Origin of the sequence: Mesorhizobium sp. M7A.F.Ca.US.006.01.1.1, from assembly GCF_003997935.1 — a bacterium.
Lineage (GTDB): Bacteria > Pseudomonadota > Alphaproteobacteria > Rhizobiales > Rhizobiaceae > Mesorhizobium.
In genome coordinates this window covers 1-43063 of sequence record NZ_RZQL01000024.1, presented here as the reverse complement: position 1 = coordinate 43063, position 43063 = coordinate 1, and the positions used below count along the sequence as shown (strand labels likewise).

The 43063-nt window shown below is 62.9% G+C and carries 41 protein-coding genes, 1 tRNA gene and 1 pseudogene; 21 read left to right on the top strand and 22 right to left on the bottom strand.

What is annotated here, in order from left to right:
- A pseudogene (locus tag EN943_RS07160) lies at nucleotides 1-388 on the top strand (RNA methyltransferase); the annotation flags it as partial.
- 17 nt (nucleotides 389-405) lie between these two features.
- Here the strand turns inward: EN943_RS07160 and EN943_RS07155 are convergent.
- The 3 genes from EN943_RS07155 to EN943_RS07145 form a co-directional block, all read right to left on the bottom strand.
- Nucleotides 406-1062, bottom strand: coding sequence for a transglutaminase-like cysteine peptidase (locus EN943_RS07155; protein ID WP_164778109.1), 657 nt, complete (start codon nucleotides 1060-1062; stop codon nucleotides 406-408).
- 177 nt (nucleotides 1063-1239) lie between these two features.
- The gene (gene tldD, locus EN943_RS07150; protein WP_127412068.1) at nucleotides 1240-2652 is read right to left on the bottom strand and encodes a metalloprotease TldD; all 1413 of its coding nucleotides are present in this window, start codon (nucleotides 2650-2652) and stop codon (nucleotides 1240-1242) included.
- A 157-nt stretch (nucleotides 2653-2809) separates the two neighbouring features.
- Complete coding sequence (locus EN943_RS07145) at nucleotides 2810-3364, bottom strand: invasion associated locus B family protein (RefSeq protein WP_013532781.1); 555 nt, start codon at nucleotides 3362-3364, stop codon at nucleotides 2810-2812.
- Between the two features lie 259 nt (nucleotides 3365-3623).
- On the opposite strand from EN943_RS07145, the gene coxB reads away from it, so the two are divergent.
- The 12 genes from coxB (at nucleotide 3624) to rnhA (ending at nucleotide 13371) form a co-directional block, all read left to right on the top strand.
- Nucleotides 3624-4640 carry a cytochrome c oxidase subunit II gene (gene coxB, locus EN943_RS07140; protein ID WP_164778108.1) on the top strand — a complete coding sequence of 339 codons (1017 nt, stop codon included), beginning with the start codon at nucleotides 3624-3626 and terminating at the stop codon, nucleotides 4638-4640.
- Nucleotides 4641-4678: 38 nt separating this feature from the next.
- Entirely contained in the window at nucleotides 4679-6331 is a 1653-nt protein-coding gene (ctaD, locus tag EN943_RS07135) for a cytochrome c oxidase subunit I (RefSeq protein ID WP_013532779.1), read from the top strand.
- Nucleotides 6332-6406: 75 nt separating this feature from the next.
- On the top strand, nucleotides 6407-7351 hold the full coding sequence (locus EN943_RS07130) for a heme o synthase (RefSeq protein ID WP_127412066.1): 945 nt from the start codon (nucleotides 6407-6409) through the stop codon (nucleotides 7349-7351).
- Between the two features lie 2 nt (nucleotides 7352-7353).
- Entirely contained in the window at nucleotides 7354-7512 is a 159-nt protein-coding gene (locus EN943_RS07125) for a hypothetical protein (RefSeq protein WP_013532777.1), read from the top strand.
- On the top strand, nucleotides 7512-8144 hold the full coding sequence (locus tag EN943_RS07120) for a cytochrome c oxidase assembly protein (protein WP_127412065.1): 633 nt from the start codon (nucleotides 7512-7514) through the stop codon (nucleotides 8142-8144). Before EN943_RS07125 ends, EN943_RS07120 begins: the two co-directional genes overlap by 1 nt.
- Before the next feature lies 1 nt (nucleotide 8145).
- Entirely contained in the window at nucleotides 8146-9027 is an 882-nt protein-coding gene (locus tag EN943_RS07115; RefSeq protein WP_027035941.1) for a cytochrome c oxidase subunit 3, read from the top strand.
- Nucleotides 9028-9117: 90 nt separating this feature from the next.
- Nucleotides 9118-9609 carry a L,D-transpeptidase family protein gene (locus tag EN943_RS07110; RefSeq protein ID WP_127412064.1) on the top strand — a complete coding sequence of 164 codons (492 nt, stop codon included), beginning with the start codon at nucleotides 9118-9120 and terminating at the stop codon, nucleotides 9607-9609.
- A 21-nt stretch (nucleotides 9610-9630) separates the two neighbouring features.
- Nucleotides 9631-10017, top strand: coding sequence for a DUF983 domain-containing protein (locus EN943_RS07105; RefSeq protein ID WP_164778107.1), 387 nt, complete (start codon nucleotides 9631-9633; stop codon nucleotides 10015-10017).
- On the top strand, nucleotides 10014-10769 hold the full coding sequence (locus tag EN943_RS07100) for an SURF1 family protein (protein ID WP_164778106.1): 756 nt from the start codon (nucleotides 10014-10016) through the stop codon (nucleotides 10767-10769). The genes EN943_RS07105 and EN943_RS07100 overlap by 4 nt, the downstream gene beginning before the upstream one ends.
- 88 nt (nucleotides 10770-10857) lie before the next feature.
- Entirely contained in the window at nucleotides 10858-11868 is a 1011-nt protein-coding gene (ispH, locus tag EN943_RS07095) for a 4-hydroxy-3-methylbut-2-enyl diphosphate reductase (RefSeq protein WP_127412062.1), read from the top strand.
- A 5-nt stretch (nucleotides 11869-11873) separates the two neighbouring features.
- Nucleotides 11874-12836 carry a homoserine kinase gene (locus EN943_RS07090; protein ID WP_127412061.1) on the top strand — a complete coding sequence of 321 codons (963 nt, stop codon included), beginning with the start codon at nucleotides 11874-11876 and terminating at the stop codon, nucleotides 12834-12836.
- Nucleotides 12837-12840: 4 nt separating this feature from the next.
- Nucleotides 12841-13371, top strand: coding sequence for a ribonuclease HI (rnhA, locus tag EN943_RS07085; RefSeq protein WP_127412060.1), 531 nt, complete (start codon nucleotides 12841-12843; stop codon nucleotides 13369-13371).
- A gap of 135 nt (nucleotides 13372-13506) precedes the next feature.
- Here the strand turns inward: rnhA and EN943_RS07075 are convergent, their stop codons facing one another.
- From EN943_RS07075 to EN943_RS07065, 3 genes are all read right to left on the bottom strand, one after another.
- Nucleotides 13507-13983 carry a DUF2938 domain-containing protein gene (locus EN943_RS07075; RefSeq protein ID WP_127412059.1) on the bottom strand — a complete coding sequence of 159 codons (477 nt, stop codon included), beginning with the start codon at nucleotides 13981-13983 and terminating at the stop codon, nucleotides 13507-13509.
- Nucleotides 13984-14062: 79 nt separating this feature from the next.
- On the bottom strand, nucleotides 14063-14545 hold the full coding sequence (locus EN943_RS07070) for a peroxiredoxin (RefSeq protein ID WP_127412058.1): 483 nt from the start codon (nucleotides 14543-14545) through the stop codon (nucleotides 14063-14065).
- 85 nt (nucleotides 14546-14630) lie between these two features.
- Nucleotides 14631-15437: a protein-disulfide reductase DsbD domain-containing protein gene (locus tag EN943_RS07065; protein WP_127412057.1), complete on the bottom strand. Its 807-nt coding sequence runs from the start codon at nucleotides 15435-15437 to the stop codon at nucleotides 14631-14633.
- Nucleotides 15438-15607: 170 nt separating this feature from the next.
- Between EN943_RS07065 and EN943_RS07060 the strand changes: the two genes are divergently transcribed.
- On the top strand, nucleotides 15608-16216 hold the full coding sequence (locus tag EN943_RS07060; protein WP_023808594.1) for a YqgE/AlgH family protein: 609 nt from the start codon (nucleotides 15608-15610) through the stop codon (nucleotides 16214-16216).
- A gap of 5 nt (nucleotides 16217-16221) precedes the next feature.
- Here the strand turns inward: EN943_RS07060 and EN943_RS07055 are convergent, their stop codons facing one another.
- The 4 genes from EN943_RS07055 to thrC are packed head-to-tail and all read right to left on the bottom strand — an operon-like array spanning nucleotide 16222 to nucleotide 22430.
- A complete protein-coding gene (locus EN943_RS07055) occupies nucleotides 16222-19110 on the bottom strand; it encodes an EAL domain-containing protein (RefSeq protein ID WP_127412056.1) in 2889 nt (962 codons plus the stop codon).
- A 3-nt stretch (nucleotides 19111-19113) separates the two neighbouring features.
- Entirely contained in the window at nucleotides 19114-19710 is a 597-nt protein-coding gene (locus EN943_RS07050) for a GNAT family protein (protein ID WP_127412055.1), read from the bottom strand.
- A 15-nt stretch (nucleotides 19711-19725) separates the two neighbouring features.
- On the bottom strand, nucleotides 19726-21018 hold the full coding sequence (locus EN943_RS07045; RefSeq protein WP_056580991.1) for a pitrilysin family protein: 1293 nt from the start codon (nucleotides 21016-21018) through the stop codon (nucleotides 19726-19728).
- A gap of 14 nt (nucleotides 21019-21032) precedes the next feature.
- Complete coding sequence (thrC, locus tag EN943_RS07040) at nucleotides 21033-22430, bottom strand: threonine synthase (RefSeq protein ID WP_127412054.1); 1398 nt, start codon at nucleotides 22428-22430, stop codon at nucleotides 21033-21035.
- A 129-nt stretch (nucleotides 22431-22559) separates the two neighbouring features.
- Between thrC and EN943_RS07035 the strand changes: the two genes are divergently transcribed.
- Nucleotides 22560-23288, top strand: a complete 729-nt coding sequence (locus tag EN943_RS07035; RefSeq protein WP_127412053.1) for a hypothetical protein — start codon at nucleotides 22560-22562, stop codon at nucleotides 23286-23288.
- A gap of 42 nt (nucleotides 23289-23330) precedes the next feature.
- On the opposite strand, the gene EN943_RS07030 is transcribed toward EN943_RS07035, so the two are convergent.
- Nucleotides 23331-24017, bottom strand: coding sequence for an HAD family hydrolase (locus EN943_RS07030; RefSeq protein WP_127412052.1), 687 nt, complete (start codon nucleotides 24015-24017; stop codon nucleotides 23331-23333).
- A gap of 175 nt (nucleotides 24018-24192) precedes the next feature.
- Between EN943_RS07030 and EN943_RS07025 the strand changes: the two genes are divergently transcribed.
- Complete coding sequence (locus tag EN943_RS07025; RefSeq protein WP_127412051.1) at nucleotides 24193-25326, top strand: site-specific DNA-methyltransferase; 1134 nt, start codon at nucleotides 24193-24195, stop codon at nucleotides 25324-25326.
- A gap of 66 nt (nucleotides 25327-25392) precedes the next feature.
- Here the strand turns inward: EN943_RS07025 and EN943_RS07020 are convergent, their stop codons facing one another.
- Entirely contained in the window at nucleotides 25393-26004 is a 612-nt protein-coding gene (locus tag EN943_RS07020) for an HAD family phosphatase (RefSeq protein WP_127412050.1), read from the bottom strand.
- A complete protein-coding gene (gene mutY / locus EN943_RS07015) occupies nucleotides 25997-27178 on the bottom strand; it encodes an A/G-specific adenine glycosylase (protein WP_127412049.1) in 1182 nt (393 codons plus the stop codon). Before mutY ends, EN943_RS07020 begins: the two co-directional genes overlap by 8 nt.
- Before the next feature lie 53 nt (nucleotides 27179-27231).
- On the opposite strand from mutY, the gene EN943_RS07010 reads away from it, so the two are divergent.
- The 3 genes from EN943_RS07010 (at nucleotide 27232) to smc (ending at nucleotide 32206) form a co-directional block, all read left to right on the top strand.
- Nucleotides 27232-27732: a DUF721 domain-containing protein gene (locus EN943_RS07010; protein ID WP_127412048.1), complete on the top strand. Its 501-nt coding sequence runs from the start codon at nucleotides 27232-27234 to the stop codon at nucleotides 27730-27732.
- A 163-nt stretch (nucleotides 27733-27895) separates the two neighbouring features.
- Nucleotides 27896-28639 carry a DsbA family protein gene (locus tag EN943_RS07005; RefSeq protein WP_127412047.1) on the top strand — a complete coding sequence of 248 codons (744 nt, stop codon included), beginning with the start codon at nucleotides 27896-27898 and terminating at the stop codon, nucleotides 28637-28639.
- Nucleotides 28640-28744: 105 nt separating this feature from the next.
- Complete coding sequence (smc, locus tag EN943_RS07000; protein ID WP_127412046.1) at nucleotides 28745-32206, top strand: chromosome segregation protein SMC; 3462 nt, start codon at nucleotides 28745-28747, stop codon at nucleotides 32204-32206.
- Nucleotides 32207-32468: 262 nt separating this feature from the next.
- Here the strand turns inward: smc and EN943_RS06995 are convergent, their stop codons facing one another.
- From EN943_RS06995 to EN943_RS06985, 3 genes are all read right to left on the bottom strand, one after another.
- Nucleotides 32469-32684: a hypothetical protein gene (locus EN943_RS06995; RefSeq protein WP_127412045.1), complete on the bottom strand. Its 216-nt coding sequence runs from the start codon at nucleotides 32682-32684 to the stop codon at nucleotides 32469-32471.
- A 181-nt stretch (nucleotides 32685-32865) separates the two neighbouring features.
- Complete coding sequence (locus EN943_RS06990) at nucleotides 32866-33234, bottom strand: hypothetical protein (RefSeq protein ID WP_127412044.1); 369 nt, start codon at nucleotides 33232-33234, stop codon at nucleotides 32866-32868.
- A 587-nt stretch (nucleotides 33235-33821) separates the two neighbouring features.
- Nucleotides 33822-35459: an ABC transporter substrate-binding protein gene (locus tag EN943_RS06985; protein ID WP_127412043.1), complete on the bottom strand. Its 1638-nt coding sequence runs from the start codon at nucleotides 35457-35459 to the stop codon at nucleotides 33822-33824.
- A gap of 128 nt (nucleotides 35460-35587) precedes the next feature.
- On the opposite strand from EN943_RS06985, the gene EN943_RS06980 reads away from it, so the two are divergent.
- Nucleotides 35588-36487, top strand: a complete 900-nt coding sequence (locus EN943_RS06980) for a LysR family transcriptional regulator (RefSeq protein ID WP_127412042.1) — start codon at nucleotides 35588-35590, stop codon at nucleotides 36485-36487.
- An 86-nt stretch (nucleotides 36488-36573) separates the two neighbouring features.
- Here the strand turns inward: EN943_RS06980 and EN943_RS06975 are convergent, their stop codons facing one another.
- The 5 genes from EN943_RS06975 to EN943_RS06955 form a co-directional block, all read right to left on the bottom strand.
- Nucleotides 36574-37446: a phytanoyl-CoA dioxygenase family protein gene (locus tag EN943_RS06975; protein ID WP_245475622.1), complete on the bottom strand. Its 873-nt coding sequence runs from the start codon at nucleotides 37444-37446 to the stop codon at nucleotides 36574-36576.
- A 156-nt stretch (nucleotides 37447-37602) separates the two neighbouring features.
- A complete protein-coding gene (locus tag EN943_RS06970) occupies nucleotides 37603-39693 on the bottom strand; it encodes an O-antigen ligase family protein (protein WP_127412040.1) in 2091 nt (696 codons plus the stop codon).
- 226 nt (nucleotides 39694-39919) lie between these two features.
- Nucleotides 39920-39994: transfer RNA gene (locus tag EN943_RS06965), tRNA-Gln, on the bottom strand.
- A 127-nt stretch (nucleotides 39995-40121) separates the two neighbouring features.
- Nucleotides 40122-40466, bottom strand: coding sequence for a VOC family protein (locus EN943_RS06960; protein ID WP_127412039.1), 345 nt, complete (start codon nucleotides 40464-40466; stop codon nucleotides 40122-40124).
- Nucleotides 40467-40958: 492 nt separating this feature from the next.
- Nucleotides 40959-41549 (bottom strand): biotin transporter BioY, encoded by a 591-nt coding sequence (locus tag EN943_RS06955; RefSeq protein ID WP_127412038.1) that lies wholly within the window; start codon nucleotides 41547-41549, stop codon nucleotides 40959-40961.
- Between the two features lie 124 nt (nucleotides 41550-41673).
- On the opposite strand from EN943_RS06955, the gene EN943_RS06950 reads away from it, so the two are divergent.
- Nucleotides 41674-42582, top strand: a complete 909-nt coding sequence (locus tag EN943_RS06950; RefSeq protein ID WP_127412037.1) for an MBL fold metallo-hydrolase — start codon at nucleotides 41674-41676, stop codon at nucleotides 42580-42582.
- A 31-nt stretch (nucleotides 42583-42613) separates the two neighbouring features.
- Here EN943_RS06950 and EN943_RS06945 read toward each other — a convergent pair.
- The coding region (locus tag EN943_RS06945) for a DUF1499 domain-containing protein (protein WP_164778105.1) at nucleotides 42614-43063 on the bottom strand (450 nt) is incomplete at its 5' end.

Below are 43063 nucleotides of genomic sequence, written 5' to 3'. Positions count from 1 at the left end.
GTCTGAAGTCCATGCGGTGGAGGGTGATGCACCAGTCCTTTCTGCGCTCGACCGTGGATCGCGTTTCGCCACTGGCCTGAAGCGGGTGACGGGCGAACGCCGCGACCTGTTCCGCCGGCCGCTGACGTTCAAGGAGTTGAATGCGTTCGACGGCCTGGTGTTCGATCCGCCACGCGCCGGTGCCGAGGACCAGTCGAAGCAGATTGCCCGCTCGGATGTGCCGTACGTCGCCGCGGTGTCCTGCAATCCGGTGACGCTCGCGCGCGACCTGCGCATCCTCATCGACGGTGGATACACACTGAAAAGCGTGACGCCGATCGACCAGTTCCTGTGGTCGCCGCATGTCGAAGCGGTGGCGCTGCTGGAGAAGCCGAAGAAGAGGCGGTAACCCGACGGCTTCGGCTCCTAGCTTGGCGACAGTCGTTTCGACGTGCCACCGCGTTGGTTGATCGACACCCAGGTGTTTGGGTTCTGCTGCGACTGGCGTTTCACGAAGTAATAGCCCGTCGCGTTCCAGGGCCTGATCTCATTGACCAGATTGTCCAGGACAAGATCGCCCTTGTCGGTTTTCACCGTCAGAATGGTGTGGCCTTCATTGTCCAAGTCGCGCACCACGGTCATCAGCAGCGCCTGCCGGGGGAAACCCGCTTCCAGAAGAAGCTTGCGCTTGTAGAGCGCGTAGATCTTGCAGTCGCCCTTGCCGTCCACCGGATAGTCCCAGTGATCCGCCATCGTACCCCAGTGATCGAAATTGCTGACGGGTTTGATGGCGTTGTTCGCCTTCTGGTTTATCCGCTTGAGGATGCGCAGGTTCTGCGCGGTCAGCTTGATATTCGCGGCCGGCAGAGCGGGCACCTTGCACTCCTTTGGCCGGCGATGGCAGAAATCGATCCAGCCGTAGGGGACGCTGGTGCTTCCACCAACGGCGGCAGATTCCGTCAATCGCGACTTGAACAATGTCGATTGTGCCGCCGCCGGGCTGGCTTGCAGCGATGTCGCGCCAATCAACGAAACGAAGCCAAGCAGGAGAGAGGAGGTCAGAACGCCGGGGGAACGCCGCATTGCCAACACCACCGCAACCAGAGGGCCGGCACTGCGTTCGTGCGGAAACAGCAGCCCAGGCAGTCAATCACTTAACAATTTCCTAACGTGGATTGTGTTCACTTCAAGGTACCGACAGGATTCAGGCTTAAAATCGCAAGCATAGCCCGTCCCGATAAAATACGCCCCATGACGACCTCAAACCCGCGTGCCGCCCACCGTCATCTGGTTCATCCTCAAATGCGGCTGGCCGACACCGACCGGGACGCCTTGTCCAGCCTTGCCGCACATGCCGATGCCGGTGTCGAGCTTCATGTCGTTGCCTATCATCGAGACGCGGTGCATGGCGTCCGGACCGTTGCCGATCAGCATCGCGCCCTTGATCGGCTGCGTCACCTTGCCGTTCTCGATCATGTAGGCCTCGGTGCAGCCGAACACGAATTTGCCCGAGGTGATGTCGACCTGGCCGCCACCGAAGGAGACGGCATAGATGCCGTTCTTGACCGAGGCGATGATTTCGTCTGGCTCCATGTCGCCCGCCGTCATATAGGTGTTGGTCATGCGCGGCATCGGCTGGTGGGCGTAGCCTTCGCGGCGGCCGTTGCCGGTCGCATTCATGCCCATCAGCCGGGCGTTCTGGCGATCCTGCATGTAGCCGACCAGCTTGCCGTCCTCGATCAGCACATTGCGGGCCGAAGGCGTGCCCTCATCATCGACGGTGAGCGAGCCGCGCCGCTCGGGCATCGTGCCGTCGTCGACGACGGTGACCCCCTTGGCGGCGACCTGCTGGCCGAGCAGGCCGGCGAAGGCCGAGGTCTTCTTGCGGTTGAAATCGCCTTCCAGCCCATGGCCGACGGCCTCGTGCAGCATGACGCCCGGCCAGCCGCTGGACAAGACGATGTCGAAAGTGCCGGCCGGCGCCGGTATGGCCTCGAGATTGACCAGGGCTTGCCTGAGCGCCTCCTTGGCGGCGTGCTTCCAGCTGTCCTCGACCAGGAATTCGCCAAACGCCTTGCGGCCGCCCATGCCGTAGGAGCCGCTCTCCTGGCGGTCGCCATTGCCGACCACGACGGAGACGTTGATGCGGACCAGCGGGCGGATGTCGCGCACCATTTGGCCGTCGGCGCGCACGATCTCGACATGCTGCCATGAGGCGGCGAGCGATGCCGAAACCTGCCGCACGCGCGGATCCTCGGCGCGCAGCCAGGCGTCGATTTCCTGCAAGAGCTTTGCCTTGGCCTCGAAGGAGGGCGAGGGAATCGGGTTCTCTTCGCCATAGAGATGGCGGTTGGTGCGTGCGGGTGCTGCGGCTAGCGTGCCGGAATAGCCGCCCTTGACGGTTGACACCGCGTCGGCCGCGCGTAGCAGCGAGGCCTCGGACAGATCGCTGGAATGAGCATAGCCGCTGGCTTCGCCGGCAACTGCGCGCAGGCCAAAGCCCTGGTCGGTGTTGAAGTTGGCGGTCTTCAGCCGGCCATTGTCGAACATCAGCGCTTCGCTCTCGCTGTATTCGAGGAACAGCTCACCGTCATCGGCGCCGTTGATGGTCTCCGCGACGATCTGCTTGATGCGATCGTCTGAAATGTCGAATTGGCCGATCAGGCTGTTCATGGCGCGTCCGTTCACAGGAGGAATGGGTCTTTGCCACGATGTAGGCGCGAAGGCGCGCCGAGACAATCGCTCGGCCGCATTGTGAAGACAAAAGCGGTTTGCCAGCAGCCCGTCGACGTCACTTCTGGTTGATGAAGCCGGTGATGTCGCCAGTTTTTCAGGGGAGGGCGGCGAAGCCGTCGGCAAAACCCTTGAGGTCGACCGGGATGCCGATGCCTTCTTCCGGGGTCTGGAAGACGATGAAGGTGGCCGACGTGCCGGTCTTCAGCGTGTCGAGAAGCGGCTTTTCGAGGATAACCTCGGCATAGCAGCCGTCCTGGAAGCAGCGCACGAAATAGGCGCGGCCGATATCCTTGCCGTCGACATTGAGGCCGAGCCCGTTGGGCAAGAGCACGCCGAGCGGCGCCAGCACGCGCAGGATCTCCGCCTTGTTGTCGGCGGTGCGCAGCACCACGACCGACAGTCCCATCTCCGGACGGTCCTCGGCGACGACGTTCTGCATCATCACGCATTGTTCCGAGGTTGCACCGGCCGGCGTGTCGCAGATGATCGACCATGCGCCATGCGTCGAGCGCACGGTACCGCTCGGCTGCGCGGCGTTCGCCGTGCCGGACACGATCGCGGACAAGCCGATGCCAGACAGGGCGGCGAAAAAGATGACCTTCGCCCAGTTTCTCGAAAACCGAGAGTTTCTCGAAAGCCAGTAATTCATGACGGCTCCATTGCGAATCACGGCACTTTAAGCCGCGCCAAAGCCAAGTAAAGGACGAGACCGCACCAGGTCTGCCCCGAAAAAGCCAATACGGCGCTTTTCCCTGCCAATTTCGCCCGAATTGCGACGTTCGGCACGTGCGGCCCGCGGGAATGCCGCTGTCGGCTCAATGTAGGCAATTCGGGGCTGCCGCGGCTGCCTCCAAAGGCACATCCGGGCTTGCGCGCAAAAATGCCGCACGGTTTCGTCCGCTCCTTTCTTGCGGAGGGAAAAAGAGTATGGTTTGAACCAGCTTGAAACTGTCGGGATTCCCGTCCCGGCATTGTTCGTTATTCTCGTGGGTACCACAGCGAGGAACTGGGAGACGATGAGGGCGATGAGAAATTTCCTGGCAAACGCCAAGGTTCCAGCAAGTGCCAAGTTTCTAAGTGCTTGTGCCGCTATCACGTTTTTCGCCGGCGCGTCCGCCCATGCCGACCAGCCCAAGAACTGGGAGACTACCTTCCAGGCGCCGGCGACCGACATGATGCGGCAGATCGAGTGGTTCGGAAACTACACGATGTGGTTCATCGTCCCGATCACCATCTTGGTGCTGCTTCTGCTCGCCTACTGCATCGTCAGATTCCGCGCGAGCGCCAACCCGGTTCCGTCCAAGACCAGCCACAACACGTGGATCGAGTTGATCTGGACGATCGGGCCAGTCGTCATCCTGCTCCTCATCGCCATTCCCTCGTTCCAACTGCTGACCGCGCAATACACGCCGCCGGAAGAAGCAAAGCTGACCGTCAAGGCGACCGGCAACCAGTGGAACTGGGACTACGAGTACCAGACCGACAACACGCTCTCTTTCAACTCCGCGATCCTCCAGGACACCGAACGCGCCGCTGCCGGCAAGGAGGACCGCAAGGTCTATCCGCGCCTGCTGGCCGTCGACAACGAACTGGTGGTGCCGGTCAACACCATGACCCGGGTGCTCGTCACCGCGACCGACGTGATCCACTCCTTTGCCATGCCGTCGTTCGGCATCAAGATCGACGCCGTTCCGGGCCGCACCAACGAGACCTGGTTCAAGGCGGAGAAGGAAGGTATTTTTTACGGCCAGTGCTCGCAGCTCTGCGGCAAGGACCATGCCTTCATGCCGATCGCCATCCGTGTCGTCTCCGATGCGCAGTTCAAGACCTGGCTGGCGGCGGCCAAGACCGATCTGTCCGGCGCCAACAAGACGCTGATGGCCGAGGTCGACGGCCAGAACAAGGTAGCGGCCGCCGGCAACTGATGCCGCGGGTTAGCAAGATTTAGGGAACGGAGCGGAACATGGCAGACGCTGCAGCTCACGACGGGCACGACCACAAGCCTTATCACGGCTGGGTCCGCTGGGTTTATTCGACCAATCACAAGGACATCGGAACGCTTTACCTGATCTTCGCGATCATGGCCGGCATCATCGGCGGTGCCTTGTCGGTCGCCATCCGCATGGAGCTGCAGGAGCCTGGCATCCAGATCTTCAGCGGCCTGGCGCAGATGGTCTATGGCATGAACGGCGACGCCGCGATCGACGGCGGCAAGAGCATGTACAATGCCTTCGCCACCGCGCACGCCCTGATCATGATCTTCTTCATGGTCATGCCGGCGCTGATCGGTGGTTTCGCCAACTGGATGGTTCCGATCATGATCGGCGCGCCCGACATGGCGTTCCCGCGCATGAACAACATCTCCTTCTGGCTGCTGCCGCCGGCCTTCATCCTGCTGCTCACCTCGATGTTCATGCCGAGCGCACCGGGTGCCTATGGCGTCGGCGGCGGCTGGACGCTTTATCCGCCATTGTCGACCTCCGGCCAGCCCGGGCCGGCCATGGATCTGGCGATCCTGTCCATCCACATTGCCGGTGCCTCGTCGATCCTCGGCGCCATCAACTTCATCACCACCATCTTCAACATGCGCGCGCCTGGCATGACGCTGCACAAGATGCCGCTGTTTGCCTGGTCGGTGCTGATCACCGCCTTCCTGCTCCTGCTGTCGTTGCCGGTTCTGGCCGGCGGCATCACCATGCTGCTCACCGACCGCAATTTCGGCACCACCTTCTTTGCGCCCGACGGCGGCGGCGACCCGATCCTGTTCCAGCACCTGTTCTGGTTCTTCGGTCACCCTGAAGTGTACATCCTGATCCTGCCGGGCTTCGGCATTATCAGCCACGTCATCTCGACCTTCTCGAGGAAGCCGGTGTTCGGTTATCTCGGTATGGCCTATGCCATGGTGGCGATCGGAGCCGTTGGCTTCATCGTCTGGGCGCACCACATGTACACGACCGGCCTGTCGCTCGACACGCAGCGCTATTTCGTCTTCGCCACCATGGTCATCGCGGTGCCGACAGGCGTGAAGATCTTCTCCTGGATCGCGACGATGTGGGGCGGGTCGATCTCGTTCAAGACGCCGATGCTGTGGGCGCTGGGCTTCATCTTCCTGTTCACCATCGGCGGCGTCACCGGCGTCCAGCTGGCCAATGCCGGCCTCGACCGCTCGCTGCATGACACCTATTTCGTCATCGCCCACTTCCACTACGTGCTGTCGCTGGGCGCGGTTTTCGCCATCTTCGCCGGCTGGTACTACTGGTTCCCGAAGATGACCGGCTACATGTATTCGCCCGTGATCGCCAACACCCACTTCTGGGTCACCTTCGTCGGCGTGAACCTGATCTTCTTCCCGCAGCACTTCCTCGGTCTCGCCGGCATGCCGCGCCGCACCATCGACTACCCCGATGCGTTTGCCGGCTGGAACTATGTGTCGTCCATCGGCTCGTATATCTCGGCCGTCGGCGTCCTGATCTTCCTCTATGGCGTGTTCGAAGCCTTCCAGAAGAAGCGGATCGCCGGTGCCAACCCATGGGGCGAGGGTGCAACGACGCTCGAATGGCAGCTGCCTTCGCCGCCGCCCTTCCACCAGTGGGAACAGCTGCCGAAGATCAAGTAAGGCTGCTGCCCGCTCGAATACGAAACCGCCGGTCCGCCGGCGGTTTCGGCCAACGGATGATGGACTTAAGTACGCATGGCCCTTGTCGACGACCCATTGATTGACGAAGCGGGCTTTCGCATGTCGGAAGCGACGGCGGGCGATTTCTTCGCGCTGCTGAAGCCGCGCGTCATGTCGCTTGTGGTGTTCACCGCCTTTGTCGGCCTGGTCGCCGCACCCGTGACCATCAATCCTCTGCTGGCGGTGATCGCCATCCTGGCTATTGCGATAGGTGCTGGCGCCTCCGGCGCGCTCAACATGTGGTACGATGCCGACATCGATGCCGTGATGACCAGGACCGCCAGCCGCCCGGTCCCGGCCGGTCGCATCCAGCCGCACGAAGCGCTGACCTTCGGGCTAGTGCTGTCGGTGCTGTCGGTGATGACGCTCGGCGTGCTGGTCAACTGGCTGGCGGCGACGCTGCTGGCCTTCACCATCTTTTTCTACGCCGTCGTCTATACGATGTGGCTGAAGCGCTGGACGCCGCAGAACATCGTCATCGGCGGGGCCGCCGGTGCCATTCCGCCGGTGATCGGCTGGGCAGCGGTGACCGGGACGGTCAGCCTCGAGAGCATTGTCCTGTTCCTGATCATCTTCCTGTGGACGCCGCCGCATTTCTGGGCGTTGGCGCTGTTCAAGTCCGAGGACTACGCCAAGGCCGGCATTCCGATGATGCCCAACGTCGCCGGCCACGCTTCGACCCGCCGCCAAATATTCGCCTATGCGCTGGTGCTTGCCCCGGTTGGCGTGCTGCCGTGGATGCTTGGCTACACCACGCCGTTCTATGGCGTGGCCGCCTTGCTGCTCGGGGTCGGTTTTGTCTGGTACGCGTGGAAAGTGCTTGGCATGGCCGACGATGACCGCGTCATGAAACCGGCCAAGGCCCTGTTCGCCTATTCCCTGCTTTATCTCTTCGCCATCTTCGCTGCCTATCTGGCCGACAGCGTTGTCGAACGCGCGCTAGCCATGGGTGGAGCATGACCATGATCGAGGAAAAGCTCGAGACCGTCACGTTGACCGAGCGTCAGAAGAAGGCGCAGCGCAGCCGTTCCATCGCCATCGGCGTGGCGCTGGCGCTGCTGGTGGTCATTTTCTACATCGCGACGATCGTGAAGTTCGGCCACAATCTGGGCACGATGTGATGAGCGTCGAGACGTCCAGGAAAGCGGCGGGCAAGAACAGCAACGTCATCGTCGCGGCTGTTTGCCTCGCCTTCTTCACCGGCATGATCGGCATGGCCTATGCGGCGGTGCCACTCTACAAGATGTTTTGCCAGGCGACCGGCTATGGCGGCACGACGCAACGTGCCGAGAAGCAGTATGCCGGCCGCGTGCTCGACCGCGAGATCACCGTCCGCTTCGATGCCAACATCGCCGGCGTGCCGTGGGAATTTCAGCCGGTCCAGCGCTCGATGACGATGAAGATCGGCGAGACCGTGCAGGCGCACTATCAGGCGACCAACAAGTTCGATCGTCCCGTGACCGGCCGCGCCACCTTCAACGTGCAGCCTGAGCTGGCGGGACCCTATTTCAACAAGGTCGAGTGCTTCTGCTTCACCGACACCACGCTGAAGCCCGGCGAGACGCTGGACATGCCGGTCCTGTTCTACGTGGACCCTGACATCGTCAATGTGCCGGAGCTCAAGGACGTGAAGACGATCACGCTGTCCTATACGATGTTCCCGGTCGAGAAGACCAAGCCGGTCGCCTCCTCGGAGCCGGCCGATGGCAACAGCAAGACAATTTCGAATACCGAAGCAAATCTCGGGGGTTGATATGGCAGACGCGCACGCAAAACCACAGCATGACTATCATCTCGTCGACCCGAGCCCATGGCCTTTCCTAGGCTCGGTAGGGGCGCTCGTCATGGCCTTTGGCGGTGTCGCCCTGATGGAATATCTGAAGGGCGGGTCGTTCCCGATCTTCGGCTTCAACATCGCCAATCCGTGGCTGTTCTTCATCGGCCTCGTGATCGTCCTTTACACCATGTTCGCCTGGTGGTCGGACACGATCAAGGAAGCGCATGAGGGTCATCATACGCGGGTCGTGTCGCTGCACCTGCGCTATGGCATGATCATGTTCATCGCCTCGGAGGTGATGTTCTTCGTTGCCTGGTTCTGGGCCTATTTCGATGCCAGCCTTTTTGCCGGTGAGGCACAGAACTACGCGCGCGCCACATTTACTGGTGGCGTCTGGCCGCCGAAGGGCATGGAGGTTCTCGATCCCTTCCATTTGCCGCTCTACAACACCGTCATCCTGCTCTTGTCGGGCACCACGGTGACCTGGGCGCACCATTCGCTTCTTCACGGCGACCGCAAGGGGCTGATCAACGGCCTGGTGCTGACCGTCGGCCTCGGCATGCTGTTCACCATGGTGCAGGCCTACGAGTACATGCACGCTCCGTTCGGCTTCAAGGATTCCATCTATGGCGCCACCTTCTTCATGGCGACCGGCTTCCACGGTTTCCATGTCATCATCGGCACCATCTTCCTGTTGGTCTGCCTGATCCGGGCGATGAAGGGTGATTTCACCCCCAAACAGCATTTCGGCTTCGAGGCGGCCGCCTGGTACTGGCACTTCGTCGACGTGGTCTGGCTGTTCCTGTTCGCCTCGATCTACGTCTGGGGATCGGTCGGCGCGGTGATCGAAGGTCACTGATCCGCCCAAGGGGATTTTCGTTTCTGCAGGCGGCCGCGGCAACGTGGCCGCCTTCTTCATTTTGGCGCAATGATTGCTGATCGATAGCCAATGCGACTGACAATCTTCCGGGCTATTTGCGCATTGATGATCGCGGCACTCCCGGCCTTTGCCGGCGAGAAGGCGGACTTGGTGCGTGTCCACAAGGCCGAACGCCGGCTGGAGCTGATCGGAGACGGCAAGGTCCTGCGAAACTACGGCATCGCGCTCGGCGGCGACCCTGTCGGGCACAAGCACCAGGAGGGCGATCAACGCACGCCCGAGGGGAACTATGTCCTCGACTGGCGCAACCCGAACAGCATCGCGCACAGATCGATCCATATTTCGTATCCCAATGCCGATGATGAGGCCGCCGCCAAGGCGCGCAATGTCGACGCGGGCGGCATGATCATGATCCACGGCCAACCGAATGGTTATGGCTGGTGGGGCTGGCTGCTTCAATTGGTCGACTGGACCGACGGCTGCATTGCGGTTACGGACTCCGACATGGACGAAATCTGGGCGCTGGTGGCCGATGGCACACCGATCGAAATCGAGCGGTAAGCAATGAGCGACGACGCTTCCATGAGTGAAGACAAGGCGATCTGGCCGCCGATCGATCCAATCTCGGCCGGCCTGCATGGCCGCTGCCCGCGCTGCGGCGAGGGACGGTTGTTCTCCGGCTTCCTCACCGTCGGTAAGCGCTGCGTCAATTGCGGCCTCGATTATTCCTACGCCGATGCCGGCGACGGGCCGGCGGTGTTCGTCATCCTGATCATGGGCTTCCTCATTGTCGGCCTGGCGCTCTGGGTTGAAGTCACGCTTAGCCCGCCGCTCTGGCTGCATCTGCTGGTCTGGATTCCGCTGGCTGTCGTGCTGTGCCTGGCGGCGCTGAGGCTGATCAAGGGCGTGCTGCTGACGCTGCAATACCGCAACAAGGCGGCCGAAGGCCGGTTGGATCGCGGCGAATGAGCGAGGCATCCGTTAAAGCCGACGGCCGATCGCGGCCTAGGACGGCATTGCTGCTTGGCCTTGGCCTGGTGCTGTTCCTGATCCTGCTGGCGCTCGGCACCTGGCAGGTGCAGCGCCTGTCTTGGAAGGAAGGTCTTCTCCAGACCATCGACCAGCGCACCCATTCAGCGCCACGGCCGCTGGCCGAGGTCGAGAAAGAGTTCGCCGCCACCGGGGACGTCGATTATACGCCTGTCACCGTCACCGGCACGTTCCTGCATCAAGGCGAACGCCATTTTTACGCGACCTGGGAAGGTGACGCCGGCTTCAACGTCTACACGCCGCTGGCGCTCGACGATGGTCGCTTCGTCCTGATCAATCGCGGCTTCGTGCCTTACGATCTGAAGGACGCCGCCAAGCGCGCCAAGGGACAGGTGACTGGCAGAGTGACGGTCACCGGGCTCGCTCGAAACCCCCTGCCGGCGAAGCCGTCGATGATGCTTCCCGAAAATGACGTGGCGAAGAACATCTTCTACTGGAAGGACCGCGACGTCATGGCGGCGAGCGCGGGCCTGCCGGCTGGGTTCACGCTGGTGCCGATCTTCATCGACGCAGACAAGACGCCAAATCCAGGCGGATTGCCGGTTGGCGGCGTCACCATCATCGACCTGCCGAACAGCCATCTGCAATATGCTGTCACCTGGTACGGGCTTGCCGCAGCGCTCGCCGCCGTGCTCATCCTGCGGCTCCGCCGCCCCGCGAAAGAGGAATGAACGCGAGCGACGCCCCCTTTCTACCGATGCCCTTGACAGGGCAGGGGTGCGCACCTCATTTCGGCTTTGATCAACCGGCCCGGATTTAATGCTTCAGACAACCACCAAACCACCTCTTACGATCCGGCTCTGCCAGCCGCGCGGTTTTTGCGCCGGTGTCGACCGTGCCATCCAGATCGTCGTGCTGGCGCTGAAGAAATATGGCGCGCCGGTCTATGTCCGCCATGAGATCGTGCACAACCGCTACGTCGTCGAGGGGCTGCAAAGCCTTGGCGCCGTCTTCATCGAGGAACTCTCCGAGATCCCGGTCGAACATCGGCAGTCGCCCGTCGTGTTTTCGGCGCATGGCGTGCCGAAATCGGTGCCGGCGGATGCGAAGGCGCGCAATCTCTTCTATCTCGATGCCACCTGCCCGCTGGTGTCGAAGGTCCACAAGCAGGCGATGCGCCATCAGCGGCTCGGCCGCCATGTGCTCTTGATCGGTCATGCCGGACATCCCGAGGTGATCGGCACCATGGGCCAGCTGCCGGACGGCGCAGTGACGCTGATCGAGACCGAAGCCGATGCCGCAAAGCTCGCGCCCGCCGATTCGCAGGCACTCGGCTTCGTTACCCAGACCACTTTGTCGGTCGAGGACACCGCCGGCATCATCCGCGCCTTGCAGGATCGCTTTCCAGCCATGCAGGCGCCGGCGGCGGAATCGATCTGCTATGCCACCACCAACCGCCAGGAAGCCGTCAAGGACACCGCGCCGGGCGCCGATCTCTATCTGATCGTCGGCGCGCCGAATTCCTCCAATTCGCGACGTCTTGTCGAGGTGGCGGAACGTGCCGGCGCCACCATGTCGCTTCTCGTGCAGCGCGCCGCCGAGATTCCGTGGAACGACATCGGCAACATCTCGACGCTCGGCCTGTCGGCCGGCGCGTCGGCGCCCGAAATCATCGTCGACGAGATCATCGACGCGTTCCGGCAACGCTTCGATGTCACGATCGACCTGGCCATCACGGCCACGGAAACGGAGGATTTTCCGGTCATGCGGGTATTGCGCGATGTCGAACTGACGCGGGCCGACATGGCCTTCGTCAATGGAGCCGCGTAAGGCACATGGCGGTCTACACCGACGTTGCGGAAGGCGAACTCGGCGCATTCCTGAAGCACTATCCGGTCGGCGATCTCCTGTCCTACAAGGGCATCGCCGAAGGCACCGAGAACTCGAATTTCCTGCTGCACACCTCGAGCGGCTCCTACATCCTGACGCTCTATGAGAAGCGCGTCGAGAAGGCGGATCTGCCGTTTTTCCTAGGGCTGATGGGCCATCTCGCCAACAAGGGCGTGTCCTGCCCGCTGCCGGTCACCGCGCATGACGGCAGCGTCATCGGCACGCTCGCCGGCCGGCCGGCGGTCATCATCACCTTCCTGGAAGGGCTTTCGTTGCGGCGGCCAACGGCGACGCATTGTGCCGAGGTCGGCAAGGCGTTGGCGCAGTTGCATCTGGCCGGCGCCGATTTTTCGATGACGCGTCCGAATGCCCTGGCCATCGACGGCTGGCGCAAGCTCTGGGATGCAGCGCGCGATCGCGCAGACGAGGTCGAGCCGGGTCTGGCCGCCGAGGTCGATGCCGACTTTGCCGATTTCGAGCGCAACTGGCCGAAGGACCTTCCCAAAGGCATCATCCACGCCGATCTTTTTCCCGACAACGTCTTCTTCCTCGGTGAAAAGCTCTCCGGCCTGATCGATTTCTATTTCGCCTGCGACGACCTCTACGCCTACGATGTCGCCACCTGTCTCAACGCCTGGTGCTTCGAGAAGGATTTTTCCTTCAACCTCACCAAGGGCAAGGCGCTGCTAGCCGGCTACCAGAGCCTCCGGCCACTGAGCGGCCAGGAGAAGGCTGCGCTGCCGATGCTGGCGCGCGGCTCGGCGTTGCGCTTCATGCTGACCCGGCTGTACGACTGGCTGACCGTTCCCGACGGCGGGCTGGTGATGAAACGCGACCCGACGGAATACATCAGAAGGATGCGGTTCCACCGGGCGATCAAATCTCCTTCGGAATATGGATTGGCCTGATATCATGAGCAAACAGGTTGAGATCTTCACCGACGGCGCCTGTTCGGGCAATCCCGGCCCTGGCGGCTGGGGCGCGATCCTGCGCTTCAACGGCACCACCAAGGAGCTTTCCGGCGGTGAGGCCGAGACGACCAACAACCGCATGGAACTGTTGGCCGCCATTTCGGCGCTGAACGCGCTGAAGGAACCTTGCACGGTCGACCTTCACACCGACAGCAAATATGTCATGGACGGTATTTCCAAGTGGATCCACGGCTGGAAGAAGAACGGCTGGAAGACCGCCGACAAGAAGCCTGTGAAGAACGGTGAACTCTGGCAGGCGCTCGACGAGGCCAACAAGCGCCACAAGGTCACCTGGAACTGGGTCAGGGGCCATGACGGCCATGTCGAGAACGAGCGCGCCGACGAGCTTGCGCGCCAAGGCATGGCACCGTTCAAGAAAGGCCCGTTCAATCCTGCAGCAGCGCCAAAGCCTGCTGCGCCGGCCAAACAACCTGGAATCGCGAAAGTGCGGCGCTCCACCCAGAGCTATTGAATTTCCGGCGCGGCGCGGCTCTCAGATACGAAGAAGCGGATCAGCCGGCGGGCGGCGGCAACTACTACGATATCGGCGCGCATCGCGTTGTCTACGGCTGGCTGCCGATCGACTGGCCAGCGCAGTTGTAGACCGTTATCGGATCAGCAGCGCCGTGCCCCAAAGCCCGAGTGCGAACACCGTATGCGACACCAGGTTCAGCGCACGGATCTGCATCGGGTTGGGCCGCTTCGATGCGGCCCAACCGGCGCCCATGCCGGGTGCCAGGAGGAACCAGCCGGCGCCGACGGTGACGATGCCAAGGATGAAGGCCGGCAGAAACGTCGGCGCGGCAAGCCAGCCCGCTCCGGCCAGCACCACCAAGATGATGCCGTAGACGATGCCGACAAAATAGTGAAAGGCCCAACCCAGCGCCTTTTCATGCGCGTACGGTGCGGCATCGCCGATATCGTCGTGGAAGACCTTGTCACGGAGATGCCAGACCCAGCGACCGACCGGCCCCCAGTTCGGCCGTGGCTGGCCGAACGCCTTGTGCAGGAAAATGGCCCAGAGATCCATCAGCACGGTGGCGCCGATACCGATCGCGATAGCGCGCCAGAAGATGTCAAACATCGCCAGGATCCCCCCAAAGCAAGCCATGAACTGCAAGCGCCATCGCCGTTGCTGTCCCCGCCCGACGCCACGCTGAAGTTCAGAGCTGTCCCAGAATATGAGCCGCGCCGGACTCGTCGACACCGGGCTTGGTCTCGACATTGAGCGCGGTGACCTTGCCGTCGTCGACGATCATCGAAAACCGCTTCGAACGCAGCCCCATGCCGGCGGCAGAAAGGTCATTGTCGAGGCCCACCGCCTTGGCGAAATCGCCACTGCCGTCGGCGAGGAACAGGATCTTGCCCTCGCCGCTGGTGAAGCGCGCCCAGGCGCCCATGACATGGACGTCATTGACCGAAACGACGGCGATAGTGTCGACGCCGCGCGCCAGGATGGCGTCATGGTTCTCGAGATAGCCGGGCAAGTGGTTGTTGCTGCAGGTCGGTGTGAAGGCGCCGGGAACCCCAAACAGAACGACCTTCTTGCCCGAGAAAATCTCGGTCCCGGTGATCGGCTTGGCGCCGTCGTCTGTCATCGTCTTGAAGGTCACCTCAGGCAGCTTGTCGCCAACGGAAATGGTCATGGATTCCTCGCTTGGGAAAATCGGGAAGGACGTGTCTTTGCGTAGCGAACTCAATGGCTTCCTGCAACCGTTGGGATGGGCTGGATCAAGGGAAAGGCAGAACCCCTTCGACCGCGCCCGCCGCACTCGTCAGCGTATAGTGAAGTCCGCCATCGGTCGGCGTTGTCGACGGGCGATCGAGGATCGGCACGGTGAAAATCAGCTTGCCGTCCTTTTCGCTGCGGGCCGGGGTGCCGAACATGTAGTCCCGCTCGCCGGCAACGAAGAAATCCGCCGCCGCCGGATCGCCGGGAAAGCTCGCCTCGACGATCAGTGTCTCGTGGTCGCCCGGCAGCACATTGATGCCGAAATCGGACCTCGCGGGCGCAGGCAGTGCCGTAAAACTCGCCTTTACCAGCGCCGCGTCCTCGGCATTGTCCGGATCGGAGGCGGGGTCGACGGTCAGCCGCGTCTGCACCGGAATGCAGATCGTTTCGCAGATGCCGAGAAAGATGTCGGCATCGATCACCGCCGGCTGGTTTGGCGTCGCCAGCGTGAACGTCACCGGCAGAGAAACCGGATAGTTGTAGCCTGCCCATTTGCCATAGCCGTCGTCATGGCGCTGCGGCGCCGGAAACGACAGAGCGGCGTCGGCGATGTTGGTGCTGGCTGAAATGTCGAGTTGCGGCGGCACGCCCGCGTCACCCGGATCGCGCCAATATGTCTTCCAGCCGGGCTTGAGCGCAATGTCGAGAACGCCCTGTATGCGGCCGGCATCGTCGGCTTTGCCTGATGTCACCAGCCGGACCTTGCCGCCTTCGCTGTTGTACCACGCCGACGAAGAGGCGGCGGCAGGAAGAGCGGTTGCCGATCCGATGGCAGCGCCGAGCAGCAGGATTTTCAAGCTTTGCATGGCGGTGATTTGATCGTCCGTTCGTGGCCGCGCAATGATTTCATGGCCTTGCCGGTATCATATTTGCGTGACTTCGAGGGAGAAGAATGTTCGAGCCGGCGCCACAGGCTTTGGTCGAATCCAGCACGGCGCATCTTTTCGGCGCTTTGGAAACGCGTTACGCTCCCTTCATGGACTTGTTGCGCCACAAGAAGACGGTCGCCAGCCGCGGCTTTCTCGACGATCAGTTCCTGATTGCCATGCCCGGCATGAAGGACGACCGTTTCACGCGCTCTGTCATCTATGTCTGCGCACACTCCGATGAAGGCGCCATGGGCCTGATCATCAACCAGACGCAGCAGATGCTGTTTCCGGACCTGCTCGTGCAGCTGGGCATCATGAACGAGCAGGAGGCAATCCGCTTGCCGGCGCAGGCCCGCGATTTCGTCGTGCGCAATGGTGGCCCCGTGGACCGCAGCCGCGGCTTCGTGCTGCATTCGGGCGACTACCGGGTGGAATCGTCGCTGACCGTTTCCGACGACATCTGCCTGACCGCAACCGTCGACATATTGCGCGCCATATCGTCAGGCCGCGGGCCTCGTCACGCGCTGATGGCGCTCGGCTATTCCGGCTGGGGCGCCGGCCAGTTGGAGACCGAGATCGCCGAAAATGGCTGGCTGACCTGTCCGGCCAATGCCGAGCTTCTGTTCGACACCGACATCGAACGCAAATACGACCGGATTCTCGCCTCGATCGGCATCGACCTCGCGCATCTCAGCCTCGCGGCCGGACACGCCTGAGCCGCTTACGCTTGCGTCAGCGGATACTGCTCTTTCAGCGCCTTCAGCACCTGGTCGCCCGGCATTGGCGCGCCGAACATGAAGCTCTGCACATATTCGCAGCCCATCTGGCGCAGTTCAAGCGCGTCGCTCTCGTCCGAAATGCCCTCGGCGACGACGGACAGGCCAAGTTCATGCGCCATGTTGACCATCGATTTCAGCAGCACCGCGCGCTTCGGCGTGTTGTCGTCGACGAAGCTCTTGTCGATCTTGATCGTGTCGAAGGGGAACCGCGTCAGATAGGCCAGTGAGGAATAGCCGGTGCCGAAATCGTCCAGCGACAGGCCGATGCCGAGCTGCTTCAGCTTGGTCAGCACGTGGGCGGTCTGCTCGGGATTGTCCATGACGAGCGATTCGGTGAGCTCAAGCCGGAAGCAGCGTGGCTTCAGATTGGCCCGAGCGATGACCGAGCGGACGTCGCTGACCAGGTCGCGGCGGATCAACTGGCGGCTGGACAAATTGACCGAGACCGACAGCGGCGCGTCACCGATCTGCTTTTGCCAGCTGGCGAGGTCTTCCGCCGCCTGCTGCATGGCAAACAGGCCGAGCTGCACGATCAGCCCGCAGCTTTCGGCGACCGGGATGAAATCCGCCGGCGGGATCATGCCGCGGCGCGGGTGGTCCCAGCGCAGCAGCGCCTCGAAGCCGGCGACGCTGCCGTCCTCGAGCCGCACGATCGGCTGGTAGGCAAGCGTGAATTCGCGCCGCTCGATGGCGCGGCGCAGGTCGGATTCGAACTGCAGCCTGTCGGTGCCGACAGTGCGGAAAGCCGGGCGGAACGGCTCGATCCTGTCGCCGCCGAAGCGCTTGGCCTGGTGCATGGCAAGCTCGGCATCCTTGACCATGTCCTCGGCCGACATCTGCGGCGAGTTCCAGGTGATCAGTCCGATCGAGGCCGTCAACACGATCTCGCGCTTGGCGAAGGTGATCGGATTGTTGATGGCATGCTTGATGGCATCAGCCACCGCGGCGATGCGGGCCGGGTCCTGTTCGGAAAGCAGCATCAGCGCGAACTGGTCGCCGGCAAAGCGCGACAGCGAATCCTTCGGCTTGAGCAGCCGGTGCAGGCGACGCGCGATGGTCAACAGGATGGTGTCGCCGGCCGAGATGCCGAGCCCGTCATTGACCTGCTTGAAACGGTCGATGTCGATGACGAAGACGGTCGGGCGCACCTTCTCTTCGGTACGCGCGATCGAGATGATCGCTTCCAGCCGATTCATCAGCAGTTCGCGGTTCGGCAGGCCGGTCAGATTGTCGTGCACGGCGTCGTGCAGCAGCCTTTCCTCGGACTTTTTCTGCTCGGTCACGTCGACCATGGTACCGACGCAGCGAATGACCTCGCCGTCCGATCCGATGACCGGGCGCGCGCGCAGGGAAAACCAGTGATAGTGCCCGTCAGCGCCGCGCAGGCGGAAATTCTGCGATACCCGGCCGCGCCGGTGTTCGAGCACGACGTCGAGCGTCGTGCGGAACGTGTCGCGGTCGTCGGCATGCAGCACCGGCAGCCAGTTGCGGGCCGCGCCGCCAAGGCTGTTGGGCGCCAGGCCGAGCTGGATGCTGACATCGGGCTTGGTGACGACGCGGTCGCGCAGCACGTCCCAATCCCAGACCGTGTCGCCCGATCCGGCCACCGCCAGCGCCTGGCGCTCGAGGTCGGAGAACAGGCCCTGGTGCAGGGCGCCGCCGGCAAAGGCGTGCTGCATCACTGTGAAGCCGATCAGAAGGATGATCAGGATCAGCCCGCCGCCGAGCGCCGGCTGGGCGATGTCGTTGTCGAGCATGCCGGTGATCGCCATCCACGATCCGCATAGCCACAACAGCACCATGACCCAACTGGGCACCAGCATGATGGCACGGTCGTAGCCGCGTATGCCGAGGAAGATGATCAGGCCAAGCCCGGTCAGTGCGGTGGCGGCGAAGGACAGCCTTGCGATGCCGGCGGCGATCGCTGGATCGATGATGGCGACGCCGGCGATCAGCACCAGCCCGAGGATCCAGACCAGTGCGCCGTAACTGAAATGGCCGTGCCATCGGTTGAGATTGAGATAGGCGAACAGGAACACCACGAAGGTTCCCGCCAGCGCCACCTCCGTTCCCGCCCGCCACATCTGCTCGTTGCCGGGCGATATCTCGATGATCTTGTTGAGGAAGCCGAAATCGACGCAGATATAGGCCAGCACCGCCCAGGCAAGCGCCGCCGTCGCCGGGAACATCGAAGTTCCCTTGACCACGAAAAGAATGGTCAGGAACAGCGCCAGCAGGCCGGCGATACCGATGACGATACCGCGAAACAGCGTGTAGGAATTGACCGAGTCCTTGTAGGATTCGGGATCCCAGAGGTAGACCTGCGGCAGCTTCGGCGAGGCCAGTTCGGCGATGAAGGTGATCACCGTGCCGGGGTTCAACGTCACCCGGAAAACGTCGGCATCGGGGCTGGTCTGGCGGTCGAGCGCGAAGCCCTCGCTGGGCGTGATGGCGGCGATGCGGGTCGAGCCGAGATCCGGCCAGAAGATGCCGGAATTCACCAGGCGGAAATGCGGTGCGACGATCAGCCGGTCGAGCTGCTGGTCGGTGGTGTTGGCGAGCGCGAAAACAGCCCAGTCGCCGGTCGAACGGGCATCATTGGCCTCGACCTCGATGCGCCGCACGATGCCGTCCGGACCCGGCGCGGTCGACACCTGGAAATTCTCGCCCTGGTTGCGGTAGATCTCGACGGCGCCGGAAAGGTCGAGCGCGACGTCGTCGCGGGCGATCTTGATCGGCTCGACGGCGAAGGCCGACGATGCCGCCCACAGCGTCAGGAGTGTCGCGAGGACAAAGGCGAACAGCGACCCGTTTCGCAGGAAATTCGTCAAAAATCAGTCCTTCGTTCCAACGCCCGGCGGATCGTCCGCGATCCGGGCGTAGAGGTAGTGGTCCTGCCAGATGCCGTTGATCCTGAGATAGGATCGCAGCAGTCCTTCGCGCCGGAATCCGGCTTTTTCAAGCACGCGGATCGACCGGATATTGTCGGGAATACAAGCCGCTTCGATCCGGTGCAACCTCAGCGTATCGAAGGCGAAGCGGGCCACCACCTTGACCGCATCGGTCATCAGGCCGCGGCCGCCGAAGCGCTCGCCGATCCAGTAGCCGACATGGCCGCTCTGCGAGACGCCATGGCGTATGTTGCCGAGCGTGATGCCGCCGGCCAGCTTGCCACTGCTCCTCTCGAAGATGAAGAAGGCGATAGCGGTTCCCTGAGCATAATCCTCGCGGTAGCGGCTGATGCGCAGCCGCCATGCGTTGCGGTCGAGTTCGTCGGGAGTCCAGCGTGGCTCCCAGGGTTCGAGGAAGGCTCGGCTTTCGCCGCGCACCGCCGCCCACTCGCGGTAGTCGTTGGTGAACGGCACGCGCAGCGTGACGCGGTCGCCTTTCAGCGCCGGCAGGTCGCGGCGAAAGAAAGGGAGCGCGAACACGACGCTTCGAGGGGCTTAGACGGCGAGCTTACGGGCCGTGGTCTGCGTGCCCGCGAGCGATTCGAGGATCGCCTCGTATGGCGCCAGCGTACCCACAGGCCCGACAGCGGTAAGCGTCGGCTTGGTCGAGAACAGTCGCGACGACAGATCGGTCAGCCGCTCGATCGTCAGCGCCGACAGCCGTTCCATCAGTTCCTCCTTGGCGATCGGCCGGCCGAACAGAAGCAGTTGCCGTGCGATCTGCGAAGCCCGGCTGGCCGGGCTTTCGGCGGACATGATCAGCCCGGCGCGATATTGGGCGCGCGCGCGGTCGAGCTCCTCCTGCAGGATCTTCTCGCCGGCCTTCTGCAGTTCGTCGATGATGACAGGCACCAGTTCGGCGATGTCGCTCTGGCCGGTGGCGGCATGGACGCCGAAGACGCCGGTGTCGGAAAAGCCCCAATGGAAGGCATAGACCGAATAACACAGGCCGCGCTTCTCCCGGACCTCCTGGAACAGGCGCGACGACATGCCGCCGCCGAGGATCATCGACAGCACCTGCGAGGCATAGAAGTCGCGCACATGATAGGCACGACCCTCGAACCCCAGCACGATCTGCGCGTCCATCAGGTCGCGGTCCTCACGGAAGTCGCCGCCGACATATTGCGCATATTGCGGGATGGTGCTGTCGGCCTTGCTGCGGAAGCCGCCGAGCTGCTTTTCGACCTCGCGCACGAAATTGTCATGCTTGATGTCGCCGGCGGCGACAATCACCATGCGCTCGGCGCCGTATTGCCGCTCGATGAAGTCGTGGAGTTGCTTGGAGGTGAAGGATTTGACCGTTTCGGGCGTGCCGAGAATGGAGCGCCCAATCGTCTGATGGCGATAGGCGGTTTCCGTGAAACGGTCGAAGACGATGTCGTCGGGCGTGTCGTGCGCAGCGCCGATCTCCTGCAGGATCACATGCTGTTCGCGTTCGAGTTCCTGCGGGTCGAATTCGGACTCCTGCAGGATGTCGGCAAGAATGTCGACGGCCAGCGGCACGTCGTCGGAGAGCACCCTGGCATAGTAGGAGGTGGTCTCGACGCTGGTGGCAGCGTTGATCTCGCCGCCGACGTCCTCGATCTCCGAGGCGATTTCGAAAGCGCTCCGCCTTTTCGTGCCCTTGAACGCCATGTGCTCGAGCAGATGGGCCATGCCATGCTCGTCGTCGCGTTCATTGCGGGCACCCGACTTGACCCAGGCACCAAGGGCAACCGATTCGATGCTTTGAAGGGTTTCGGTGGCGACTGTCAGGCCGTTCGACAGACGGCTTACCTCAACACCCATATGGCTACTACTCCCTAACGCGCCGCCCGCGCGCGGCGGCCGACGTAATCTTCCACCATTTTCAGGTCGGATGGAAGTACCGTGTATTTTTCCTCCGATGTCATCAACCCACCTAGCCATGCGGGCAGTGCGGGCGACACGCCGCTGGCGGCTTCGACGGCGGCCGGGAATTTTGCCGGGTGCGCGGTACCCAGCACCACCATCGGCACGGCGCCTGACGCCTTGCCCGCAGCGACATGCACGGCTGCCGCGGTGTGCGGATCGAGCAGATAGTTGCTGGCCGCGAGCGTCGAGCGGATGGTCGCGGCGACCTCGTCCATATCAGCGCGGCCGGCGTCGAATTCAGACCGCATCCCGGTGATTTGCTGGGGTTCGATGGTGAAAGCACCGGACTGCTTCAGGCCGTCCATGTAGCGCCGCACAGTCGCCGCGTCACGGCCGGAGGCCTCGAACAGCAGGCGTTCGAAATTCGACGACACCTGGATATCCATCGACGGCGACGTGGTCGCAAAGACGCCCTTGGTGCGGTATTCGCCGGTCGAGAAGGTCCGTGCCAGGATGTCGTTGTCATTGGTGGCGATGACCAGCCGATCGATCGGCAAGCCCATCTTCTTGGCGGCGTAGCCGGCGAAGATATCGCCGAAATTGCCGGTCGGCACGGTGAAGGAAACCGGCCTGTCCGGCGCGCCGAGCGACAGCGCCGAGGAGAAATAATAGACGATCTGGGCCATGATGCGGGCCCAGTTGATCGAATTGACGCCCGAAAGCGCCACCCGGTCGCGAAAGCCGTGATCGTTGAACATGTCCTTGAGCAGGCCCTGGCAATCGTCGAAATTGCCTTCGATCGCCAGCGCATGGACGTTTGCAGCCGCCGACGTCGTCATTTGCCGCTGCTGCACCGGCGAGACGCGGCCATGCGGGAAAAGGATGAAGATGTCGGTCCGGCTGCGACCGGCAAAGGCATCGATGGCCGCCCCGCCGGTATCGCCCGAAGTGGCGCCGACGATGGTGGCGTGCTGGTCGCGTTCGGTAAGCACATGGTCCATCAGCCGGGCCAGAAGCTGCATCGCCACATCCTTGAAGGCGAGCGTCGGCCCGTGGAAGAGTTCCAGGATGAAGGTGTTGGGGCCGGTTTGCACCAGCGGGCAGACGGCCTCGTGGCGGAAGGTGGCATAGGCTTCGCGCACCAGACGCTCGATAACGGGCGGCGGGATCTCGTCGCCAAGGAACGGCGACAGCACGCGGATGGCAAGGTCGGGATAGGCAAGGCCGCGCATGGTGCGGATCTCGGCGGCGGAAAACTGTGGCCACTCGCGCGGCACGTACAGCCCGCCGTCGCGCGCCAGCCCAGCCAGCACGGCGTCGGAAAATCCAAGAACGGGGGCTTCCCCGCGGGTACTCACATAGTGCATGTCACAATTCCGTTACTGCCTGGCTTTTTCCGTCCACCGCAAGGTGGTTAATTTCTGCGTTGGCTCAGTCGCATTTTTGCCGCGCGGTTGATATACGTCACCAGCTTTGCGAGAGGGAAGTGCAGTTTCATGGCGTTTCGTACATTCAGTGGTCGCTTTTTGGCGGGTCTTGCGCTCACCGGCTTTATGATCGCCGCCGCCGGCTGCCAATCGGGCGACAATGGCATCCTGAACCTCGGCATAGGCAAGAAAGATCCAACGGCGCCACCGCCGCCGCAGGATCCCAAGATACTGGCCAGCCAGCTGCAGGCCTATTGTCCCAGGGTGACGGTGCGGGACGGCACGGCTTTCTTCAATACCTATTCCAAGGAAGCTCAGAAGCCCAAGCCCAGGATCAAGAAGACCGGCGACGCCGCGCAGGATGCCGCGGCCCAGGCCGAGGCTGACGCCGCGGCTGCAACTCCGCCCGACGAATCGGCCAACATCATCTACCAGGCATCGGTCAGCGACGTGACACGCGACTGCAGCCGTGCCAACGGCCAGCTGACGATGAAGATCGCGGTCGCAGGCAAGATTGTCCCCGGACCGAAGTTTTCTCCAGGCACCATCACCATGCCCATCCGCACGGCTGTGATGCATGGCACCGAGGTCCTTTACTCGCAGCTCCACCAGTATCAGGTCCAGGTCACCGATCCTTCGGTCGCCACGCAGTTCGTCTTCACCGATTCCAATATTGTCGTGCCCGAGCCGACGGCGCAGGACTATCAGGCCTTTGCCGGCTATGACGAAACCGCGCATAAGGCAACGGTGGACAAGCCGAAGAAGAAGCAGAGGAAGAGAGCCGCCGCGACGAACTAGATTCCGGCGGTTGCGTAGGGCGTGCGTCGCGGCGCACGCTTCTCAGGCGTCCGACCACTCCGACAGCGCCGCGATCACGCTTTTCAACTCCGCCCAGCGGCGGATCACCGTTTCGGCGCCGGCCTCGGTGAGCGCGTCGGCATGGCCGGGATAGCTGTGGGAGGCTCCGGTGAAGCCGATCACCCGCATGCCTGCCGCCCTTGCGCCGTGGACGCCGTGCACGGAATCCTCGATGACGAACGTGTTCGCCGGGTTGACGTTGAGTTTCTCCGCCGCGAACAGGAACACGTCCGGCGCCGGTTTCGTTTTCCCGGTCGGTGTTTCCATCGCCGAAAAAATCCGGCCGGTGAAAAACGGCAGAAGATGCACCTTCTCCAGCATGAATTCGATCCGCTCGGAGCGTGAATTCGAACAGACGCAGCGCGGCACCGTGACCGCGGCGACCGCCTCGCGCGCGCCATCGATGGCGCGGACGTCGCTGCGCAGTTTGCGGTCGACCAGCTCCCTGGCGCGGTCGATGAGCGTGGCCTGGAACGGGATGCTCGACTTCTCTTCGACCCGCATCATGATGTCCTTGAAGGTCAGTCCGGCATAGGTCTCCGCGAGTTCCTCGGCTGATATCTCGTATCCCGCCAAGGTCAGCAGCTCCGCCTCGACGCGGGCGGCGATGATCTCGGAATCGACGAGCACGCCGTCGCAATCGAAGATGACAAGGTCTGGCTGGGGCATGGTGATCCGGACAATGGGAGGGCGAGATGGCCTCGGAAGGCTCAGGCCGCGCGCATACACCAACAGGGCCGCCTTCGCAAATTCGCCACACCCGTCCCTTGGCCTTCACGGAATATTTACGCTGATCGGTAACCATAACCAGGAGTAAACAGTAACGCGTGCCCTGGGTGTCAGAATGTCTGCCGTGCGTCTTCTCGACGAGCTATCCCACGCTCCCCAGCAATCCGAATGGCTGGACACCATCCTTAAGGGCGACTGCGTCGCCGCGCTCGAACGGCTGCCAGAAAAGTCGATCGACGTCATCTTCGCCGATCCGCCCTACAATCTGCAGCTCGACGGCGACCTGCACCGGCCCGACCAGTCGAAGGTCGACGCCGTCGACGACGATTGGGATCAGTTCGAGAGCTTCGAGGCCTATGACGCCTTCACCCGTGCCTGGCTGCTGGCGGCGCGCCGGGTGCTGAAGCCCAATGGCACCATCTGGGTCATCGGCTCCTATCACAACATCTTCCGTGTCGGCGCCAAGATGCAGGATCTCGGCTTCTGGATCCTCAACGACGTGGTCTGGCGCAAGACCAACCCAATGCCGAATTTCCGCGGCCGCCGCTTCCAGAACGCGCATGAGACGATGATCTGGGCCACGCGCGATCAAAAGGGCAAGGGCTATACCTTCAACTACGAAGCGATGAAGGCGTCCAACGACGACATCCAGATGCGCTCCGACTGGCTGTTTCCGATCTGCACCGGCGGCGAGCGGCTAAAAAACGACAATGGCGACAAGCTGCACCCGACGCAGAAGCCGGAAGCGCTGCTTGCCCGCATCATGATGGCCTCGACCAAACCGGGCGACATCGTGCTCGATCCCTTCTTCGGCTCCGGTACCACCGGCGCGGTGGCCAAACGCCTCGGCCGCCATTTCGTCGGCATCGAGCGCGAGCAGGCCTATATCGACGCCGCCAACGAGCGCATCGACGCGGTGCGGCCGCTGGATGGTGCCGATCTCACCGTCCTCACCGGCAAGCGTGCCGAGCCGCGCGTTGCCTTCGTCAGCCTGATCGATAACGGGCTGATGATGCCGGGTGCGACGCTCTACGACGCCAAGAAGCGCTGGGCGGCCAAGGTGCGCGCCGACGGCACGGTGGCGATCGGCGACAGCGCCGGCTCGATCCACAAGATCGGTGCCGAAGTGCAGGGGCTGGATGCCTGCAACGGCTGGACCTTCTGGCACTACGAGCGCAGCGGTGGCCTGACCCCGATCGACGAATTGCGCCGCATCGCGCGGCTCGGCATGGAGCGGGCAGGGGCCTGAGCCCCTGCCAATTGCTTCGAATGCCGTTGATTCAAAGGCTCAACGGATCGCGCGAAGCGATTCAAATCAGGCCTTGATTCCGAGACGTTCAAGGTCTGCCTGAAGCGTCTTTGCGTCGGTGAACAGCACCGATTGCCAGCCTGCCGCCTTGGCGCCGTCGACGTTCTTCTGGCTATCATCGATGAACAGCGTGGCCGACGGTTCGAGGCCGAAGGCGGCGACGTGGTGATCGTAGATGCCGCGATCCGGCTTGATCAGGCCGATTTCGCCCGAGATGGTGACGCCGCGCGGACGATTGAGAAAATCGAAGCGTTCGCGGGCCTCGGCCAGCGTGTCGCTGGCAAAATTGGTCAGCATGGTCACGTCGTGGCCGCTCTCGATCAGACCGACCATGATGGCGACGCTATCGTCATAGGCATGTGGCACCATCTCGTGCCAATGGCGGCGGAAAGCGCGGATGTTTTCCGCGTGATCGGGATGGTCCGCGATCAGCAACGCCTCAGCCTCTTCCCAGGTCCGGCCGCGATCCTGCTCGATGTTCCAATCATGCGTGCAGACATTGTCGAAAAACCACTTTCTCTCTTCGGCATCCGGAATGAGGCGGCTGAACGGAATGTTGGGATCGTAGTGGATCAGCACGCGGCCGATGTCGAAAACGATGTGGCGTATTTCAGTCATGGGGCCTCTTTGCACTGTGTAGCGACGGCTTTTTCGTCGCGCCGGGTATCGCAGCCTCGATTGCCTTTTTCATGACAGTCGGCAGCGCCTCACCGGAAATCTCGTGGGCGAGCGACCAGAAATGCCCGTCTGGCGCATCACCTTTGATGTGAGCGTGAAAGACTTCGAGTTGGAGAGCGAAATGCGTGAAGACATGCGCAATGCGGCCCGCATGCCGCCAGTCGGCTGGAAAGGGCGCGGCCGCTTCCATGATTGCCCCATCGATGCGCGCGGTCCAGCCTGTCGTCGGCACCTCGGTCATGCCGCCGAGCAAGCCCTTCTCCGCCCGTTTGCGCAGAAGGATGGCCCCGTCGGCCCGTACGGCGACAAAGGCCGCGCCGTGCCGCTGCGGCTTGTCGGCCTTGGGCAGGCGCACCGGGAAGTGCTCGGGATCGCCTGAAACGACGGCGTCGCAGTCCTCGCGCAGCGGGCACAGCATGCAGCGTGGCCGGCGTGGCGTGCAGATGGTGGCGCCGAGATCCATCATCGCCTGGGCGAAGTCGCCAGGCCTTGTCCCGGGCACCATGCGCTCGACATGGGCGCGGATCTCGGGCTTGGCCTCGCTGAGCGGGGTAGTAATCGAAAACAGCCGGGAGATCACGCGTTCGACATTGCCGTCGACAACGGCGGCGGGGCGGTCGAAGGCAATCGCCGTGATGGCCGCCGACGTATAGGCGCCGATGCCGGGCAGTTCTCTCAACCCAGTCTCCGTGTCGGGAAACCGGCCGCCACGCGCGGCCACAAGATCGGCACAGGCCTTGAGATTGCGGGCGCGGGAATAGTAGCCGAGCCCGGCCCAGGCCTTCATCACGTCCTCGGTGGGCGCCGCGGCCAGTGCCTCGACATCGGGCCATTTCTCGACGAAAACCCTGAAATAAGCCTTCACCGCCTCGACGGTGGTCTGCTGCAGCATGACCTCGGAGAGCCAGATGCGGTAGGGATCAGGCCGCACGCCGCGCGCATGCTCAATTGGTGTGATGCGCCACGGCAACTCACGGTGATGCACATCGTACCAGCTGAGCAGGCGGGATGCGACATCGTCGCTGACACCGGGTGTGGTCTTGCCACTATCCCCGGATGCGGCTTTGCCACTATCCCCGGATGCGGTCTTGCGGGTCTGGTCTGCTGATGCCATTGATCTTGTATTGGCCTGGCCGGTATCTGCTGGGTCGTCGCTGGAGGATGTACATGGCAGGGAGAACGCCCTACGGCAATCCCGTCCCGGTCAGCGATCTCGCGACCAGGATCCTCGATCCGGTGCTGCGCAAGCGGGCCGGCATTTCGATCGGCCTCGTCCAGTCATGGGACGAGATCGCCGGCCCACGGCTGGCCAGCCACTCGCGCCCCGAAAAAATCCAGTGGCCGCGCCGTATGCATGAGGACGATCCGTTCGAGCCGGCCGTGCTGGTCATTGCCTGCGAAGGCATGGCGGCACTTCATCTGCAGCATGAGACGGGCGAGATCATCAACCGGGTCAACGCCTTCCTCGGCTTCACCGCCATCAACCGCATCAGGATCCTGCAGAAGCCGGTGACAGCCGACAAAGGAAGGCGCAAACCGGCCCTGAGACCGCTGACGGCGGCTGAGAAGACGAAATTGTCGGGAACTGTCGGCCTGGTCGATAATGATGAACTGCGCGCCTCGCTGGAGAAACTTGGCGCGACCATTATTGGGGAGAGAAAATCATAGACGTCTCGAAGAAAGTCATGGATTCGTCGTCTATATCTCGCATTCGTGATCGCCCTTGTCAGGTTTCGCGATTGGATTGGGGATCGAGATGCCTTAATTCGCGCCAACTCTCGCCTTTTCGTGCCTTTGCATTGCAAAATCCAACCCTTGTCAGGTGATTCGTATGAACCGTCCCCCGTTCGGCCAAAGCTTGTCTCGCAGAAACCTCCTGTCTTCGCTGGCCGCCATTCCGGCGGTCGCCCTGCTCGCCGCCTGCAGCGACTCCAGCGAGGAGGCGAAGGCCGCGGATGTGAAGCCTGCGGCCCCGGCCGCCCCCGCGAAGCCGGCCACGCCGGCCGCTGCTACCGCGCCGGAGGCCCAGGGCAGCGTGGATGTGGCGGAACTGATGAAACCGGGTGCGCTGCCCGACAAGCAGCTTGGCAAGGACGACGCCAAGGTCACCATCGTCGAATACGCCTCGATGACCTGCCCACACTGCGCGCATTTCGCCGAGACCACCTTTCCGGATCTGAAGACCAAGTATATCGACACCGGCAAGGTCCGCTACATCCTGCGCGAATTCCCGTTCGATCCGAGCGCCGAAGCCGGTTTTATGCTGGCGCGCTGCGCCAAGGATAACTATTACCCTATGGTCGACGTCCTGTTCAGGCAGCAGGCGAACTGGGTCGGCGTCCAGAATACCAAGGATGCGCTGCTGCAAATCTCGAAGCTCGCCGGTTTTACACAGGAGTCCTTCGAGGCCTGCTTGACGGATCAGAAACTTCTGGACGATGTGAGATCGGTCCAAAAGCGCGGCGCCAATGAATTCAAGGTCGACTCGACACCGACCTTCTTCATCAACGGTAAGACCTACAAGGGGGCGATGTCGATTGAGGAAATGTCGGCCATCATCGACCCTCTGCTCTGACGTCCAGTCAGCCCTGAGGCGGCGGCGCTTCGGCGTGTGCGGCTTCTTGTCGTGCCGCGAATTCCTTTCGCAAAACCACGGAAATCCGCTTAGTGGGCGGCGCGAATGAAGTTTTCGCGCCTTCGCCTCCTCGGTTTCAAGTCCTTCGTCGAGCCCGGCGAGTTCGTCATCGAACGCGGCCTGACCGGCATTGTCGGACCGAATGGCTGCGGCAAGTCGAACCTGGTCGAGGCGCTGCGCTGGGTGATGGGCGAAAGCTCCTACAAGAACATGCGCGCGTCCGGCATGGACGACGTCATCTTTTCCGGCTCGGGCACTCGGCCCGCCCGCAACACCGCCGAAGTCACGCTTTTCCTCGACAACAGTGACCGCTCGGCGCCCGCTGCCTTCAACGATGCCGACGAACTGCAGGTGTCGCGCCGCATCGAGCGCGAGGCCGGCTCGCTTTACCGTATCAACGGCAAGGAGGCCCGCGCCAAGGACGTGCAGCTTCTGTTCGCCGACCAGTCGACCGGTGCGCGTTCGCCGTCGATGGTCGGCCAGGGCCGCATCGGCGAACTGATCCAGGCCAAGCCGCAGGCACGCCGCGCCCTGCTCGAAGAGGCGGCAGGCATTTCCGGCCTGCACACCCGCCGCCACGAGGCAGAACTGCGGCTGAAGGCGGCCGAGCAGAACCTCGAACGACTGGATGACGTCGTCGGCGAGCTGGAAAGCCAGATCGAAAGCCTGAAGCGCCAGGCGCGCCAGGCGTCCCGCTTCAAGAACCTGTCGGCCGATATCCGCAAGGCAGAAGCGACGCTCTTGCATTTGCGCTGGACACTGGCCAAGACTCAGGAAGGCGAGGCACGTTCGGCGCTGGCGGTTGCCACGGCACTGGTCGGCGACCGCGCCGCGGCCCAGATGGCCGCCGCCAGGGAGCAAGGCATAGGCGCCCATCGGCTGCCGGACCTGCGCGACGCGGAAGCCGCCGCCGCCGCTGCCTTCCAGCGCCTCTCGATCGCCAAATCGCAGATCGAGGAGGAAGCCGGCCGCATCCGCGCTCGCCAGAGCGAACTCGAACGCCGGCTGCAGCAGCTCGACGGCGACATCGTGCGTGAAGAGCGCATGGTCCGCGACAACGCGGACATTCTCGAGCGCCTGCGCACGGAAGAGGCGGCACTCAATTCCGAAAATGCCGGTGCCGCCGAACGCGAGGCCACCACCCGCGCAGCGTTCGAGCAGGCTGCATCGACGCTTTCACAAAGCGAAGCCAAACTTGCCGCGCTGACTGCCGAGCGGGCCGAGGCTGCCGCCTCGCGCAACCAGATCGAACGGACGCTGCGCGACACCGCCGAACGCCGCGACCGCTTCGCGCGTCAGCTTGCCGATGTCGACCGGGAATTGTCGGAGATACTCTCCAAGGTCGCCGGCCTGCCCGATCCCGCCGAGAAGCGCGTGCTGGTCGAACAGGCCATGGCGCTGCTGGAGGAGGCCGAGGCTGCCGTGTCCGAGGCCGAACAGTCGGTCATCGATGCCCGCGCTACCGAAAGCGCTGCCCGGCCACCGCTTCAGGATGCCAGGGCCGAGCTGGCACGGATCGAAACCGAAGCGCGCACGCTGGCAAAAATCCTGAATGCAGCCAGCGGCGATCTCTTCCCGGCCGTGCTGGAACAAATCAGCGTCGATCGTGGTTTCGAGACGGCGCTGGGTGCGGCCCTTGGCGAAGACCTCGACGTGCCGCTCGACCGCAGCGCGCCGGTGCATTGGGGCGAAAGCGCGATCCAGCCCGGCGACGCGGCTCTGCCGGAAGGCGTCAAAAGCCTGGCCAGCGTGGTTCATGCGCCGGCACAGCTCGCCCGCCGCCTGGCGCAGATCGGTATCGTCGATGCCGCCGGCGACGGCCGCCGGTTGCAACCGCTGCTTGCTCCCGGCCAGCGGCTGGTCAGCCGTGAAGGCGCGCTCTGGCGTTGGGATGGCTTTACCGCCAGCGCCGATGCGCCGACCGCCGCAGCACAACGGCTGGCGCAGAAGAACCGGCTGGCTGAGCTAGATGCCGAGGCGATACAGGCGACGCTCGTCCTGCGCCATGCCGAGGAGGCGCTGGCGCAAGCCGAACAGACGCTTCGCCTGGCAAGCGAGGCCGAGCGCAACGCACGCCAGGCCGGTCGTGACGCCCAGCATCGGCTGGACGCTGCCCGCAATGCGTTGGCCGAGGCCGAGAGGGCCGGCGGCGAATTGCAGAGCCGGCGCGCCGCGCTGGATGAAGCGCGCGCTCGCATCGTCGACAGCCATGAGGAGATTTCGGCCGCCTTCGCCGAGGCGGAAATGCTGCTGCAGGACGCGCCCGATCTTGGCGATCTGCAATTGCAGCTCGAACAGTCCTCGGCCAATGTCGCCCGCGACCGCGCCGCGCTTGCCGATGCGCGCGCGGTGCATGAGGGGCTGCGGCGCGAAGCCGAGGCGCGCGCGCGCCGGCTCGATGCCATTGGCGCCGAGCGCAGCAACTGGCTGGAGCGGGCCGAAAACGCCTCGACGCAGATCGCATCGCTTGGCGAACGCAAGGCCGAGGCCGAAGCCGAACGAGAGCGGCTGGCCGATGCTCCCGATGAAATCGACGCCAAGCGGCGTGCCTTGCTGTCGCAGCTCACCGAGGCCGAGAGCTTGCGCAAGGCGGCGGCCGACCGTCTGCAGGAAGCGGAGAACCGGCAATCCGAACTGGACAAGGCCGCCACCGGCGCCATCCAGTTCCTGGCCGAGGCGCGCGAGACCCGCGTTCGCGCCGAAGAGAGGCTGACCGCGGCCGACGAACGCCGGCTGGAGGTCGAGGCGCGCATCCAGGAGACGCTGAACACACCACCGCATCTGGTTATTCGCCATACCGGTCTTGAGGCTGACAGCCCGATCCCTGAGATGGCCGAGATCGAGCGTCAGCTCGACCGGCTGAAGATCGAGCGCGAACGGCTCGGCGCTGTCAACCTGCGCGCCGAGGAAGAGCAGAAGGAGCTTTCCGACCGGCTGGAGGCGATCGTGTCGGAGCGCGAGGACATCATCGAGGCGATCCGCAAGCTCAGGCAGGCGATCCAGAGCCTCAACCGGGAAGGCCGTGAGCGGCTGTTGGCCGCCTTCGACGTCGTCAACGGCCATTTCCAGCGGCTGTTCTCGCATCTGTTCGGCGGCGGTACGGCGGAATTGCAGCTGATCGAGTCCGACGATCCGCTCGAGGCCGGCCTCGAAATCCTTGCCCGCCCGCCCGGCAAGAAACCGCAGACCATGACGCTGCTGTCGGGTGGCGAGCAGGCGCTGACGGCGATGTCGCTGATCTTCGCGGTGTTCCTGACCAACCCGGCGCCGATCTGCGTGCTCGACGAAGTCGACGCGCCGCTCGACGACCACAATGTCGAGCGCTTCTGCAACCTGATGGACGAAATGGCCGCCACCACCGAGACGCGCTTCGTCATCATCACCCACAACCCGATCACCATGGCGCGCATGAACCGGTTGTTCGGCGTGACCATGGCCGAACAGGGCGTCAGCCAACTGGTGTCGGTTGACCTGCAGGCGGCCGAAGCGATGCGCGAGGCTAGCTGACCCAGGTCGCGCTGCCTGGGAATGGGCCGCTCCGGAGCAATTCAGGAAAAGTGTGCAAGCGGTTTTCGCCCGGCAAGAAATGTCAGGGCCGCGGACTATGCCTGTGCGAATGATGCCTGGCCGAGGACCAGACGAAATAGAGTGATCCCAGTTTCAGCACAGGCACCCTGCGATCCCGCTCGCGATCACGCAGTTCGCGGTAGGTCTTCACCTTCAGTGTGCCCCCCGGCAATCTGATTCGCAAAGCCATGATGCATAGAGCTTACGTGCCTTCTCCAGTCGATGGAAGGTTCATTTCAAGCTTCTCGTCAGTATTCGAGCTCTTGGAGGGTCGATCAGGAATTGTACTGGGCCACCAGATGACGAAATATTTGCCCAACTGCCAGACCGGGACCTTGCCCTTGTGCTCGCGCCGCCGCAACTCATGACGTTGCTTGACCTTCAACACACCGCCCGGAAGCCTGATCTTGATCGTCATCGTCCCTCAATACTGATGGCGCGCTTCCTGGGTGCCGCGCCCGAAGCTTCATCTGTCTGGCCAAGCTAGAAATCGCCCACTCTCGGATCGGATCGTTGCAATCCGATTTCGCTGAGTCAATGGAGCCGAGCGCGAACTCCTATGGCTATCGGCGCCGTGCACATAAGGCTTGAGAACAGGCTCAACCTCTGCGCCGCAAGATCCAGTTCACACAGATCACGGCCACGAGGCCACATGCGATGCCGGCGCAATCGGCAACCCAGTCGAACACATCCAGATCGCGCCGTATCAGCGCAGTGCCCTGGAGAACCTCGATCCCCGCTCCAACCATGGCAAGGAAGACGATTAGTCTTGCTTTTCGATCGGGCCAGCCGAGCCCTCCAAGGAAAGTCATGACGGCAAAGGCGCTGGCGTGGTTCAGCTTGTCGGACCGGAAACCGATATCGATCCCGTACTCCTCGAGCCGGGGTATAGGCAGCAGTGCAAGGACAAGAACCGCGACAAGCGTGCCGAAAAAAGCGATCCGTTCGGCGGCTGGATAAAATCTCATTCTGCTCCAATCTTTGCCTGGCCGCCGGGAAGGTCGAATCCGGCTCGGGATCTGCGCCGGGCTCCTGCAGGGCGACCGGTGCATGGGGCAGGGCGGTGCCGCCGCGCCACGATCGCATTGGATATTTCGAAAAGCAACGGAACCATCCTGATGGTCACGAGGAGGAGCCCCGGCAAGAGCACTCACCTGACCCGATAATGCCGTCGCAAGCCACATCTTGCTCGCGTTGCCCCTCCAGAGCACGAATTTTCCCGGTTTTCGGGAAGGTCGTTGCCCGGGAAAGCGGGTTTCGTTTCCCCCAGTCAAAAGTAAGCTCCAGCCATGAACCGGAGCTTGATGATGACAGAGGCGGAAACCAGAATGTTTCACACGCTTGATGCGCCGGCCGGTCCGGTGCGGCGGCCCGGAATCCCGGATGACCTGACAAGGCAGGGCATGTGTGGGCGCATCTGCGCATCGTGCCCGATGCGAAGCCCGCACTGCTCCTCTACCGTTCTTGATGGCGGCGCATCGGCGCAACTTTCCCGGTGAGCAGGCGAAGGGCGGCGGCGGAAAATGCGCCGCCCCGTCGGAGGGGTTGTCCGCGATCAGGCGGCGAGCCAAGCTCGTGTGAAATCCTGCTCATAGGCCTGATGCATCTGGTAGCCCATCAAGGCAGGCTTCATATGGCAGAACAGCTTTCGCCAGTAGGGCTGAACGATGATGCCGGAATCCTGCAGCATGACCTGCAGTTCCTTCATCACCGCACGGCGCTGCTCCGGATCGGCGATGGCGTTGGCCTTGTGGACCTTGGCATCGAAATCTGGGTCGGCGAACCCTGTCTCGTTCCATGCCGAACCGGTCTGATAGGCAAGCGCATAGGTCTGGATGCCGAGCGGTCGGGCGTTCCAATTGGTCGTCGCGAAGGGATACTTCGTCCAGTCGTTCCAGAACGCCGATTCCGGGATGACGGTGCGTTTCACCTTGAAGCCGGCGTCGCGCATCTGCTGGGCGACGGCATCCGAGCTTTCCTTGCGGTAATCGGCTTCGACCGAGATCAGATCGAACTCGAAATCGAGTTGACCGGCTTCCTCGAGCAATGCCCTGGCCCGGGCCGGATCACGTTTGATCGGCGGCAGGTCGGCGTGTTCGGGATGCATCGGTCCGACATGGTCGTTCTGCGCGACGATGCCCATGCCGTCGGCACCCAGTTGCAGCACTGCTTCGTTGTCGACCGCAAGCTGTATGGCGTTGCGCACGCGCTTGTCGTCATAGGGTTTGGCGTTGACGTTGCAGCGCGAGACCAGGGTGGCGGCAGTGACGATCTCGCTTTTCTTCAGGCCCAGCCTGTCGAGCATGGCGACGTCATAGGACTGCGTCTGGCCGTTCAGGTCGATCTCACCGGATTCGAAGGCGGAGACGGTGGCGGCCGAGTCGGTGCCGTAGTCGGTCCAGTCGATGCCGTCGAGGAACACCTCGCCGCCCCACCACGATCCGTCCGGCCGCTTGCGCACCGAGGCAGCAACGCCGACATCGAGTTTTTTAAGCTCGAACGGACCCGTGGAAACGGGGTTGGCCGACAGTGGCGCTGCCTTCGGATTGAACGTGTGGTGGACGATCAATGCCGGGTAGTCGGTCATCGCCGGGATGATGGTGATGTCGGGCTGCGACAGTTTCAGGACTACGGTGTGGTCGTCGCGAACCTCGATGGCACCAGCGCGCGCCACCTTGGTGTCGGGATCGATCAGGGCGGTCATGCGCCCCGCCATCGAGTTGCCGGCGGCATCCTTCTCGCACCAGCGCGTGACGTTGAAGGCGACATCCGTGGCGGTGAAATCGTCGCCGTTCGACCATTTCACCCCCGGGCGCACCTTGAGCACATATTCCGTGGCGTCCGCATTGATCTCCCAGCTCTGCAGCAGCACCGGCTCGAAGGTGAAATCCGGCTTCCAGCGCACCAGCGGTTCGAGAAACTGCATGGCGATGTTGCCCATCTGCGAAACCTTGAACTTGCGCGGGTCTTCCAGCTCCATCACCTGCATGGCAACACGCAGCACGCCGCCCTTCCTGGGTTGGGCGGCTTCCTCGGCCCGCGCCGGGACCGGCTGACCGATGAGCCCATAGGCAATCGCCGTGCTGGCGCCGAAGGCGCTGGCCAGCGCCAGGAACTCGCGGCGGCCAAGCGCGCCGCTCTTCGCGCCTTTCGCAAATGTGCCGATCGCCGGATGAAGAGGTCTGGATGTCATATCGGTTCTCCCATTGTTGATTTTACGCCCAAATTCGGTGGAATGCCCTTGCCGCGTCGTTGCTGGGCGCTGTTTCCTACAAGACGCAGCCGATGGCGGCGGGGCCGCGGCGGTGAGGGGAAGGCAAGATGAATCTTCTGACGGCGATGCGGGTGTTCGATCGGGTCTGCCTGCTGGGCAGCCTGTCGGCGGCGGCGCGCGATCTCAACATGTCGACGACGGCCGTCAGCCGCACCATCAAGGAACTGGAAGACGACCTCGGCGTCCGACTCATCAATCGCACCACAAGGCGCCTCAGCCTCACCGAGGCGGGCCGCGACTATGCTCCGCGTGCCCGCAGCCTGCTCGACGACATTTCCGAACTGCAGGATTCGACGCGCGGCCTGCACAAGGAGACGCGCGGCCTGATCCGGGTTTCCTGCTCCAATGTTCTGGGCCACACACGCATAACCAAGCTGGTGCCGAAATTCCTCGAAGAGAACCCGCTCACCACGATCGAGTTCGACCTCACCGCGCGTTATGTCGTCGGCATTGTCGAGGAAGGCTACGATGTCGCCATCCGCTTCGGCGGTCAGGCGGATTCCGCCTTGATTGCCCGCCGGCTTGGTGAGGTCCGCAACTATGTCTGCGCCACGCCCGATTATTGGGACGCAAACGGCCGCCCGGTCCACCCGGATGAGCTGGCAAGCCATTCCTGCGTGCTGAGCAATTTCGCCAAGCGCCTCGGCACATGGCCTTTCATCGGACCAGACGGCCCTTTCGATGCGGCTGTCGGCGGGCGCATCTCGACCAACAGCGTCGAGGCCGCCTACCAGATGACCACCGCCGGTTTCGGCATCGGTAACCTGCCTAGCCTGCTGGTCGACGCTGCGATCAGGGACGGCCGGCTGGAAGTGCAGCTGGATGAGTTTCGCCCCTGCTCCAGCCCGATCTACGCGCTCTATCCGCACCGCACCTATATTGCGGCCAAGGTGCGCGCGTTCGTCGATTTCCTGATCCGCGAACTGTCGGCCGACTTCAGCGCCTGAAATGCTGCCCAATTGCCGGCCAACGCCGTCAGGGGCCTGGCGCGAACGCCAGGCCCCTGCTGCCCCCGTCGCCCGACGCGGCAGCGTCATTTCCACCAGGCGGTGGTGTCGTACATCGGTCCCGGCTCCTCGAAGAGCTTTTCGTATTTGCACAGTGCCGGCGTCTTGCCGAGCGGCACCGAAACACCGTCCCTGAACGCCCATTCGCCGCGTTGCGTCGTATCGGCCCGCACATAGCTGGACAGCGCAAAGGCGCGGTCGTGCTGCGACTTGTTGGGCGAGGAGCCGTGCACGGTGAGCAGCCCCCATAAAGCAAGGTCGCCCGGTTCCAGCACCAGCGGAACGATGGTCGCCGGGTCGATGCCGACCTTGCGCAACTCTTCTTCGGCGGTCAGGCCCTTCATCAGCTCGCCGGTTCCCTCGTCCGACAGGCCGAGATAGCCGAGCTTGTGGCTGCGGGGCACAACCTGAAGGCAGCCATTGTCAAGCGTCGCCCGATCGACCGCGAGGCCCGTTGTCACGGTGGCGTCGGCGACATTGTCGAAAGCGGCCTGGTTACGGAAGCGCAGATCCTGGTGGAAGCGATAACCCGTGACATTGGCGCCGGGCGGCTTCCAGTGCAGCTGTTGGGCGATCTGCCTTATGTCGCGGCCGATCAGGCCCTCGAGCAGCTTCAGATAGTCGGGACTGCGACGGAACTGCTCGAAATAGGAATTGATCCAGGAAAACCAGTAAGCCTGCAGCACATAGCGTTGGCCAAAGTCCGATTCAGGCAGGATCTGGAAATTCAGATTGCCGTGCCGGAAGGTGGCGTGATGCTTGAGGCCTTCGGCGTAGACCGCATCGGTTTCCTTCTTCAGCCGGATCATCTCGTCGCCATCGACGAATTGTCGAACGACCGCGTATCCTTCCTCGCGGTACTGCTCCACCGCTTCGCGTGCCTGCTTGTCCGTCAGCATGTCCGTGACAACCCCTGTCTGTGATCTGTGTCGATCGTAACGAAGGGGTTGCCGGCGATAAGCCGTGGATTTTGGCATCGACTTTCCCGATTATCGGGAAATTGAGCGGGGCGTCAAAGGTGCATCGGCCGCAACCGGCTGGTACGATAGCGGACCCTAGAAATAGGTTCGCGGCGCGACAAGGTTTTTCTGCTGGCGAACATAAAAACAATAGAAGCCGAACGCCGCGGCAAGCCACATGAAGGCCTCGCCCATGGCCAGCCGATTGTTGGAATTGGTAAGGATGCTTAGGGCGAAGAAGACCAGCGTGGAGATGTAGCAGGACCATGCGGCCGGAGCGACAAGCTTGGCTCGCACGGCCAGCAGAACCTGCCTGGCCGACCAGATGTAGAGAAAGGCAAAGAACGCCAGCCCGACCACACCATAGCGCACGGCAATCTCCAGATAGCCATTGTGGAAGACGTTCAAGATCATGGGATGATAGGTTCTGTTCTCCCACTCGGTCAGCCAGCTGGAGCTGGCTCCGAAGATCGGGTGGCGTTTCCAGATATCGATCGCATCCGCCCACAGCATCAACCTTTCCTTGGCTGCAAGCGGCACCGCATCGCTCGCGATAGCGCGGTCGAAGGCGGGGAGGACGCCATGCCTGAACACGTCCGGAACCAAGGTTTTGACGAAGGCCATGGTATCGCCGGCGGTGGACGAGAAGATGTTGTGTGTTGCGACGATGCCGGCCGCCACGATCGCCAGCACGCCACCCGAAACCAACAGTTCGCGGCGATGGCCTCTCGCCAGGGTCATCACCGTCAACAAGAGAAGGGCAAGCGCAAGCGCAAGCCACACGCCCTTTGACCGCATCTCGATGATATTGACGAGGGCAAGCAGCAGGACGGCTGTCGACAGCGCCCAATGCAGGTTCTTGGTTGCTTTCCCGAGGTCCGTTCTCTGGGCCGTGTAAGCCATGAATTGCAGCGTGCAGAGGAAGATGAAACCGGCCGCCACCGACGCGTGGATGGGATTATTGAAAAGCCACGGGGCCGGTTGGATGTCCTGAAACATGCCCGAACAGGCAGTGTCCGCCGCCAGGAAGACAAGACTGAGGATCATGAACCCGAGCACGAGCCGTGCGGGCTGCCTGACAAACAGCAGAAACGCGAAGCCGGTCGTCGCGTAGAACAGCGGAAACATGTAAATGCCTTCGGCGCCACCCAACTGGTGGGTGCCGAAATAGACGATCGCCAGTCGGATGAAGACGTAGAGCGACCATCCCAGACACAGGAAGCCGACCCAACCGATCAGCGGTTTGCTGTAGGTCCACAAATCCACCCTGAACCAGCGGATGACCGCGACCAGGGCCAGCGCCAGGCCCGCATAGCGGTAGGTGTCGGCCTCGCGCCACACCGCGGAAACCAAAGCGAGAACGGCGAGTGCCGCAAGCAACAGAAGCAAGGTGTGGCGCGGCGCGTTGTCCTTGGCATAGTCCAGGGTAGCTCGCGGCAAAGGGGGCGGCAGCAGGACGTGATGCAGGCGGCGCAGCTCGTCGCTGGCCCGCAACACCCCGGCACGTAGCCGGCTTGGCCCGCCCAGCCTTGCGGATTTGTAGCTTCCCGAGGGACCGGCTATGCCGGAGATCTCGCTGCTGGCGGCGAAGCCAAGCACGTTTTGGCGGGCCGAATAGACCTTCAGGCCGGTATCCCAAAAACGTTCGAGCGCGACGTCCCATGGCATTTTCATGACGGCGAGCGCCGACAACAGACCCTGCGCGCCCTCCCGCGTCACCAGATAGGCGGCGGCCGAGCCTTGCGGGCCATGCAACGCACGACCGATCTCGTCGCCTTCCGCCGTTTCGACGGCGCGCATGAAGAAGCTGATGCGATGGTTGGTCAGCTTGATGACGTCGAAATCCGGCACCGCCGCGATGATGGCCTCGATGCGCCGCATGGTGTTTTCGCTGAAGAGGACGTCGTCCTCGACGATCAGGCCATAGGCGCTGCCACCGGCCAGAAACGTTTCCAGCGCCTGGATATGGCTGCGGTAACAGGCATATTCGCCGGAAAGGATGTCGCGCCCGCTCAGCTTGCGCGCGGCTGGCAGATCGATCTCCGTCCAGTCTTTTTCAGCAAGCGCCCGACCGTCGACGGCGGTAATGCGCTGCAAGGTCAGGCCTGCCGCTTCGGCGCTGGCGAGCAATTCGCTCCAGCGCTGGGTCTCGCGATCGAGGTTGATGGCGAAGATAGAAAGGTTCATTGAAATTCCATGTTGAGCCGCCACCCACCCGGCCGACCTATGTATGGAAAGAAGGAGATGTTCAAGGCGACACTGTCCAGATCACGCAAGTGGGTGACCCGATTTTGCCGCGACGGCGTTGGCTCATCTGAATTTATGACACAATCGAACTGTGATCCGATCGGCTTCATGGAAGATCGCAAAGGTACTCTCTGGTCCTATGTGTCCGGAACGGACCTGAGCGGGATGGCTGGGGCGCCAGGATTCGAACCTGGGAATGTCGGTACCAAAAACCGATGCCTTACCACTTGGCGACGCCCCAATTGCCGTCAGAGTCGCTTGTGCGGCGCGTTATTAGCAGAGCAGCCAAAAAGCACAATGCCCATGAAGGGTGGTGAGAACGCCTGTTTGGGGGAGCAAAAGCAACGCCGCCAGATGGCACGAGTTGGCTATTCGGACCACACCGCCATCTCGTTGCCGGCCGGATCGGCAAAGTGGAAACGGCGGCCGCCAGGAAACGCGAAGATCGGCTTGACGACCGTGCCGCCGGCGTTTTCGACAGCGTCGAGGGTCGCCTCCAGATCCCTGCTGTAGAGCACCGGCAGCGGCTTTGATGGCGCTTCGGCGGCGTCGGCCTGAAACCCCCCGTCCAAGCCTTCGGCAAAGGCCGAATAGGTTGGCCCATAGTCAGTGAACGACCAGGCAAAGGCGGCACTGTAGAAGCCCTTCAGCCGGTCCAGCGTCCCGCCCGTAGCCGGCATTTCCAGGTAGTCGAGTTTTCCGGACAGTTTCATAGTCACCTCTTTGTTCACTCTATGTTCTACTCCAGAATCCCCGACATAGCAAGTCTTTTTGCCGCATCCTAGCGTCGGTGCGACGGCGGCCTCGTCATAACTTGCTTCTGTCGAACTCACGCCTTTCAGGCAGGAACAGCTTCGGATTGCTGCAAAACGTTCCTTGGCCAATGAAGAGCGGCCCAGAACCGTACCTGCATGCCTTGCCAGTATGGCTGGCTAAAGGGGCAGATGGTGATCGTCTTTCAACCGGACTGGAAGTTGCGACACGGTGGCAACGTTCAGTTCCTTCGCGTCAAGCGCATCGCAGGAATTGCGCACGGGTTGCTCGCTGCTTCAAGGCAGCACCTCGCGCACGATGGACGTGCTGTTTCCAAAGCCGTTTTAGGAAACCTGAGTGATACTCCTTGGCGGCATCAGGCCGGAATCAGCCAGTCACGCCGCTCCAGCCGGGGGTTTGATTGCCCCTCGCTGTTTCTTCGATCGCGCGCTTCAGCCGCGCTTGAGCAGCGTCCAGACGGCCGGCACCAGGCTTGCCGCGAGAGCCACCTTGATCAGGTCGCCGACGATGAACGGCACGACGCCGAACTGCCACGACTTTTCCGGACCGATGAGCAGCGCCAGCCATGCGAAACCCATCGCCATCATGACGACCTCGGCAACCAGCATGGCGTTAAAAAGCTTGATCGGATGGCGGTCCCAGCCGCGATCCGCCGCCCAGCCGACAATTGCCGCCATGACCACGAAGCCGGCGAGATAGCCGCCGGTCGAGCCGAGCATGTAAGCAATGCCCAGACCTTTTTCAGGCGTGCTCTGGAAGACGGGGAAGCCCATGGCGCCCTCCGCCATGTAGAGCAACAGGGTGGCGACGCCGAGACGCATGCCGAAGGCGGCGGCGATCAGCAGCACGGCCAGCGTCTGCATCGAAATGTCGACCGGCCCGAGCATCACCTTGGTCTTGGCCGACAGTGTCAGCACAAGCGTCCCGGCGATGGCCAGGAAAAGCTGCGTTGCCAGCCGCGCCGCGCCATTTTGCGGCAGAGCCAGAGAAACAAGCGGACGCATCGTAGTTGCAATTGCCATGGTATTTCCCCAATCCGATTGCCGCACTCCGATGTTCGCGGCCTCACATCCTCCTATATTGGCTTGCGTGTTATGCGGCAATCGGTTTTGCCGTTTCCCGAAACAAGGCACCGATGCATCCGCCATGGCACTGAAATTCGATACCGGCTTCGACCCGCTCTATGGCCAGGGGGTGAACGTCGCCCCCGATGTCCAGCGCATCACGGCCCGCAATCCAAGCCCTTTCACCTTTCACGGCACCAACAGCTACATAATTGGCCGCGATACGCTGGCGGTGATCGATCCGGGGCCAGATGACGAGGCGCATCTACGAACCCTGCTCGAGGTGATCGCAGGCCGGCCGGTCAGTCATATCTTCGTCAGCCATACGCATCGCGACCACTCCCCGCTGGCTGCCCGGCTGAAAGAGCGCACCGGCGCCATCGTGCTGGCCGAGGGGCCGCACCGGCCGGCAAGAGCCCTGCATATCGGCGAGACCAATGCGCTCGACGCCAGTGCCGACATGGCTTTCGTTCCCGACATCGCCCTTTCCGACGGCGAGGTGGTCGATGGCGACGGCTGGTCGATCCGGACGGTTCTGACCCCGGGCCACACCGCCAATCATGCGGCGTTCGCACTGGAAGGAACCGGCATTCTGTTTTCGGCCGATCATGTCATGGCCTGGGCAACCTCCATCGTCGCCCCGCCGGACGGGGCGATGGCCGACTACATGGCCTCACTGGATCGCTTGATCGAACGTGGGGACCGCTTGCTGCTGCCTGGACATGGCGGGCCGGTGACGGCACCGCGCGCTTTCATGCGTGGGCTGAAGACGCACCGCAAGATGCGCGAGCGCGCTATTCTGGAGCGGGTCAGAGAGGGCGACCGGACGATCTTGGACATGGTCAAGGCGATCTACAGGGACACCGATCCGCGGCTGCATGGCGCCGCCGGATTGTCGGTGCTTGCCCATCTCGAGGATCTGACGGCGCGCGGCCTGGTTGTGACCGATGCCGCACCGGCCATCGACGGCATCTTCACGCCGGCTGGATAGGCCACCTGGACCGCTGCCAGGTGCCGACGCCTTATTCGGCCGGCGCGGCGCCAACCTGACCGGCGACTTCCTGGTCGAGCTCCGCCAGGAATTCGGTGATGCGCGCGGCATTGTCGCCAAGGTCGTAGCGGCCGTATCGCGAAGCTGACCGCATGTCGACGATGACCGTATCGCCATCGTCCGTCACGCGGATCGCCACATCGGCGGGAAGGCCGATCACGAAGCCCTTGGCGACGGCGGTGATGGTCACCTCGCTTTGCCCGGCGAGATCGGGATAGGGTTCCGACAGCTCCCAGTCGCGCCGGTCGAGTACGGTTTCGACGGCATTGACGACAGTCTCGAACGGCAGGTCGTAGCTGCGTGCGCTGACCAGCGGATAGCTGTCGGTCTGCAGCCGCTGTTCACCAGGCGTCGATGGGGAGAGCACGTTCATATCCTTCGTGCGGTCGCTCACGTCGAGCGCCGGCGGTTCGTCGAAATC

Coding starts and splice junctions, on each gene's coding strand:
- EN943_RS07090 (WP_127412061.1), top strand. CDS start 11,874: ATGGCGGTCTACACCGACGTTGCGGAAGGCGAACTCGGCGCATTCCTG.
- rnhA (WP_127412060.1), top strand. CDS start 12,841: ATGAGCAAACAGGTTGAGATCTTCACCGACGGCGCCTGTTCGGGCAAT.
- EN943_RS06995 (WP_127412045.1), bottom strand. CDS start 32,684: ATGACGATCAAGATCAGGCTTCCGGGCGGTGTGTTGAAGGTCAAGCAA.
- EN943_RS07105 (WP_164778107.1), top strand. CDS start 9,631: ATGAGTGAAGACAAGGCGATCTGGCCGCCGATCGATCCAATCTCGGCC.
- EN943_RS07115 (WP_027035941.1), top strand. CDS start 8,146: ATGGCAGACGCGCACGCAAAACCACAGCATGACTATCATCTCGTCGAC.
- thrC (WP_127412054.1), bottom strand. CDS start 22,430: ATGCACTATGTGAGTACCCGCGGGGAAGCCCCCGTTCTTGGATTTTCC.
- EN943_RS07035 (WP_127412053.1), top strand. CDS start 22,560: ATGGCGTTTCGTACATTCAGTGGTCGCTTTTTGGCGGGTCTTGCGCTC.
- EN943_RS07130 (WP_127412066.1), top strand. CDS start 6,407: ATGGCCCTTGTCGACGACCCATTGATTGACGAAGCGGGCTTTCGCATG.
- EN943_RS06950 (WP_127412037.1), top strand. CDS start 41,674: ATGGCACTGAAATTCGATACCGGCTTCGACCCGCTCTATGGCCAGGGG.
- EN943_RS06970 (WP_127412040.1), bottom strand. CDS start 39,693: ATGAACCTTTCTATCTTCGCCATCAACCTCGATCGCGAGACCCAGCGC.
- EN943_RS06990 (WP_127412044.1), bottom strand. CDS start 33,234: ATGAGATTTTATCCAGCCGCCGAACGGATCGCTTTTTTCGGCACGCTT.
- EN943_RS07120 (WP_127412065.1), top strand. CDS start 7,512: ATGAGCGTCGAGACGTCCAGGAAAGCGGCGGGCAAGAACAGCAACGTC.
- EN943_RS07125 (WP_013532777.1), top strand. CDS start 7,354: ATGATCGAGGAAAAGCTCGAGACCGTCACGTTGACCGAGCGTCAGAAG.
- EN943_RS07045 (WP_056580991.1), bottom strand. CDS start 21,018: ATGGGTGTTGAGGTAAGCCGTCTGTCGAACGGCCTGACAGTCGCCACC.
- EN943_RS07020 (WP_127412050.1), bottom strand. CDS start 26,004: ATGACTGAAATACGCCACATCGTTTTCGACATCGGCCGCGTGCTGATC.
- EN943_RS06985 (WP_127412043.1), bottom strand. CDS start 35,459: ATGACATCCAGACCTCTTCATCCGGCGATCGGCACATTTGCGAAAGGC.
- mutY (WP_127412049.1), bottom strand. CDS start 27,178: ATGGCATCAGCAGACCAGACCCGCAAGACCGCATCCGGGGATAGTGGC.
- EN943_RS07110 (WP_127412064.1), top strand. CDS start 9,118: ATGCGACTGACAATCTTCCGGGCTATTTGCGCATTGATGATCGCGGCA.
- EN943_RS07030 (WP_127412052.1), bottom strand. CDS start 24,017: ATGCCCCAGCCAGACCTTGTCATCTTCGATTGCGACGGCGTGCTCGTC.
- EN943_RS07075 (WP_127412059.1), bottom strand. CDS start 13,983: ATGTTTGACATCTTCTGGCGCGCTATCGCGATCGGTATCGGCGCCACC.
- EN943_RS07025 (WP_127412051.1), top strand. CDS start 24,193: ATGTCTGCCGTGCGTCTTCTCGACGAGCTATCCCACGCTCCCCAGCAA.
- EN943_RS07100 (WP_164778106.1), top strand. CDS start 10,014: ATGAGCGAGGCATCCGTTAAAGCCGACGGCCGATCGCGGCCTAGGACG.
- EN943_RS06975 (WP_245475622.1), bottom strand. CDS start 37,446: ATGCTGACGGACAAGCAGGCACGCGAAGCGGTGGAGCAGTACCGCGAG.
- ctaD (WP_013532779.1), top strand. CDS start 4,679: ATGGCAGACGCTGCAGCTCACGACGGGCACGACCACAAGCCTTATCAC.
- tldD (WP_127412068.1), bottom strand. CDS start 2,652: ATGAACAGCCTGATCGGCCAATTCGACATTTCAGACGATCGCATCAAG.
- EN943_RS07005 (WP_127412047.1), top strand. CDS start 27,896: ATGAACCGTCCCCCGTTCGGCCAAAGCTTGTCTCGCAGAAACCTCCTG.
- EN943_RS06960 (WP_127412039.1), bottom strand. CDS start 40,466: ATGAAACTGTCCGGAAAACTCGACTACCTGGAAATGCCGGCTACGGGC.
- EN943_RS07010 (WP_127412048.1), top strand. CDS start 27,232: ATGGCAGGGAGAACGCCCTACGGCAATCCCGTCCCGGTCAGCGATCTC.
- EN943_RS07060 (WP_023808594.1), top strand. CDS start 15,608: ATGGACTTGTTGCGCCACAAGAAGACGGTCGCCAGCCGCGGCTTTCTC.
- EN943_RS07070 (WP_127412058.1), bottom strand. CDS start 14,545: ATGACCATTTCCGTTGGCGACAAGCTGCCTGAGGTGACCTTCAAGACG.
- ispH (WP_127412062.1), top strand. CDS start 10,858: ATGCTTCAGACAACCACCAAACCACCTCTTACGATCCGGCTCTGCCAG.
- EN943_RS06980 (WP_127412042.1), top strand. CDS start 35,588: ATGAATCTTCTGACGGCGATGCGGGTGTTCGATCGGGTCTGCCTGCTG.
- EN943_RS06955 (WP_127412038.1), bottom strand. CDS start 41,549: ATGGCAATTGCAACTACGATGCGTCCGCTTGTTTCTCTGGCTCTGCCG.
- EN943_RS07155 (WP_164778109.1), bottom strand. CDS start 1,062: ATGCGGCGTTCCCCCGGCGTTCTGACCTCCTCTCTCCTGCTTGGCTTC.
- smc (WP_127412046.1), top strand. CDS start 28,745: ATGAAGTTTTCGCGCCTTCGCCTCCTCGGTTTCAAGTCCTTCGTCGAG.
- EN943_RS07065 (WP_127412057.1), bottom strand. CDS start 15,437: ATGCAAAGCTTGAAAATCCTGCTGCTCGGCGCTGCCATCGGATCGGCA.
- EN943_RS07145 (WP_013532781.1), bottom strand. CDS start 3,364: ATGAATTACTGGCTTTCGAGAAACTCTCGGTTTTCGAGAAACTGGGCG.